Origin of the sequence: Undibacterium sp. RTI2.2 (assembly GCF_035018705.1) — a bacterium.
Lineage (GTDB): Bacteria > Pseudomonadota > Gammaproteobacteria > Burkholderiales > Burkholderiaceae_D > Undibacterium.
Genome location: NZ_JASJXN010000039.1, coordinates 1 through 42,620, shown reverse-complemented (window position 1 = coordinate 42,620; position 42,620 = coordinate 1). Strand labels below are relative to the sequence as shown.

The following is a 42,620-nucleotide window of genomic DNA, read 5'->3' as shown; positions in this document are numbered from 1 at the left end:
GGATAGGTTAATTTACCTGGTCAATATTCAGTGCGTATAACTGCGTTTATCTGGTCAATATTGAGTGCGCGCCAACAACTCATCGGAGTGCAAAGATGAGATTACTTAATATTTTGATCCGCGGAGTTCTAGGCAACAGCATCAAAGAAGTGTGTCCACTTAGAATCCCATCGCTATCACCCTTAACTTACAAATCGCCAGTTGCAAATAACGTTAAAATTTTTGTGACAACGTAATACGAGTCAAAGTTTTCGTGCCGGCTAAACGCACGTACTTATCACCGCAGCCCATTAATGAAATCAATTCCAGTACGTTCTACCAGCTCAGCATAACTAATCGGTTTGCCTGGCCTCGCTTCATCCGTATTCGCAAGCCAATGTGCCCCTGCCCGTCCAGTTGCAGGGTCATAGACTAGCTTAAAAAGATAATTCGGAATCCACACCTTATTTGCTCCGATGGTGTCAGGCCGTGCGTTAAAGATCGGGCCTGTCACAACAAATACATCACCGCTGGCACGCATCACATATTTACGCGTCGCCTTTTCTATGCCAGCCCATGCTTTCCGATTATTGACCGGCGCTTGTGGCACCATATTCGCCAAAGAAAAACTTTGCGCCATCGCTTCTGCAGTTTCCATGTCGCCCGCAGGTGCCATATGACCTCGATCAAAACCTGATCCTTTATAATCCTCCATATCAGCCCGCTCGGACCGAGGCAATCTCGCTTCCGTATAAAATTTGTTCGTCCTTTGATTGTCCCTCGCATCGCTCAATGATTGACGACTCAGCTTCTCAGCGACATAGACTGGCGTCCGGCTGATCCCAGAGTGAAGTACTGCAAAGGTAGAAAAGCACAAAGCGCGCGTGCGAAATTCCTTCTCATGCTGCATGACAGGGATTTGGCCATTGGCAAAAAACTGGTGACACTCCGCAAAATCTTGCGCCGCAAAAGCAGAAGTAACGACAAACGAAGAAACGACAACAGCAAGAATTTTTTTAAATATGAATGGAGGAGATAAATATGTGAAGCGAGGTCAGGAAGCATTTTTGCAGTGAGATCCACCTGAATTGATAGAATAAAAAAGAAGAACGGTTCTTAAATCAGGACTGGCGCAATTAATGCCGCCGAATCGTTCGCCATACGATTGACTTCAGTCGACACGCACCATGCCTGCATGAGATGCGCCTCATAAGGTTTGATCAGAGGCATCAGCGATGATGTTTCCAGCGGCTCCGGCATCAGCCACAAATCCCAATCCTGCTCAGCTAAAATAACCGGCATCCGATCATGAATCGGCGCTACCAGCGCATTGGAGCCAATCGTCACAATAGTACAGGTGTCTAAAAACTGGCCGCTTTCTCCATCCAGTAATTTACTGGTTTCCCAGATACCCGCTAACGCCATCGGCGACTTGTCTTTAAATAAAATATAAAAAGGTTGCTTCGTCTTTTGCCCTGGCAACGCTTGCCATTCATAAAAACCGGAAATAGGAATGATGCAACGTCGCCGGTGAACGGCCTGTTTAAACATAGGCTTTTCCGTAATGGTCTCGCCACGCGCATTATTGAGCATCGGGAGTTTGCTGGCGTCGGCAGCCCAAGGCGGCACCAAGCCCCAGCGCATCAATGTGCCAATGCGCCCCTCCTTGGTATCGCGCACCGTCATTATCTTGGTCGATGGCGCAATGTTATAGCGCGCCAAGAAGTCAGGCATTGTCGTGATATGCATCCAGTCTTGAAGAACTGGCTTAGGGTGCGCCAAAGCAAAACGTCCACACATCAGATTGATCCTTTCTTAAAAAGTCTTGCACTGCCATTTTGCTGAATTATACTGTATATTCAATCAGTATTAAATTAACCCGCGGCAAGACCGATTGTGCGCACGAACACAGGCAGCATACCCGTAAGATGAACTCCGTGATTCCATTTCCACGCTCACCAGAGCCACTCCCATCAACATTGCCGCCCACACTGGATCAAGTTGCTCAGTCAGTCGCAACGGTGCCGGCGTTAGCAGGCATACCCTTGTTTTTACAAAAGGTGCCGGCTGGCTTTCCGTCACCGGCAGACGACTATGTAGAAGAAAGCCTGGACCTCAACAGCTACATGATCCGGCATAAAGCCTCTACCTTTGTCTTTACCGTCCAGGGGGACTCCATGACAGGTGCGGGCATTTTTGATGGTGACAAGCTTGTTGTCGATCGGGCGGTTGAACCACGGCATCAGCATATCGTGATTGCCGTCATCAACAATGACTACACTGTCAAAAAGCTTTTTAAATGGCGTGGCATCATTGAACTGCGGGCGGAGAACCCCGCGTATCAACCAATCCGTTTCAAAGATACCGACGAATTGCAAATCTGGGGTGTCGTCGTAGGTGTCCTGCGTCGCTTCAAAGTCTGACGCTATGACGCAATCACCGCAATTCTCCCAATCGCAACATTCACAACACTTACCACAAGCGACCGATCACCTCAGCGCGAGTAAGCAAATCTTTGCGCTAGTGGACTGCAATAATTTTTATGTCTCATGCGAACGTGTATTTAATCCGCGGCTCGCCGATAAGCCAGTGGTGGTGCTATCCAATAATGATGGCTGTGCCGTCGCACGCTCCAATGAAGTCAAAGCCTTGGGCGTCAAGATGGGGATGCCATGGTTCATGATGAAAGACCTAGCGAAGCAACATGGCATCATCGCCTTATCCTCCAACTACACGCTCTATGGTGACATGTCGAACCGTGTCGCCACAATTCTGCGTGACTATAGCCCGGAGACTGAAGTGTATTCGATCGATGAATCCTTTCTACGTCTTAATGGCTTGCAAGGACTGTGGGAGTCGCCAACGGCAATGGGGCAGCATATCCGCCACCGTATCTTGCAATGGACAGGCTTACCCGTATGCGTCGGCGTCGCTTCATCCAAAACACTCGCCAAGCTGGCCAACCATGTGGCTAAGAAGTGGCCGGAGTTTAATAGTGTCTGCGACTTCAATGCCATACCAGAGCCTGACCTAGATAAATTATTCGCCAGTATCGATGTGGGTGAAGTGTGGGGCGTAGGAGGGCGCATCGGCACGCGTTTAAGAGAGATGGGTATAGAGACCGTTAAGGCGCTCAGAGATGCGCCGACAGCACTTCTGAGAGCGCATTTCGGCGTCGTGATGGAGCGCACTGGAAATGAGTTGCGCGGCATATCCTGTCTGGACATGGAGGATGTCATCTCGCCAAAGAAGCAAATCGTCTCTTCGCGCTCCTTTGGACAATTAGTCCTCACCATCGACGAACTCAATGAAGCCGCTGCCAGCTACATGACCCGCGCAGCAGAAAAACTGCGCCGACAACATTCCGTCTGTGCGGCGATCCATGTCTCAGTCAGAACTAATCCATTTCGTCACCAGGACAAACAATACAACAATGGCGTAGTAGTTCCATTACCAGAGCTTGCCTCAGGTCGTTTAATTTCACCAGGCGTTGCGACAGCTGTAATAGCTTTTCTTGTCCTTCCGCATTCATCGAGTCATAAAGCGCTAGAAGTAGCTCTCGTTCGTTTTTCCTTTTCAGGGCGGGATTTTTTCGGAGTCGTCTTTGTGCTGACTGGCTCGAAATCGTGAAAAGTCGGGCGTAGATCGCCCATGAGCGCGCGTAATTGCTTAATGTGAATCCCGGTCACTTCGTGCATGTTGATTAGTAGCGTGGCGCCGACAGGGAGCCTGCCATAACGAATGTTGCTAATGACCGGTGGCGGGACTTCCAACGCCCGAGATAGCGCACTATCATTTTTGAGACCGAGATGCTCTTTGAGGACGTTCAATAAGGTGTTTGGGTCGTAATTCAGGTCGGCAGATTGGAGGTGTAAATAATTGGGCATAGGAATGGAACATGTCTCGGTTTATTTTACATGTCGAGTAGTCTACTATTGAAATGTAATCATTTGGCAATAAGTTACCTTTTTATACATTTTCTATTGCTGGCTGAGTAAAAGCGCGTAAATGTGGCACAGTTGAACGTTAATATTTTCCATCTTGTTGCAAAGGGAAAATAATGCAATGCACAACGACTATGTGCTCAACCATATATTCGTTGAGTGATCACAAACGCAGTGCCGCGGAGTTGCAGGATTCGATTCAGATGCCGCAGTGGGGCGTTAACGGTCAGTGACAGTTTTGCAATGATTGTTTACATTAGCGTTATAGGTGAAATTGGCGAAACACAAAACCGCTGCAGGATGCCGCCTCAACGCCGCCCCAGCTTAGGGATCATACGACCTAAGACGTCAACTTTAAAGATGTAGTGATGCGCCAGACCAGCAGCTGCGTGTAGCCCTGCCAGAATCAATAACAGATTGGCGGCGTATGCATGGTAATCCTCGACTGTCGTTCGCAGGATCTTATTGTTGGCATCAAAACTCGGAACTTTATAAAGGTAGAAAAGATTGTCGCCGCGAACCCAAGTATTGGCCACACCCAAAATCACTGTCGCTAGCAGGCAAACATACAGGGCCATATGCATCGCCTTAGCCAATACTTTCAGTCCACCAGTTCCAGCTGCCGGCAAGTGCTCACCGGCAGTTATTCGCCACCAGATACGGTATAGAATCAGAGCGCCCAGAAAAGCGCCGATGCTAATGTGTGCGCTACGTGCAAACACAGCTGCAGCGCCACGTGGGAACCAGTCTATCGTTTGTCCCAGACACCACAGTGCAATAACGAGCCCTGCTGTCAGCCAGTGCAACCAGATTGTCTTTACGTCATAGCGCTGCATGATCATGAGAGGTTGTTTCATCGTATCTCTTTTTCTTTTCAAATTGTAGTGAGGGCATTTCGCTAGCCAGCGCAATGTCCGTTAGCGGCCAGTTGTTGACGTGCGGTGATACATCCTAATACGCAACCGTAATACATTCACTTGGAGTACCTATGGATATGCTTGATGCGGATCATGGTTAAGCGCTTTTAATTCGGGCACTCCGGTGACAAATGGTTTAATTCCTAAAGTTTTATGGACTTCATGTGGGTACACCAAAAATCCACGAGTGATCACTGCCGAGACTTTTCGAATATCTTCAATATTCTTCGTCGGATCACCATCGACCAGAACCAAGTCAGCAAGTTTACCTACGCTAATAGAGCCGCGATCATTTTGGGTGCGCGTATAAATTGCTCCGTTACGCGTTGCGACCTGTAGAGCCTGAGCAGGAGTCAACCCGGCTTTGACGAGGAGGACAAGTTCTGAATGTAAAGTAAATCCTGCCAACTCGTCTGTGCCTGCCACCAGGGGAACACCGGCTTTATACAAAAGGCCGACGAAGGCGATCATCTTTGCATACGATTTTTCATAGCGCCGGTGAGTAATTTCGTCATCGATCTTCATCGTCCCTACAGAAAAACCTCGTTTTACATCGGGCGGCATATGATCTGCAATAGTCGCAAAGGATTCATTCACACTTCCGTCACGCTGTCTCAGAAATGAGAAGGTTGCCAAGGTTGAATCAATCGAAATTTGCTTTGCCTTTAATCTTGCAATGAAATCTTTTACCTGCTTAGAGTCGAAATCTAGCGTGGCTGTTTTTTCTGCAGGCAAAATAAACCGATCCAAAGTACGAGTATCTGTTTTCGGCGTCGCTAAAAAATTGAGCATGAGTTGATTAATGTGCTGAATCTCATCGTAACCCGCATCCAATGCTTCGAAAGCGCGCAAACCTACAGGTATGTGACCAGAGACGCGCATGCCACGCAAATGCGCATACGTCACAGTGTCTTTAAGGATATCTTTTGGAAAGGAATTGTAAATTTTAAGTTGCGGATAACCATGCTGCGCATACCAATCAATCGCATTTTTTGCTTCGTCAAGAGTTTTAATGACAAAACCAAGGTTCGCAGAAAATGGACTATCGCCCTCAAGAAACCCCGTAGGTACAACCTGTGGTCCTAGCAACACGCCGTTAGCAACTTCGTCTAGCATGAGTTGCATTTGCGTGTTGTCGTTCCCCATGTCACGCACACTGGTGACTCCAGCGGCGATATTGAGACCGCCTTCCCAGCGCCCTACATGGCCGTGCATATCAAATAACCCAGGAATTAAAATTCGCCCGGCGGCATCAATTTCTGCATTAGCACCGCGCGTAGGCGATCCTGCAGGCAAGATAGCAGTAATGCGCCCACGTAAAACGTAGACATCTGACGGAGCTCCAACTTTCGCCTTTTCGCTATCAAAAATACGAGCATTACGCACTACCGTTAAACCATTTAACGGATGTTGCAATTGCCGCGCCCAATCGTTCAACACCTGATTTTCTGCCGCTTTTTGAACGGCAAGCATGGCATCACCATTGGCTTCCCAGCCTTCTTCAATTGCCCTCATATATCCTGGAACGATCAGCGCAAATAGACGTGGCTTTTCTCCTATAGTTGCCCACATGAAATTAGGTGATAAGCCAATACCCGTTTGCGAAAGTAGCTGCACCATCTGTTTTTGCTGTCCCTTGACCACTTCCAGCTGCCCAACTTTCGCTTGTGCCAAGGTGCCAGTCGGAAGCAATGGCAATGTCTTGTCAGCTCGTGCCGACAAGGCAGAAATCGCGATCGAGGCAACTTCAAATGAGCTATTTAGCGGCACATACAGTGCCGCTCCATCAACAATTTTTGTCCCCGTTTCGGATGTCGATGTCCATGAAGCTTGATTGCCTTTCCAACTATAACTCTCATTCACCACGGCACCGTAAGTAGAATTACCTTTTACGGAATAATCACTCATCGTACCGTCATCAGCCAGACGAAATTCTTCATTCAGTTCCGGTCCACGTCCATTGTCTTTAAAAATGAAGCGGACTTTTATTAAACCATTGTCATCGCGTTGCACAATTTGCTCACCGGCTTGTTTGCCGTTCTCAACAAAAATAAGATACTTTGTAGTGTGAACATCGGCCAAACTTACTAAAGAATAAAAAGTAAAAATAGTAAAGGCTAAAATAGATTTCAAGGATTTCATATGATGTTCTTTCACAAAATATGGATAAAATATGACCCATATTTAACCGAAATTTCCGTTAGGCGCGGTATCGAAAATGATAATTTATGGCGCTTTACCTGGCGTACGAATAGTCGATTTTGGTCTTGCCAACGCATACATTTCCCAACTAATTTCTTTAAGCAATCCATTGCGATCTTCACCGATTTTATAGAGATCAAAATGCGTGCGTTACGGCAAAAAACGGAAATGGGTTTTCGCTTTTAAACCATCTAATATCGAAAGACCAAGTGTGATGCTTTGAAGGTAACCTATACGACTAATTGTGCGGGAAGCAGACAATGAAAAATAAAGTATGCGCAAAAAAAAATCGTATCAGCATAACGTCTGTGTAAGACAAAGCGAATTGGGCCTTAAGTTTTGGCATTAATGTATCCACTAAAACAGTACAAAATTCAAATGTAAACAACAAAGACATTATTAATGCTGTCACGCGAAAAATAGAAGCCTCCTTACTACTGATTACAGACCCAGAGATAGCTCCATGGTCATTCAAGGACATGTTCAAACTCACTTTCTTCTATTTTTATCTACATTTTAATTAAGATCAATGGGTTATCTATTACAGATATTTATGAAATAATTTGCTTTGCATTATTCCAACTCAACTCGCCCTTTCCGGCAACCGAATAGAGTGCCCCCGGAGCATTGCGGGTCTTTTGAAAATCCTCTAAAGTTTGCCTTCGCATAGCGGCATAAATATGCAGGTTCGACACTCCGATGACGGCACCTAATTTTTCAAGCATAAAAAAAATAACGCCGTAACAAATCAACCCGTCCCAATCGCGTCGACGGATTAAATCAGACTCTTGTTCGGATAACTCTGCTCCTTTAAAGCAAATTTCTTGATCGTCAAGAAACCGCTTTCTGCTATCCGGTTTAATGAGTTCATGCAGAAATTTATTGATGCGATAGGCGTTGACGCTAGTGGCAAGAGTAAATGGATGGGTCCCGGGGATTGCATCTATACCCACCAATTCTGATCGTATGTGTTGACGATGCTTCTCTAAACGTTCTTCACGTTTATCTTCCGAAAGATCACAATCTTGATTTTCATAAATGGCCGTTGCAATACCGGTCATAGAAGGCAGGTAATAGGATTGATGAATTTTTTTGACCGACGATGACAATGCGCCCCGCATGATTAACCACATGATGATTTCGGCACCCTCCATACCGCCTAGTTCAACGTACTCTGCCAGTCGCATATTGGTCAGCGCGACAGGGTCTTTTTCGAAAATCTCCAGAAATTGTCTGTCCCACTCAGTATTATTAAAGCCGGCACGCGCGCCATGCACCTGATGCGACAGACCTCCCGTTGCAACGATCGCCACGGAAATATCTTCGGGATAGCTTTCAATGGCGTTGCGCAGAGCCTGCCCCAATTTGTAGCAACGCTTTGCAGTTGGAATCGGAAACTGCAGAACGCCGACGGCGAGAGGGACGATCTGAATATTCCAGTCTGGATCGTGCGGGCACAAAATTGATAACGGCGAAAAGCAGCCGTGATCAAGAGCCTTGTCCTGAAAAAAAGACATATCAAATTCATCGGCCATTAACGATGCACCTATGTGCTGAGACAAGGCGGCATGTCCTGCTACTGGGGGAATATCACGCACTCCACCCCCTTCGTCTGCCACCCGGTATTGATTGTCTATGCCGAGATTGAACGCTGAATAATGATCAAAGAAAAAAGAGGTGACGTGATCATTAAAAATCATGAATAGTACATCCGGCTTTTTTTGTTCTATCCAGTCGCGTACAGGCTGAAAATTGTCGAATATCGGTTTCCAGACCGGATCGGTCTGCTTGTCGCGATCGACTGCAAAACCGATAGTCGGGGTATGTGAGCATGCGATGCCGCCAATAATGCGTGCCATATCAGTTCCTGCCTTAATCTGTCTGAGTTTGAGTAAATGAAATTCGGTTGATGAAAATAGCCAGTGCGGCGATCAGCGCGGGGATCGCCAGAATACTGATAATAGTTTCAAATCCCCAGCCCATTCCCAGCAAATAACCGCCGATTGAAGAACCGAGAATACTACCCATCCGGCCTATCCCCAGCATCCAGCTTACACCTGTCGCCCGAGCAACTGTCGGATAGCAGCCTGGTGCAAAGGCATTTAAACCAGTTTGCGCACCGGACAGAAAAAATCCAACTGCAGCCACCAGAATTACAACTAAACCAGACTGCAACCCTGACAGGCCCAGCAGAATCAACAGCACACTTCCAACCACGTAGGAAAGTGCAATGATCCGGTTCGGATTGTAGCGATCCATCAACATGCCGATCAAGATAGCGCCTATGGTGCCACCGAGCTGAAACATGGCCGTTAGATTGGCCGCGTGCGCCAGCGACATGCCGGCGTCATTCATCATAGTCGGCATCCAGCTGGTTGCCAGATAGATCACCATCAGGCCCATAAAATAGGTAATCCACAGCGTGATGGTGCGCAGCGTATAGGAACCGGAAAACAGAACGGATATCGGCTGTTTGACAGCTGCGGTTGCTTCAGGTGAGACGAAACTAGTGACGGTGTCCAGATTGATTCGGCAAACGCGGCTCAGATTGCTGCGTATCTGTTTTACGGGAAATCCCCGCACAACCATGAAACGCGCCGATTCCGGCAAGTACAGGTAAAGCACAGGAACAAGTGCCAAGGGGACGCAACCGCCAAATAGCAATAATGTTTTCCAGCCGAATACAGGCAGCATGTAAGCAGCGACAAAACCGATACTGGCTGACCCCAAATTAAAGCCGGTAAACATGGTAGTCAGCAGCACGCCACGTGAGCGTTCCGGCACATATTCGGACATCAGCGTCGATGCATTCGGCATTGCAGCGCCAAGACCGAATCCTGTCAGGAAGCGCAGCACAGCCATCTCTGTGGGGTTGTTGCTGAAAGCGGCAAACACGGTAAATACGCCGAATCCAAAAACAGATCCAATCAAGACCTTGCGGCGACCGAGCCAGTCAGACGATGATCCTGCGATCAGTGCTCCCAGTGCCAGGCCCACCGGGGCTGCGCCCATGACCAGTCCGAACGCGCTGCGTGAAATATGCCAGTCGGCCAGTATCGAAGGGGCGGCGAAGCCCATAATGGCCACATCCATTCCATCCACTGCGACAATCAGAAAGCACAGGCCCACCAACAGCCATTGAAATGACGACATCGTGCGTTGATTGATGAATTGCCTTACATCCAGAGTTGCTACCTGATTCATGTTTGTCTCAATATTTGTGTAGTTTTTTTGTGTGATTGAATATTACTTCAGTCGATGTACCGCAATCCTGCTTTGGCTAGACCTTCCCGCATCGCATACATGTCCAGTCCCAGAATGCCGGCAGCCAGCTTATCCCGCTTTACTGTTTCATTGGCCTCTCTTGCAGCAGCAGTGTCGGCCACCTGCGCGGCAATATGCGCCGGAACGATCACCACACCATCAATATCGGCGATGACAACGTCGCCAGGATTGACCATTGCACCAGCACAGATAACCGGAATGTTGACTGAACCCAGGGTAGCTTTGATGGTCCCCTTGGCACTGATTGTCTTGGAAAAAACCGGAAATTTCATTTCAGCCAGATCATGCACGTCGCGCACTCCTGCGTCTATTACCAGTCCTACGGCACCGCGCGCGCGGAATGATGTGGCCAGTAAGTCGCCGAAAAAACCGTCTGTACATTCACTCGTCACAGCAGCGATGACAACATCGCCCAGCTTAATCTGTTCCGCAGCGACGTGCATCATCCAGTTATCGCCTGGTTGAAGCAGCACTGTGACGGCCGTTCCGCACATCTTGGCGCCTGGGTAGACGGGGCGTATGTACGGGTGTAGCAGGCCGACTCTGCCCATTGCTTCGTGGATGGTTGCAACACCAAACTGGCTTAGTTTTTCAACGACGGCCGGGTCGGCGCGTTTGATCATGGTTTTTACTATTCCTAAATTATTTAATGACATGCTGTCTCCTGTTATGTTGCGTCACGAGCGGTCAGCAGTGCATCGAGGCGGGGAAATACCTTACGTGCATTGCCCTGATAGATCTGATACCGCTGGTCTGCACTAAGTTGATCGGAGGCTTCAATATAACGGCGTGTATCGTCGAAATAATGTCCCGTTTCCGGATCGATTCCGCGCACGGCGCCGATCATTTCCGATGCAAATAAAATATTTTTCAATGGAATGACCGTGGTCAACAGGTCGATGCCGGGCTGGTGGTATACACAGGTGTCGAAGAAAATATTGTTCAACAGATGCTCATCCAGAAGCGGTTTTTTCATTTCCTGAGCCAGGCCGCGAAAGCGGCCCCAGTGATACGGCACTGCCCCTCCTCCATGAGGAATAATGAACTTTAAAGTTGGGAAGTCCTTGAACAGATCTGAGTTCAGACACTGCATGAAAGCGGTGGTATCAGCGTTCAGATAATGTGCGCCGGTAGTATGGAAGCAGCTGTTGCAACTGGTGCTGACGTGAATCATGGCTGGAATGCCGTATTCAACCATTTTTTCATAAATAGGATACCAGTGACGGTCAGACAATGGCGGTGATGTCCAATGGCCGCCGGATGGATCGGGATTGAGATTGATACCGACGTTGCCATATTCATTAACGCATTTTTCCAGTTCCGCAACGCAGGTGCGCGGATCTACACCCGGTGATTGCGGCAGCATGGCAACAGGGACAAAATTATCTGGAAACAGTTGTGCAACGCGGTAGCAAAGTTCATTGCAAATCGCAGCCCAGGTGGCGCTGGTGTTGAAGTCACCAATATGGTGTGCCATGAAGCTAGCGCGTGGCGAGAAAATCGTCAGATCAATGCCGCGTTGTTTCATCAGCCTGAGCTGGTTGGATTCAATTGAGTCACGCAATTCGTCATCACTGATGTGCAGGTCCGCGACCCGTGGTGCTGACTCGGGTGATTTCAGTGCGGCTATTTGTTGAGTACGCCAGTCTTCAAGAGCCTTTGGTGCTGTCGTATAATGGCCGTGACAATCAATAACACGCGGCTTGTTGGTAGTTTTATTTGTCATTGTCCAATCCTTTCCAAACTGAATGCGGCACGTTGACTGCGCCGCGCATGATGAGACGTGCTGTACGCAGCAGCGCCGCACGGTTAACCTGTTGGGCGTTGTCCTGATCAAGTTCGAGTTCCACACTGAATTCACCACTTGGATGCTCGACAGAAATCAGTTTTACCTGACCTTCTGGTACCACGGCCAGCCCTTCTGTAATCGAATCTTCAAGCACACATGCAGTTGCCACCGTCACTGCAGCCAATACACCGATCGAGTCATGACAGACATGCGGAATATAGCAGCGTGTTAGAACGCTTCCACCCTCGCGCGGCCTGGCGACCAGACACATCTTCGGATAGTTTTTCTGACTAACATCACCCAGTCCCATGGCAAGTCCAGCACGCAACCGGATAGCTTCAATGCAATCTTTGAGTTCGCTGTCGTTGTTCATTTCGTCGACTGTTTCGCTTCCAGTCCTCCCCAGATCTGCAGCGCGCATTAGGACCATGGGCATGCCATTGTCGATACAGGTTACTTCGATATGAAACGGCACGTTGTCAGCGATTGTTATCGTCAGGGTGTCTTTGACATGCCCGGTAGGCAGCAGATCGCTGCAGACTGATCCGGCCGTATCGAGAAAATTAATGGTGATCGGCGCGGAAGTGCCAGGAACACCGTCGATTCGGGTCTCACCTGCGTAGTGAATATAACCTCCGGCGGTGACCACTGTGATGTCACACAGCATGTCAGTATTACGCGTCAATACACGCACGGTGGTCAGATCTGACTCGATTGTAATGAGACCTTTCTCAATGGCGAATGGTACAACGGCAGCCAACATGTTGCCGCAATTGGGCGTCGTATCCACGCTGTCGTTGCCGGGTTGCAGTTGAACGAACAGAAATTCAAGATCCACACCGCTGCGTGTGCTATTGCTGACAATGCCTATCTTGCTGGTTAGCGGATGGGCGCCACCCAGACCGTCAATCTGGCGCTTGTCGGGGGAGCCCATGACTGACAGCAGGATGCGGTTGCGGGAAGCGATATCTGCAGGCAGGTCTGATTCCAGAAAGAACGGTCCGCGCGATGTCCCTCCCCTCATAAAGAGGCACGGAATGGTGGTTTGATCTGAAATGGAAAAGCTGTTCATGCTGTAGATGTCCCCTGTTGTGAATTGGCTTCAGTATTGCGCAAGTCCATCTCGTCGGTGTTGCTTTATTCACTAATGGGCGTTCTATTTTGCTTATTGGCTTGAGTCATGCCAGGTAAACAAAGTACAGTGCCTAAAGGATTAAATGCGAGGTCAAATGCGTGATGGAGATGCACATTTGCGCTATCAGTCTTATTAATGTTACCGATGCAGGCAGGCCGTATCAGGCGCACAGCGCCGGCTAGGTGCTGGCAATGCTAAACACCCACTTCCAGGAATGATCGAACCATGAAACCCCCGTTGAATTTCAGACATATCCGCGCTTTTCTGGCTGTCGTTGAAAAGGGGGGCATTACGAAGGCCGCTGAATCGCTGTATCGGGCTCAGTCCGCCATCACAAGATCGATTAAGTCGCTCGAATCTGAACTTGGCGTACCGCTGTTCGAGCGCAAGGCAAACGGCATGTTGCCCACCGTGTTCGGCAACACGCTTTTATTCCGCGCCAAACGCGCGGCCGTCGAGCTCAAAAATGCAAGAGAGAAAATGCTGCCGACCCTTAAAGAAAATGGTGGCTCTGCTAACGCGCCAATTTTTTCTATGCAGTTTAACGAGCATCGCCTGATTTGCTATGTCACGTTGGCCGAGTTGCATCACATGCCGACTGTGGCGCGCGTTCTCAATATTACCCAGCCGGCGGTCAGTTCTTCAATCAGCCAGCTCGAGTCAAGTTTGCAAATTCAGCTTTTTCAACGCACGACGAAGGGCATGATACCGACCGATGCAGGCAGCGTGCTAGCGTTTCATGCCAAACGGGCACTAACGGAGATGCGGCACGTCGATGACGATATTTCAGCACTGCGTGGCACGTTGCAGGGAACGATTACGGTTGGTGCCTTGCCGCTGTCGCGTTCGGTGATACTGCCACGCGCCATCGCCGAAGTTGTGAAAAATCATCCGCTGCTGCGCATCTCCACCGTGGAAGGGCCTTATGAGCAGCTTGAAGTTGTACTCCGTTCTGCTGATATTGATTTCATCATCGGTGCCTTGCGTCATGATGCAAGTACCGGTGACATGATCTGTGAACCGCTGCTCAGCGATACCCTTGCTCCGGTAGTTCGATGCGGTCATCCGCTGACGAAAAAAAAGAAGATTAAACTGGAAGAGCTGTTGAGTCTATCCTGGGTGTTGGCACGTAAAGGCACGCCGGCACGCACGCTGTTCGATCAATCGTTTTGCTCACAGCGACTTGAGCCACCCATGGCAACCGTTGAAACCAGTGATTTGGCGCTTCTGCGTGGACTGCTGCTCAACAGCGATATGATCACTGCCATTTCTCCGCAACAGCTTTACTACGAGCGCGAAGCCGGACAATTGACGGTTCTGAATATTGAGTTGGACAATACTACACGATCAATTGGGCTAATGAGTCGAGTTGGCTCTTACGCTTCGCCCGGCGCCGTGGTTCTGATGGAGGCAATCAGAAAAGTCTCGGCTGAACTTGAAAACAACACATTGAGGAGTTGAGTTCCACATATCTGCAATCACATATTATTTGCACTTTGAAATACCACGCGTCACCCTTCTTTTTCTTTTATTTCACTCCTGTCACCTACAAAAAAACATCTGCGTTAATTTGCATTTTTGATGTATTACAAAATCGATAAATTCCGATTGGTAATAACCAAATTAGATGGGCTGGAAGTTTTTTTGCGGAATCAGTTTTTGCGCGGGTGTCAGATAATCTATATACCGAGTTTAGGAACTCAGGTGCAATTTACCAAGGCGTCAACCTAAGTAGTTGGGTAATACCAGACCTTCAGTAATCGGACGTTGGGTGGAAATTGCCGAAGTATGACGTCTTTAACTTAAAAAACTAAAATGGAGAAAATTATGAAAATGATTAACCAAAGTCGAGGTCCGGCATTTCGTATGAAACCGGTGGCTCTGGCTATCGGTATGTTGCAGATTTGCGCTCCTTACGCCTACGCCGATGTTGAATCGGCAGATACCAAAGCTGTCGCAGCTCAAGCCACTGATGTGCAGGTCAAATCAGCCAGTCAGACGAACTCCGGGATTCAGGAGGTGTTCGTCACAGCCCGTAAATTCGGAGAACCCCTTTCAAAAACACCGTTGGCGATTACGGCGGTTACTGGCGATGATCTGCGCTCCAGTGGGATAACCAATGTTTCGGAGATTGGTGATTTGGTTCCCAATGTAGTGATGGGACGAGATCCTTTTGGCGTGAATATCGCTATCCGTGGCGTGACCACCACCGATCAAACTTCAAAAGGAACGCAAGGAATAGGATTCAATGTGGATGGTGTTCCAATTGGACGCCCACTAGCGCAGGGCCTGAGTTTCTTCGATATCGAACGACTTGAAGTTTTGAGTGGTCCGCAGGGTACTTTGTATGGAACCAGCACCACCGGTGGTGCGATCAATGTTATTACCAACAAACCGGCCAAGGACTTCGCAGCTTCGGTCAATACAGAATTTGGTAACTATAATACAAAACGTTCGGATGCGATGGTTAACGTGCCAATTTCAAATGAACTGGCGGTACGGATCGCTGTGAACGCTGACGACCGGGACGGTTATTTGCAACCAAGTTTGGGCGCTAATCCGGGCGGCCCGGCACGAAATGATCAGCACGATAGAGCGGGCCGTCTAAGTGCTCTCTATACCTTTTCTAACGGCACGACGCTGCTGTTGGCAACGACTTTCGGAAATCAAAGCGGTGTCGGCTACGGTACGGTGCCAAGTTACGGTCAGATTGCCAACGGCTCCCCATCGCAGCAAAAGCAGGTTTACGGCAATCCGTTTGGCGGGGATGTCAACGACAAATTCAATAGTTATAACGGCGAATTCAACACCTTACTTGGCCAGTTGAAAATGACGGTGATTGCATCGAACAGTAAATTTCACGCTCGCGAATTAACTTCAGCTACATTTGATCCGTCGACCAATGCCGATCGGTCATCAGGTGAACCACAGTACGCCTGGCGGAATTATCGAGGCGATTTCGATGAAAGCACTGTCGAGATGCGCTTTACGAATGCCAACAAATCGGCATTCCAGTGGGTGGTTGGGGCAAATTATCACAATGAAAAAATCAATGAGAGTGACCATAATCTGAATGCGGTTGTGAGCAACCCGACTTTTGCCAACAGCACCAATGGAATCGATCCTCTTAATACAACGACGCACAAGTCCAGCGGCATTTTCGGTCAGGGCACCTACAATTTTACGGACAAGTTTTCTGTTGTAGCCGGCCTGCGGGAATCCAATGATTCGTTAACTAGGGTAGGCACTTTTTCTGCCGGTCCTACATCTGGTTGTGCAAATCCGTTTGCCGATTGTATCGGCGGCCCAAACAATGGATCTGAAAGTGCGACCAAGCTTACCTATAGACTGGGTCTGAATTATCAGTTCAATCCTCGTGAATTGCTGTATGCCGCCGTTGCGACCGGTTATAAGCCAGGAGGTTTTAATGACTTCGACCCAGCAACCCACGGGGTTGGGCCATACGTTTCCGAGGAACTGACTGCGTATGAGATAGGCTATAAAGGCCGTTTGAGCAATAACTTTCAATTCAATTCGAACCTGTTTTATTATGACTATGCCAAAGATCAGATCAGTGGTTTGACTAATGTCCAAGGCAATTTTGTGATCTATACCCGCGCCGTTGCAGCTACTATTTCCGGCTGGGAAAACTCCTTGAAATATAAAATTTCTGATGCGGATCAGATCAGTGCGTCATTGTCCTTGCTTCATTCCAAGTATGGACAATTTAAGGCAGGCCTGTTTGAGAATGTTAGTTTTACCGGAAAGAGTCTGGACAAAACCCCAGCCGCAACAGCAACTTTGGGTTACACCCATACAACAGAGGCGGCAAATGGTGCGATCAAGATGTATCTAGGTACAAAATATTCCAGCAGTTATGTTGTGAGTGATTTGGTGGGCGGTGTGCAATACAACCAGAAAGCATTCAGTCGAAGCAATGCCAACATTACCTATCTGGATAACAACGGTAAATACAGTGCACAGCTGTTTGTAACCAATATTGAGAACAAACTGCAACTAACTGCAGCGGGTTCTAACAATAATTTTACGGTGAATGAGCCACGCTTTATGGGAGTCCGATTTGGTTTGAATTACTAATGAGCTGTCTCAGGGGTCACGTGGCCCCTGGAGATTACGTCAAAAAAAGGATACAGCTATGTTTTTATTCAACGCGATTCTCGCGGTTCCACAGATCGCAAGAGAGACTGCTGTTGCCATGTTGTTGACAGGCCTGACGGTTCAAACCTGCGCGCAAGCCACTTCTGCGACACCGAACCCAAAAACGTATAAGCAAGAAGGGCTCGCAGATCTCCCTGCTTTGAAAGCATCCATAGCTTGTGAGAATCTCAGGAGTGCTGACCTGAGTGCTGCTGTTGGCGCGAAAACTGAAGTGCTCAGTGCAACTGTCGGCACTCAGGATGGCGTAGCTTACTGCAAGGTCCGCACTTTGATCGCACCCAATATTAACAGCGAATTCCGTCTGCCGGTGCATGGTTGGAACCAGCGCTATCTTCAGACCGGCTGTGGCGGTTTGTGTGGCGTGCTTGATATTCATCTTGATCATGCCAAAGGTTGCGTGCCTGCCGATACGCATGGACTGGCGCTGGGATCGACTGATATGGGCCATGCCAGCCGCAATGTGGGAGAAGGCGAGTTTGGCAATGATCCGCAGGCGCGTATCGATTTCGCCTATCGCGGTGTGCATCTGACGGCCGTGCTGGGCAAGCAGCTGGTTCAGCAATATTATGCGGCTCCCGCCAGATACAATTATTTCAGCGGTTGTTCGGATGGCGGTCGTGAAGCCCTGGCTGAAGCGCAGCGTTATCCTAACGATTTCAACGGCATAGCCGCTGGCGCGCCGGCTATGAATTTTCAGATTCAAAACAGCTTTTATCACGGCTGGCAAGCCACCAGTAATACGGACGCCAATGGCAAAACTGTGCTCACCGCAGATAAGCTGCCGATTTTGCACAAGGCAGTTCTGGCAGCGTGCGATGCACTGGATGGTCAGAAGGATGGACTCATCAACGATCCACGCCAGTGCAAATTTGACCCCGCAACAATCCAATGCCCGGAAGGTCGCACTGATACATCGCAATGTCTGACTACAGCCCAGGTAAGCACGGTACGCAAACTGTATGCAGGCCCACAGGATGCGCAGGGCAGACATCTGACCATCGGTGGTCCGCAATATGGTTCCGAACTATCATGGGAGGGCGTGTTTGTGACTAAAAGCGCTGATCAGCCTGTGCCGAGTACCTTCATGGCACTGGGTTCGATAAAAAACCTGATATTCGAACAGAATCCGGCGGCCGACTACAGTCTGAAAGATTTCCATTTCGATGCCATTCAATTCGATCAGGTGCGCGCCATGCATGCTCTGTATGACGCAACCAATCCGGATCTGACCAGGTTTGCTGCTGCGGGTGGCAAACTGATCCTTTGGCACGGCTGGTCCGACCCGCATATTTCTCCGATCAATACCATCGCTTATTACACTGCGGTGACGCAATTAATGGGTACAGACAGGACTGCAGCATTCGCCAAACTGTTTCTGTTCCCCGGCATGTATCACTGCGGTATGGGCGACGGTCCGAGCGAATTTGATCTGCTCACACCGCTGATGCGCTGGACTGAATCAAATCACGCACCAACTTCCCTAGTTGCCCATACGATGTCGGCGCCACCATTCAAAATGGATGGCCATCCTCCGGCGGGTATGCCGCCCATGCCTGATTTTATGAAAAATAAAGTGGCTGACAAAACCCGTATCATTTTTGCCTACCCTGATCATGCAGTCTACAAAGGTTCCGGCAATCCGGTTGACCCGGCCAGTTATACAAAACAGGTGAGCAGTGAGCCGACTTCCTATGACTGGTATGGCGCTGAGTTCATGCAGCCCGGACTCCAGAAACAATGTTCTGCTGCCGAAGGAAAACTGGTTTGCCAGTGATCTGATTCGTCATTGCTGGAAAAATTGGGTTCAGTTGCTTGCCTGAGGAAAGTTGAAAATGAAAATCGGTGTGGTGGGTTATGGCGAGGTGGGAAAAATCTTTGCCGTCGGCTTGAAGCAGACGGCAGAGTCTGTCTGCTGTTGGGATATCCGGTTTGAATCGGTAACTGATTCAGAACTGCAGCTTATGCATGCCGGCCAACATCAGGTAAAGGTCTGTGCTTCGGTGGCAGAGCTTTGTGCGCAATCCGACCTGATTATCTCGGTAGTTACGGCCTCCAATGCCCTGGCTGTGGCTGAGGAGACAGCGCGACATCTGCGTCCGGGAAGTGGTTTCCTGGATTGCAATTCAGCGTCGCCGCAAACAAAACAGCAATCAGGAAAGTTGATTGAGGCCGCTGACGGATATTTTGTTGAAGCCGGCGTGATGACGTCGGTACCACTTTATGGTCTGAAGGTACCCATGTTGTTGGGAGGTGCGCGCGCCGGCGAGTTAGCACGGACCTTGAGCGACATGGGCATGCATTGCAGCGCAGTGTCCAACGAAGTTGGCGTAGCGTCTGCCATCAAAATGTGTCGAAGCGTGATGATTAAGGGTTTGGAAGCATTGGTGATAGAAAGTTTCACCACTGCGCGCAGTTACGGCGTGGAGCAGCAGATGATTGCAACATTGTATGAAACATTCCCGTCGATTGATTGGGAAAAACAGGCGTCATATTTTTATAGTCGGGTTGCGCAGCATGGAAAGCGCCGTGCCGAAGAAATGCGCGAAGTGGCCAACACCATCAGTGAAGCCGGCTTCGACCCGTTGATGGCAAGCGCCATCGCTGAAAAAGATGACTGGATGGCGCAACACACAAAAGCCGGTCTGTTTGATGGCATCACCAAAGAGGCAGATTGGCAGGAGTTTGCTGATCGTCTGACTTCTCTCTTGCCCCGAAAGGCAAAACAATGAATGCTACTGCCGATCCTGATTTGAAACAGTGTGTTGTTGCCGGAATTGGCGCTGGGTTGACTGGCGGTGTCACGATATGGGCCTATGAAGCACTTGTCTGGGTTCATGTACAACATTTGATGCTGCTGTCTGACATTCCGCGCAACGCTGTCGGTCTTGTGTTTGGCAGGGTCGTCCAGCACGATCTCGGTGTTGTTGCCTTTTTTCTTGGCACGTTAATCCATTTTTTCTTTGCCATATTCTGAGGAGTGCTGTTTGCGCTGATCTGGCCAGCCTTGCGCCTACCGGGCATTGAGGCAAGTCTGGCAGCGGTGTTTTACGCGCTGCTGGCGTGGATCATCATGCATGTGGCGATTACCCTCATTTCAGATGCCCATCCTGACTACACAGACCCGGTGGTGATCATCGGTGGATTTGTTTCCCATTTGTTTTTTGCGCTGCCGATGGCTCTGACTGTAAAAGCCAAACTTATGTAGAACAAGACGGCATCATCAAAACAAAGTGTGAGATGAAGGATGCAATCACAGCTGTTTCCGCTAGCGCATTCATTTTTTCGCTGGCTTGCGGGTTGAGTTTTGCCGATGCAGATACGCCATCAACACCATCGCTGCAGCTGGAAAAACTGGTCAATGCCAATCTTGCTGAACTGGTTTCTACCTACAAAGTAATTCATGCTCATCCCGAACTGTCACATCACGAAGAACAACCCTCAGGGTTGTTCTCCACTGAACTTCGCAAAGCCGGTTACGCCGTAACAGAACATGTCGGAAAATATCCGGACGGAAGCTAAGCATATGGTGTAGTGGCCGTTCTGGAAAATGGTCCGAGCCCCAGAGTAATGTTACGCACTGATCTGGACGCATTGCCCATCATTGAGGAAGCAGGCATCAGCTACGCTAGTAAAATCAAGAGTAAAAATCCGGCAGGCCAGGAGGTGGGTGTGATGCATGCCTGCGGCCATGATATACATGTCACGACGCTGATAGGGGCCGCACGCGCGCTGGCATCTAATCGTCAAAATTGGCCCGGAACGCTTTTGTTGATAGGGCAACCGTCAGAAGAAACCGGTGATGGCGCCAAAGCCATGTTGACCGACCGACTTTATGAACGATTCCGGCAGTCAGACCTTGCGGTCATGTTGCATGAAACGAATATGCTTGCGGCGGGAACTGTTTCCGTTACCAGCGGCTACGCCATGGCTGGGGTGAATTCGGTCGATGTCACTTTACGCGGCACAGGTGGTCACGGTGCGCAGCCACAGAGCACAAAAGACCCCTTCGTCATGTCCGGTGAATTTATTATGCAAATCCAGACTATCGTCAGCCGTCAGCTAAAACCGGGAGAGCCGGCAGTCGTTACGATAGGCGACATACACGGAGGCACTAAACGCAATATCATTCCTGACGAAGTAAAAATGGAATTAACGGTGCGTGCTTATAGCGGACAAACCATGCAAACCATCACCGATGCCATCCGCCGCGCAGCACAAAGCGTTGCCCTTTCTGCGGGAGTTCCGGAAGATCGCCAACCTGTCGTCGCTATAAATAAAGAGGATGCGACTCCCGCCATCTATAACGATCCTGATTTGAATGCACGCGTTAAATTATCTCTGGCTGTCGCTTTAGGCGAAAAAATGTTTTCGATGATGAACCTGTGTTGGCGAGCGATGAATTCAGCTATTTTTCCCTGCCAGACCATCAAATTCCAACTGTATTATTCCGGTTGGGTGCAATGGATCCTTTTAAATTTTCCGACGCTAAAAAAACAGGAACAATGTTACCCGACGTGCACAATAGCCATTTCGAGCCAGCGCCGGAACAGACATTACGTACTGGAATTATTGCAATGACCTCAGTGGCTATGACTTTACTGCAATCGAAGAAATAAATTTCGGATTTTGGCTGGCAATGGCTTTGCTTTAATGTTGGTCACCAAAAAAAGTCATGCAAAACTGACCAGGCGTGTTATTACCCTAATGAAGGGCATGGTTTTAAAAAAATGAGAAAATCAGAATGATTCCATTCGGAAGACAGCGTAATGGTTTGATCAATACTTTAAAGGTAAGCAATTGGTAACGCCAATAGAAAAATGATTTTTGCAGATTGCAATTATCATATCAGTACACAATAAAGACCTAAGTTGGATTAAAAAACCAGCTCACGCGTTAAATATGAATGGCCGCAATGTAAAATGTCCACGGGCAACTATGGGCACCAAGTTGTCCGTGATGCGACATCGGCGAATGACCGCAATCAGTCTGGATTTGCCTGTCGAACTTGCCGCCGAGGGGCGTAAGTTGACAGTCGCGATAAATTTTTATTTTGTTAATTTGGTTTGGTAGAATGCAAAGAAATACCTGTGAGGATTTTCGTGGAATGTTGATACTGGATAAGAAACGATATTTAAACCAAACAATCAAGTTGAGAGCCATTTCAGAGAAATTTGCATCGCCATGTTATGCAGACTAGTGGCGATGGTATGTAGCAAACCTGTCTGCCCATAACAAATTAGGCCTCATGGAATCAGCAATGCTCGCCGGCTTCTTGGTGCATCCAGTCGCAATTTCTGTCCTGCTCGCCATCGTGTTTGGCGGCATATTCATTTACAGCGCTGCATTCGCTCCAGCAGCACTATCCAAACTTCGCCTTCTTCTGGGTCTCGGCGGAGTAGTGTTAGCCACTCTAGTTGCACTAGCATTATCGGCCTACGCGTCGCCGGAAGAAGCCCAGCGCTTCGGAGTTGTCGAAGCAAATCGGTGGCCAACCATATGGCGAGAGTTCGTAACGCTAGCAGTGCCATTTTCGTACGTAGGCCTCATTGGCGCTTCCGTCGTTGGCATTCCATTGGCTTTATACATGTCTAGCAAAGGCTGGGCAACCATTCCACTTTTTGTCGCCGCATCGCTCCCTATATCGCTAGCGTTTGTAGTCGCTCTTCTCTTGCTTGTAGGGGCTGCGCAGCCGCGCCTGCGTGAAGCCGCGCTACTAATTGCGTTTCACGCTTGGTTGTCGTTCGGCTTTGCATTTTCGGCGCGGCTACCGTGGCGTTGGAGCGCGGGAGCGCATGCGGCCTAACTCAAACATTAAAACAGCGAATTATTGATCCGTGACCGGCCGCAAACAGTCTATTGTTATACATCAAATACCTGCACTGCTTAAATCGGGCGTAAGCATCATTAATGTATCTAATATGGATTACGTGCTTGGAAACAAATTGCACGCACATTGGGGGTTTTGAATGAGATTTTTTATCGTCATATTTTTATTAGCAGCTGCATTAACGGACTGTGATGCATGGGGAAAATATACCGACGAGAATGGATTCAAGTTTTTCGATGCCCACCTACAAACACAGTTTATCAATGCTCTCAAAAAGGAAGGTATACCGTTCAGGCTAAGAGAGGACGGGACCGTCTTATATAGTCCAAAAGATGATGCTAGAGTGAGCAAAGCCCGTGCTTCAATGCTTGACGAGTCCTTTGTTCCTTCAGTTCATTATGAAGATCAGAACTTTGAAAAGCGCTTTATAGAGAAGCTCAATTCTGAGGAAATTAAGTTCGGGATAGAACTCCGCGAAGGAAAGCGTTGGATTACGTGGTCTAAGCAGGATGACCAACGCGTAGAAAAGATTTTTAAATCTCAATGATGGCAAGACCAGCTGCCTCCTGATTTTGCTTTGTCACACGCAGAACTAGTATTTTCGCTTACAAAATTTTATGTTTGACTGCCTGCTTTCAGTCTGCTGTTGTCCTCCAGGCGCGATGGCCATTTTGAACTAGAATCGGTGGTTACTTTTTTGAAAATTTGCACCACGGTCACCAATCGTGAGATTTAACATTACAGCCGATAGTGACGCCGTGATATTGTTTAATTTTCATGCGTGCTGCATCTCGCGGCGCGCATTACGTTTGCGTTAAAGGTTTATCGTGGGCTACGTCACACTATTAATTTCGCTTGGATTGTCCGGGATTGCTTGGCGGCGAATATTTAGGAATCAAGATCATTGGTGGTTGAAGTTGACTTACTTCGTAATAGCTTGCATTCCCATAGCTGGGCCGATATTCTATTTTATGATTGATCCACCTGATAACTCGCCGCCCGCTGTAGATATGGAAATTTTTTGGAAAAGTATTAGAGCTGATGGTGGTGGAAAAGTGTGGCCTTCGTTTCGTCCGCTGGTGAGGTCACTGACTCACTGGCTTAATTATTTCAAGTGAAGATATCCATATATGTTTGGGACGGCAACGTCTTTAACTGGTCATTCAAAACTGACACGCCTGCGTGCCGGATAACTCGGCGGTAGAAATACGCACAACAAGTTAGTTGTCCAAAAGGGGCCTTAGTAAATGCGCCGTACTCTAATGAATCTTGTCTTAATTTTCTCACTTATTTCAGCAAATGCTGGAGCAGTGGAAAGCATTTGCTTTGGCACGGTAAGCAATGGAAGGCTCGAAAGTGGCGTCCAGTTGCCAGATAAAGGAAAAAAACTTCACGGCATACAGTTCGTTTGGCATCGCACTTGGCAGAAACCATGTTCACTCCAAGGTTTCAGAGATAGTTTTAACTGCTTATCGCTCCTTGGAACGAACGGCAACTGGTAAAGTTTTCGTATACGGCGAAACGGGGTGGGCGAAAGGCGGTCGAATTAGGCCTCATAAGACCCATAGGAATGGTTTGTCAGTCGATTTTTTTGTGCCAGTTGTCAATGATGCCGGTCATTCAGTAACATTACCCACAAACGTAACTAATAAGTTCGGTTACAACATCGACTTTGATACCGACGGGAAATTCGAAACTTATAGCATCGATTTTGAAACCATCGCAGAGCACCTTTACCAACTTGACATTGCAGCCAAAGCACTTGGAGCTGGACTCGCTCTTGTGATTATTGATCCCCCATACATCGAAAAGCTAATTGCAACAAAGCATGGAGACTACATAAAATCCCATATCAATTTTATGAAGGGTAATGCTTGGGTACGCCACGATGAACACTATCACGTGGATTTTTTGGTGTCTTGTAAGTCTATTAGCCTTCAATAATTTCCACTTCACTGGCTGCTTTCAGTCTGAATTTGACTGTTGCACCAGACTAATAGCTGAGATCTGGCAAACATGGCAATGGCGGCAAGAACGGCGCAGTAGATGCTGGTCATATCACCTGCGCCCGTGCGATATGGCTCTGCGGTTCGTCATTCTGCGCAAAGACTTCCTTGGCTGCGAATAGACCGTTTAGTGCGGCAGGAAAGCCAGCGTAGACAGCCATTTGCATGATGACCTCAACGATTTCCTGCTCGGAGCAGCCAACGTTGCGAGCGCCGTGGATATGCACTTTGAGCTGAGGCGCAGCGTTGCCTAGCGCGGTGAGCGCCGCCACCACGGCGAGTTCCCTCGTCTTGAGATCGAGACCAGGCCTCGAATAGATGTCGCCAAAGGGAAACTCAATCAGTAGCCGAGCAAAGTCAGGAGCGATGTCGCGCAGACTTTCAATGACATTTTCACCAGCCTGACCATCAACCTCCTTTAGCTTTGCCCAGCCCCGCAGATAGCGTTCGTTGTTCATCTCAGTTCCTTTACGTTAAATTGTGGGCACACTTTATATCTCGTTTTGCAATGCATCCAATACCATTTTTGTGATACCTTTTCGGTATGAATGAATCTATTGACCTGCGACAGCTTCGCTATTTCCTAGCATTGAGTGAAGAACTCAATTTCGGACGTGCAGCGCTGCGATTGCACATCTCGCAACCACCGTTGAGCAGGCAGATCCGCCAGTTGGAAGATCAACTTGGCGTGGAATTATTCCTGCGGATCAAGTCAGGGGTAGCACTGACAGAAGCCGGTGCGGCATTCCTGCCCGAAGTAAGAAAAACATTGCTGCAAGCGGAAAAAGCGATTGCTGTGGCCAGAGCGGCACGAGGTGCCGAGGATGGGCAGTTTGTCGTAGGCTACACGACCGTGTTCGACCGCAGCGCGATCCCCGACGTATTCGACCGCCTTCGCCAACGCTTCCCAAACTGGCGCGTCGTTACGAAGGGCAAGCATTCGATCAGTCTCGTCCGGGACATTAAGAACGGGATCATGGACGCGGCCTTCATCGGCTTGCATACCGATCCCCAGGGTTTGACGGTAGAAACAATCCTTGAGGAGCCCCTAGTCGTCGCCTTGCCCGCCAACCATCGACTCGCCCAGAAACGCCGGCTCGGCTTCGATGACCTGCGCGGCGAACCGATGTTTTGGTTCGAGCGCCGCTTAAATCCGGGCTTCTACGACCACTGTCAGGCGTTTTTCGAACAGATCGACTTCAAGCCTAACATTATCTCGGAACCACAAGACCATCACATCCTGCTGGGATTGATTGCGGAGGGTCAAGGCATCGCCCTTATATCGGCGTCTTTGCAGAAAGTAAAACGGCAGGGCGTCGCTTTCAGGGCGCTGAAGGAACGCTCCAGTAGGTTATCGATGGGTATTGCTGTCACCTATTCGGAGCGCAATCCTTCACCTGTTCTGCGCCCGTTCCTTGATCTCGTAAAGGCTAAAATATTGGACCGTTCTTAAACGTCTGGTTCCCAACGACTGAGTGACCGCAATCAGTCTATTCCAGCCTCTTGGAGTTTCGAGGATTTGCGTATGAAAGGTTGCTTCCAGATATTGGCAGCAGTCTTCGCCGAATCAGGTATTAAAAAATACCAGTACGCTGACTTTTGCAAAAAAGTGGGGAAGTTACCGAGCAGTTTCACATCCAAAAAAATGCGCCGCACGTAAATTCTACATGCATCGATAAAATTGCAGCTTCACGTTGACGCCCTTCGAAGTTGAATCTTCCCTGCCTTAAAACTATTGATGCTATAAGTACTTGCGTAGAATACCCTCTAATTTTTAGTCGTTTCGGCCCGAACTGTTTTAATTAGAATAGACCGTCATCGAAATTAGCTTTCTTGGATACTCCTAAAGTGACAAATTCTATTGATCTTCTTGTTAGAGGCAATCTATTAAGTGACTGCAATTTTGCCTTCAGCTCAGGTAATTTCTGGTAAATCTCCCACAAATTTAATTTACGAGATCCATTTAGACCATAAATAGCTAATGCAATGCGTTGTACTTCGTTAGCCAGAAACTGATCACGTTTGTCCCAGTCGACTGACGAATTATTTCCACATATTGCAGAGACTTGATTTGAAGTTCTCTCTCTAAGCCAATCTCTATCATTTCGATACAGCCATGCATAGATAGCTGGTGCCAATGCACGGATGGTTTTCACACCGTTATTTGGATTTCCATTAAGTAAGGCGCCCCACTCGGCGCGATTTTTAATTAACCGATTTGTGTGTTGAGCCAGCTGCCAGAAATGATGCAGTATTTACTACATGCTGTTTCTCAGGTTCATCGTTTTGAAGAACGATATGTGGTACTGCCGGATATGAAAATGATTCGAGAGGCCTGCTGGCGCGAAGATGCACTCAATATGCGCTATACGGACAAAATGAACGTATCAACTACGCGCACTATCTGGCCGCTCGCTATTGCGTACTTCGACAATATGCTTGTTCTACTTGCATATTGTCGACTCCGGAGGTCGTTCCGTATGTTTAGGACTGAACGAATTCAGTCCATTGAATTGACTGGTGAACGTTTTTGGCCGCAGCGGGCTTCATTGTTACGTTCCTATCTCACAGAGTTAAACCGTCGCTAAATTCGGTGTCACACGATGGTAGTCAAGGGCTCTTCGTTTAGCCGAATCAAACTGTTACCGTGCATGAGAACATCTTTTTCACATGAAATACTGCGAATCGCTACATTTAATCAAAGCAGCTTCAAGGATTTTATGAAGTTCTGCTGGAACGACTAACAGCAGGAGGACAACAATTTCGCTTATGGCCGAGTTTTATCACCCTAAAGCTGCTGCTTTCTGGATATAAGTAAATCGTAACCCAGTATTTCTACCGGTCGCTATGCTTTTCAACTCGAGACTTCCGCCAAGGCGTGATGCAGCACTGCGAGCTATAGCTAATCCGAGTCCACTACCAGGATGCATATTTCCAGGAACTCGATAGAATGGGTCAAAAACACGAATCAGTTCTTGCTCAGTAATTCCCGTACCGTTATCTTCCACCTCAAAGAAAATTTCACCTTCTCGCTGATAGAGTCGAACATCAACTTTACCCCCCATTGGGGTGTACACAATAGCGTTTTCTAACGCATTGCGAGCTATCACCCGAAAATCATGCTCGCTCCCATGAAAGGAAGCGTTCTCACATAATTCGACTCCCAAATCGATGTTCTTTGAGTTACTCAGTGAAAATAACTCTTCAACAGATTCGGTCACAACTGCCCTAGGGTCAACAAGAACGGGATACGCTACGACAACTTTATTCAACTTCGCTAATGTCAGTAACTGTTCAACCAATTTCCCCATTCTTATTAAACTTGCCCCAAGAGGCGCGAGCCGCGACGCGAGTTGCGGAGGTATAGAGTCAACACTCATCGCGTTTTCCAGCTGCAAAGTCATCGCTGTTACTGGAGAACGGAGCTCGTGCGCAGCATCTGCGACTAGTTGACTCTGTTGGCTAAGAGAGGTCTGAATACGCGCAAGCAGCTTGTTTGTTGAAGTTGCAAAAGGTAGGAGCTCAGCAGGTAGTTTGGAAATATCAACGAGCGTGAAATCAGTATCCCCTTTCTTGTCTAGTTCAGTTGATACTTCTTGAATTTTTTTTAATAAAAATTGTATCAGTAGCGCCGCGAGAAATATAAGTATGGGAATAAGTACAAGCAGCGGTAGCAATGTTCGCAAAGCACTGTCGCGCGCAAGCTCATCTCTAGCGGATGTTCGCTGCGCTACGGCTAGGCCATATTCAGTGTTGAGATGCCGGACATAGATACGCCACGATTCACCATTTGATTCGATAGAGTGATACCCATCCGACAAACCTCCAGGGAGGGTCAAGGACAGTTCCGGTGTTGAAATGATAGTCGGTACTTTGGCGATTTTGATAACCCAGATGCGCATTTCAGTTTCATCATCCTGCCAAGGAGGAGAAGCAGGAGAAAGGATTTGTTCATCACCAAGTTTTACTAACCGAGCAATTTCTCTAAGCTCGTCATCTTGCAAATCGCGTGCTTCGCCAAAAGAAAGCCAGAAAGATGAGAGTGCTGCGATGATTCCAACTAGAAGAATCGTACCGCAAATTGATGCCGACAACGTCCACAAAAGTGAGCGACTCATTAGTCTTTTTGAATCAACCATCCCATGCCCCTTATGTTTCTGATGACACTACTATCGAGCTTTTTCCGTATGCTATGAATCAAAAATTCAATTGCGTTACTTTCTACTTCCTCGTTCCAGCCGTACAGTCTTTCCTCTAATTGACTACGCGAAAGCACTATACCGGGACGCTGCAGAAATTCGGCCAATAGCGAAAATTCGCGTGTAGAAAGCTTTCGTTGTGTACCTTGGTACCATACTTCGCAAGTGGCTGGGTCTAGGCTGAGTTCACCGCATGTCAGAATAGAGGGACTAATCGTGGTCTGGCGACGTATAAGCGCTCTTACACGAGCTAAAAGTTCCCCTGTGTGAAATGGTTTAACAAGATAGTCATCCGCACCTAAATCCAAGCCCACGATACGGTCTTCAAACGCCTCTCTCGCTGTAATAATGAGGATGGGAGTCACATTGTTCCGCTCTCGCAACTGACGAAGCACTTCCAGTCCATCCAGAATGGGAAGACCTAAATCAAGCAAAATAAGCGAATAACGCTCAATGCTGGCAGCCACAACTGCCTGGTGACCATCCCTTACCCAATCGACCGCATAACTTGCATCGCGCAGACTTTGGCATAGCGCCTCACCAATGAACGGGTCATCTTCAACTAGTAGTGTTCTCATTTTTTGACTCTTAATCGCATAAACAGCTACTAGCTTAGCTTGCCCGTAAATACTTAGCATTCGCATAGCACTAGTATCGAGGATATTTGCATCACTGGAATCGTAGCCTGTTCATGCTAAGTGTTTGCTAAGTCTCGTTACCTATCCTCGCTTCGAATCATACCTTCAGCATGAGTTCGAAGGTTTCCTTACTTCATCAAGACCTCATCAAGGCTCGTTACGTGCTCCCTCTACATAAACGAATCATTAAGCGCATAGTTTTACTAAGACAAAAACTATTAGCGTTGAGAGCGGCTCAACGTCTTGGCGCTGCTATATTTATCACCACGGTGAATGGATGTGCCACAGAAAAATTCGATAATCGTCCTATCGCCATTAGTAAAATCTCCAATAATTTGCTGACTAAGTCTCTGACCACAGACGACCTGCGAGCTTGCACAACGAAACATTCCCCTAAGGACTCGGTCGATTGGCCACCATCCGAGTGGAGTTTGAATTCAATGACAATAGCAGCATTTTGTATGAATATTGATATTCAAGCCGCTCGTCTCAAACTTGACATTGCCATAGCTACAGTAACTACCGCAGCCCAAAGGCCCAATCCGGTTGTACAGTTACCTTTACAGAAAACACTGAACCCAAGCACTGGTCAAAGCCCTTGGTCGTTAGGTCTCGCTTTGGACTTCCCCATTGAGACTGCGGGAAAGCGAGATTTACGAATGTTAGTCGCCAATGATAATGTTGCGGCGGCTCAATTAAATATTTCTAGGGTATCTTGGGCAGTCAGGAGCCAACTGCGATTGCTACTATTAAGTTTGTGGTTTAGCGAGGAACGAACAAAGCTCTTACAAAAACAAGTTGAGATTGAGGAAAGACTTGAACTGCTGATAGAGCATCGTTCAGCAGTCGGCTATGCCTCTACATTGGAGGTCAGTCAACAACGGCACGCGCTAGTGCAGGCAAGAAAAAATATAGCGGGGAATCTGCAGGATGTAGATTCAGTCAAAATAAAAATCGCATCGCTTGTTGGAGTTCGCACATCCGCTTTCGGGCTAACACCTTTTAATGTGCGAGAGTTTGGGAATCCTCGCGCGATACCCCCTGATGAGAAGACTCGATTGAGCGTTTTACAAAACCGTGCCGATGTTCTCTCGAGTCTCGTCGACTACGAAAGTAGTCAAAGCGCATTGCAACTCGAAGTGGCTAAACAATACCCCGACCTCCACTTAGGGCCCGGTTATACACTAGACCAAGGTTCACGAAAAATCGGTTTGACGTTTTCTGGCTTAGAACTACCTCTATTCAATCAGAATCAAGGGGCTATTGCTGAGGCAAGAGGACGCCGTCTTGAAGCTGAGTCGAAGGTGAAGAAAATTGTAGAAACAGCCTTTTTAGAAACTGACCTAGCGACGAAAGCTTATGACGCTAGCATTATCGCTTTCAACTATGCTCAAACGCAGTATAGCTTCGCCGGTCGAAGACTGGCAGCCGCTCATGCCTCGTTATTTTCTGGCGAGGATGACCAAATTTCCGTTCTTTCCGCAGAGAAGAGCAAAGTCGATAGTGAGTTAAATCTGCTAGATGCAATCCTCCAAATACAGCACGCAATCGGACAAATTGAGGATGCAATGCAGCATCCTCTACATGAGCCAATTCCTCAATGATGTCCTACCAAGGCGACGAATGACCATGCAAAGAAAAACAATTATTAAAGTAGCTTTGCTGCTCTCTCCAACGATTATTACGTTATTACTTTTATCCGCCTATTGGCTCAGCAAGGGGGAGCTTCAAAGTGAAGCAGAACGTGAAACACCAGTACGTAGCCTCGTTAGCACTGAGGTGGAAGACGGCGTCACCGTTCTAACGGTCGATTTGAAATCTCAAGAGCATAGCGGTATACGGGCAGAGAAATTGGCTTTAGCGCCCGGAGTAGGAGCCGGGGTCTACGGCATAGTTCAAGACGTGCAGGCATTAGTCGAACTCTCTGGACGTTGTGCCTCGGCTGGCGCTGACAGACGAGCGGCACAAGCCGAACTCTATACACTTCATGCCGAGTTCCTGCGCCTTCAGAAATTAAACGCGGATGGGAACAATGTCTCGCTGAAAGCAGTTGAGGCAGCACAATCAGCTGAAACTTCCGCACAAGCGAAAGTAATATTAGCGCAAGCAACATTGGATTCCTCTACCGCTTTGCTTCACCAGCAGTACGGTAATAAATTAGGAGAAATAGCCATCCGTTCTGGCGCTACAGGACTGGCGCCGTTTGTCCAGGGACGGGAAACCCTACTCCGAATGACATTAGGAAACCAAGGTGTTTCGGCACCCGTTTCTCTGTTGATAGACCTTGAAAACCACCCGGTTATTGCCCAATTAGTTTCATCGCTCCCCCAAGTTGATGCGGTTACACAAACACAAGCCTACCTTTACCGTACAGCAGAACGGTTACCCAGTGGGTTGCGAGTAACTGGACGTTTGCCAGGAGGGAAAAAAGACGGCGTCATAGTTCCAGCGTCCGCGGTTGTGTGGTACGGCGGCCAGCCGTGGGTCTATAAAAAAATTGACGTCACTCATTTTGAGCGGATAGCACTAATGGACGCTATTCCTTCAGGGGAGGGATATTTTGTCATGGAGAACTTTGGCGTCAGCGAATTGGTGGTAACGAGAGGCGCGCAGTTGCTGTTGTCTGAAGAAGGCCGCTCACTGTTGAGTAGCAAAGAATAACGAAGAATACGCCGACAACCCATGTTGATATCAATTATTGAACTTTCCGTACGACTTCGAGGCATCGTATTTGCGCTCGCCTTCCTTTTACTCGGCTATGGCATTTTTGCCCTTAACCAAAGTAGGCTAGATGTATTTCCTGAATTTACGCCTCCGCTCGTAACGATACAAACAGAAGCACCAGGTCTATCTTCCGAACAGGTAGAGCAACTGGTAACTCAGAAGATTGAGAACGTGTTAGGAGGCGCTGCTGGCCTCGAGTCCATGCGCTCACAGTCAATTCAAGGAGTGTCAGTAATAACGCTTATTTTCAATGAGCGCACTGATGTTCATCATGTTCGTCAGATGGTCGCAGAACAGCTGTCCGGTCTCAATGCGGAACTTCCAGCAGGAGTAACCGTACCGAAAATGACGCCTCTGAGTTCGTCATCCAATGTTGTATTAGGAATCGGACTCACATCAAAAAGCCGCTCTCAAATGGAATTGCGCACGTTCGTAGAGGTATTTCTCAAGCCTAAGCTATTGGGCAGCAAAGGTGTGTCAGACATTGGCATATTCGGTGGTGACATTAAACAGTTCCAAGTTCAAGTTGACCCAAAAAAATTAGTAAAATTTGGTCTTGCTATTCAAGATGTGGTGTCCGCTGCACAGCGAGCAACCGGTGTGCGTGGTGCAGGGGTAATAGAAACACCAAATCAACGAATTGTACTAACTACTGTAGGGCAGTCGACTAGCGCGGTCCAATTGGGGCAAGTCGTTCTTCAACAAAAAAACGGTTCTATATTAACGCTCGCTGATATTGGTAGAGTAGTCGCTGGTATGGAGGTTCCTGTAAGCGGTGCCAACATACAAGGCAAGCCAGGCGTCATCGTCATGATTAGCAATCAATATGGTGCCGATATCGTTTCTGTCACTAAGTCGGTAGAAGCTACTCTTGCCGAACTCCGTCCGGAATTAGAAAAAAGTGGTATTGAATTACATGGTGATTTATTTCGGCCCGCTAACTTTATCAAAGCCTCTACCGACCATTTGCGTGCAGCTCTTTTGGTTGGTGCCGCCCTTGTAGTGTTAGTTCTATTCCTTTTCCTTTTTAATATTCGAGCGGCGATTATTTCAGTAACGGCAATCCCACTCTCACTTCTGGCAGGGATTGTAGTGTTGCACCACTTTGATGTCCCGCTCAACACTATGACGCTTGGCGGACTGGCCATTGGTCTGGGTGAAGTTGTGGATGACGCCGTTATTGACGTTGAGAATATCGACCGTCGACTCCGAGAAAACCGAATACTAGGCTATCCCAAGTCCGCTATCCAAGTAGTTATCGACGCTTCAACGGAAGTTCGTAGCGCGGTGATATATGCCACATTTATCGTGGCCGCCATCTTCCTTCCTGTTCTATCACTTTCCGGTGTGGCGGGTAAATTGTTTGCTCCGCTCGGAATCGCCTACATTCTGGCCATTATGTCGTCTCTTCTAATTGCCCTCACCCTTACTCCAGCGTTGAGTTTTACATTATTGGCTGGTCGAACCGGAAACAAAAAGGAACCTCGCTTTTACGTCTGGTTGATTAAAAAATATACACGCATACTAGGGATGGTAGAGGCCCATTGGCTTTGGGCCTTATTAGTATTTTTCGGCACGCTACTTGCAACGATGGCGACTTTACCGTTTTTTAGCACCGCGTATTTACCTGAGCTTCGGGAGGGTCACTTCGTCGTACATATGCAGGCTACTCCAGGAACATCACTTCAAGAGTCAATGCGAATTGGTCAACGGGTGAGTCAAGACTTGCTAGAAGTTCATTCAGTTCGCGCGGTCGCACAACGTGTCGGCAGAACGGCTCGAGGAGTCGATGTGTATGGGCCACAGTACAGCGAATTCGAGGTTGACCTCAAGCCGGGACTGGACGGAGAGTCGCAAGAGCAAGCAATGGCGGCTATTCGAAATAGGCTATCAAAATTTCCTGGAATGTTGTTCACTGTCCAAACCTTTCTCACGGAGCGAGTTCAAGAAACAATTTCAGGTTATACCGCTCCTGTCGTTATCAATATTTTTGGTCCTAACCTGGATATCCTTGATAATCTGGCTGGGCAAATTGCGGCGTCTCTTAACGGAATTCCTAGCGCTTTTGGGGTTGCGATACAAGCACCCGCAGCATTACCGCAGATTTCGATTCGACTTCGACATGACCAGCTCACTCGATGGGGATTTTTACCGGTTGATGTGATGGAAGCGGTTCAAGCGGCGTATCAAGGAGTGCAGGTATCCCAAGTTTATGAAGGCACCTCAACAGTTAATGTTAATTTGATGCTAGCTCCGGAAGCGAGACAAAATCCAATGCAAATTGGAGAATTACCATTGCGAAGTACCGACGGTACGCTAGTTCCACTCAGTGAACTAGCAGATATCATGCAAGTCGAGGGACGTTATCTAGTGTTGCATAATTTAGGTCAGCGCTTACAAACAGTCACTTCGCAGGTCAAAGGACAGTCGGTAAGCGAGTTTGTAGATATCGCAAAAAAGAAAGTTAGCGACAGTGTGAAATTCCCGAAGGATTACTACTATGTTTTTGCAGGAGAGGCACAAGCACAGGCTCAAGCCCAACGTGACCTATTAATTCACTTTGCGGTTGCGTTTGTTTTAATTTGTGTTCTTATTTATTTGGCTTTGCGTGATTCCAGAGCGACCATTCTTGTCATGAGCAATTTGCCATTCGCGCTGGTTGGCGGGGTACTCACAGTATTCGCTACTGGAGGATTGCTGTCGCTTGGGTCAATGGTCGGATTCGTTACTCTACTCGGTATCACACTTCGAAACTCGATTATGCTAGTTTCTCACTACCAACATCTGGTACAAGAAGAGCGACTACCGTGGAATTTGCAAACGGCCACTTTAGGTGCAACACAACGGCTCGCACCAATTCTAATGACTGCACTAGTTACAGGAATCGGTTTATTACCCCTTGCATTATTAAGTGGTGAACCTGGCAATGAGATTGAAGGCCCTATGGCAATCGTCATTTTAGGCGGATTGATTACCTCAACTACGCTGAACTTGCTTATCCTGCCTGCACTAGCACTTCGCTTTGGAAGGTTTAGATAAGGTCTGTCTATTAAACGACCTTATGGGCGAACGTGGAGGGCGCCAGAGAATGTAATAGAAAGCAAACATCGCCTTTACTAGCCTTTAATTTTTAAAAAAACCGCTCGTCAACTGAGGGAAATCAACTGAATTTCCGATGAAAGTCTTAGCATATTCACCAACCTAAATCTGAGGCATTTTTTTTCGAGGCGCGCTTGCCCTCTATGCCCTATTTTTGAAAGTCTACCTAGTGGGAATGCTGATGATGAGAATCCGGAAAATGCGAGTGCGTATGCTCAATTCTTGAATGTCTGTGTGGGTGACGATGTGTCGCTTCCTTACTGACTGCAAAGTCATGCCGATGTTGATGATGCTCGTCATGTGTATGTTCATGCTCATGTTCTAATTCTTCATGAATATGATGATGTTCGTGCGTTTCAGAAAGATGTAACCAGATACCCAGAGCCATCAAAAGTCCGGCGACGACCAAGGGGACTGTAATAGGCTCGCCCAAAATCAGCGCCAATAGAGCGCCGAAAAAAGGAGCGACGGCGAAATAGGCTCCGGTTCGAGCAGTCCCTAATTGGCGAAGCGCAACGACGAATAAGGCAAGGCTTACGCCATAGGCGAGAAATCCCAGCATCATTGAGCTAAGGAAAAGCAGTGGCGATGGAAAATGCGCACCTGCTAGCAAAGCAAGACAAAGGTTGGTACATCCAGAAACAAGCCCTTTTACAGAGGCCACCCATGAAGCGTCATTGAGTGACACCTTCCGGGTTAAGTTATTGTCGATAGCCCAAGCAAAACAAGCACCTAAAATTGCCAAGGAGGGCCATAGTGCCGAAAAGTCTGCCTTTCCTGGCCAACTGAGAATGATAGCGCCCAAGACAATGGCCAGCATACCAAGGGCAATCTTTTGGTCAAAATTTTCTTTAAATACGAACCACGCGAGAAGCGCCGTGAAGACTCCCTCGGCATTGAGCAATAGCGACGCCCCGGATGCTGGCATTGCCGTCAAACCAGTCATCAGTAATACAGGCGCAATGATGCCCCCAAAAATAATGGCGCCTCCAAACCAGAACCATTCTTCGCGAGATAAACTCACTTTATCCGCTTTGATAATCCTTCGATAAAGTGCAAGGCCGATTCCAGAACCTAGATAAAACAAACCAGCCAACATCCATGGCGAAACATTGACGAGAATCGTTTTTGCCAGCGGGGTCGCGGCTCCAAATAGGATAGCCGCTAGGAGCGCGGCTTTAATTCCACTTGAAGTTGAATGGGATGACATAAGTAGTCGTTGGAACGAATCTTTTAAAAACTCATTGTACCCGGCGCAATTTGCTAAGGCTCAATAAATACCGTCAAACTATCTTAGCTTACAGAATATAGGGAAATACAATGTAAAAAACCCGTTATAAAACGCCGAAGTTGCTTCTCAGTACGTTCTAAAAAAACGGTCTTTCGGTATTTTTTTGATTATTTAAATTTGTACCGAAACCCATTACAAATCAATAGCTTATGCAACTACACTAAGCCAATTAATTGTAAAAAATTAAGTTTTAAAAGTTTTAAAATTTCTGCTTGAAACTAGAATGTTAGACATGCTCTTCAGAGCACATATTATGTGCTCGTACTCGCAAGAACACCGGATGAAAAGTCTGTAACGACCGGCATGCAATCTAAACCTTTTCGCAGATAACCGGCTTTCCGACACGCACCGAGAAGACTTGGTCTTTATGAGCCGTCAATTTAGTATTTCACCTTCAAACTAAACATCTGCATGGTCTGGTGCAAGCAGCACGCGCCGCTCTCAGACTTTACCCTGGCAGCATGAAAAGGTATCGTTTACATATCAAAGCAATCAAGCTTACTTCGAACAATCAGCGGACTTTTATATCTAGCGAGGTCACCGCGTGGAATGACCAAGAAATAAAAATACTATCTGTCCGCTGGGAAGAAAAGTGACGTTAGATAATGTCCACCAGTGGTAAATAGCGTAAAGCGTTCCTAGTTCAGTTACTTTGATAATGTTATCTAGCACGGAGCTACAGCTAATCCTAGTCTTCTAACCTGGTGAGTATTTTAAGAAACCCGACAAACCAAGCAAAAAGCACCAATAAGTTCTTGCTTGCCAATTCAATGCTCAATGTATCGGTAGGAGGCAATTTGAGTTAACGTGTTCCTACTAAGCTTAGCGTTCCGCAAAGCCAGCAGCTGCCAACAACACCTCAGTATCTCGCCCCTTACGCAACGCCTCAAGCGGAGTCTCTCTTAGCAATGTTGATTTCGATGTGAAGAAATGATGCTTTGAATGCGCAGGGAGTGACCTAAGTACCTTTGATACTCTCTCAAGGCTTCTCCTATCTAGTGTTGGGTCTGCGAAGTAAGCTGGGTAATAGTTTGCACCAGACGGACCTATGATGGCAAATAGTCTCTTCGCCTTAACTGCTCCACTGATAGCTTGTCGCTGCACATGTAGTGCGCTCTGCAATTGACCTGAGCTAATGAACTCCTGACTTGCAATGAGCGCCAAGGTATTGCCCGCAGTGTTTTGTTCAGCCAAAGCGATTGCTTTGTTACCCTGCCGAATGGATTCCGGCGTCGATATCGCCATATGACCGCGGCCTTTGGCTGCATCCATAACATTTTTGAACAGGACATCTTCGCTCTGCGCACGCGCCAGTTCAGATAACGCGGCATTATCCTCAACGGGAACGAGTCGGTCGATGTTGCGGGCCATTTGCCACAAGATATCTCGCATCTTTGATACGTCCGCATCCCTACCTTGCTTTCGCAGTTCTCTTACGAACTTATTAATCACAACGGCTATATTGTCGTTAGACGAATCCCTGTCAACCTTTGAGAACATCTCACTCAACTTACCGAAAAGCTCAGAGCTCGATTGACCATAGCCACGGGGTGGTTTTCGTTTGATAATTGTGGCCATAGAGCCCTCCTAGTCTACAGACATAGTTTAGTCAAGCATGTCTTGTATGTCAAGAAAGTCTGCTGGATATGGAAACAGATTTGTATAACACGGCATTGCTTTTAGAAAATCAAAGCTATGTTCGCTGATGACCAGGTGCCGTCAAATACCGTCAATGCGATTAATATCCTAAGCAAGCATTGCAAGCGTGCTCTGTGAACCGAGCTTGCCCAACAGCGAGATATCGAAAAACACTCCACGGTGGGTGAGCAAGTTAGTCACCTGGCCATGGAATTCGTTTAGCACTCGATTCTGGCAGGCAAAATGGTACTCTAGTCAGAATCCCTGCCCTTATTCTGACTCAAGGTTTGATGGGCGGTTAATCTTTTGCAGAAGGCTCTAGTTCAGTAAGCATGCAATCAACCCCATCAAAAAATTCTAATAACTCACGCCGGCCGTCAGATTACTTAGATGTGCTTCGAGACGGAATGCTCGCATTGAATGCCGTAGGCCACGATGGCTTCGAAGGGCTCATTGCTGAGGTTCTAACCCATGCTTGCGGTAGCCAATTTAGACTGGCTTCGAGCGGCTCACAGGGTGGCCGGGATGGCGACGACGGGAGCGTGTATTTCGAGACCAAACGATACGGTAGTGACCTAAAAAGGCATACCGTTTCGGACAAGTTATTGGAGCTAAGTGTTCGGGGTGTCGAACATATCGACCTCTTTGTGCTCGCTACCACTTGTGGAGTGAGTGCACAGCATACTGAGTTCTACAGGAAGGCCTGTGAGGATATAGGCATCGAGTTTTTGCTGTTGGATTGGGACGAATCTAACTTAAGTACGCCCACATTGGCAGTGCTACTGTCGTTAGCTGCCGAAGTTGCTCAGCGCTTTTTTGCAGAAAATCTTCCCGATACCGCTCAAGAAATAGCGGTTGCGCTTTCTGAATTGGAGTCCAAGGTAGACAGCCGGCTACCGGCGAGGATGTTGTCGAGTCTAACCAGTCCTCTCGCATCTTTAAGCTTTGCACGCGAGAGTAGCGAAAAATGGTTGAAGAAAATTTTCTCCAGCGTCCGAGATGCTCGAGGAAGTCTCCATCAGCCTGTAGCGCCTTTCGACAGCAACGCCGGCAACTACCGAGCGCGCCCTGCGTTGACGACCGAGCTTGCGGTAGCGCTTACTACGGCACCAGACGAAGGATTCTGGATGCTACAAGGCTGCGAAGGGGCAGGGAAGACCTGGCTTTTAGCTTCGACGTGGAATGAACTGGAGCGCCCACCGATTCTGGTTTTCATTGTTTCCGAGGAGTGTAGAGACCCTGCACGTCTGTATGACCTGGAAGGGTTCGTCGCAAATAAGCTTGCGACGCAATCAGAGTAGACGACACATGGCGATGTTCTAAAGCGCTGGCGCCGTCGGCTAAAAACATGGGAGACATCGCCCCAGGCTGAACGCGTCCGGTTGGTCGTCTACCTGGACGGTATTAATCAATCTCCGGAGGTAAATTGCCGGCAGAAGGATTTTCCGAGCGCTGACACTGGACGGCCGTATTGCCACCTCCGCTCTGCATTCGCTTGGACCTGTTGCACTACGCCTTCCCAATTTTTTCTTTCGAACTGAGGGGACGAGCAGACCCGCTCTTGCGTCGCCGTACGCGCGGTTGGCTGCGGCAAGTGAGGAGTAGCTTAAAGAGCAGAATAACGCAAAAATCCGACAGAATCATCGTACAGAGACGGTTTTTTAGACATAAGTCTTACCCGTCGCAGCCGAATAGACATAAATTCTGACAACGCCCTTTTATTTTTAATAACATTTTTTGGACAAAAAATGCTAGAATCGAACATTATTTAGACACGCAGGAGCTTTGATAGTGAAAATCAAGCACAAAACCGACATCTCGATGCCAGAGGTACTCTTCACCGGGAGTGGCGACGCAGCTGCAGACCGCCGAATCCTGCGTATGGCAGACGATGGGCAGCTGCGGAGGCTATACCAAGGTGTTTACACGAGCAATCTTGCCAGTCCTCTGGAGGCGGTTGTCACACGAAACTGGCTCAATGTTGTTGGTCATTTACTCCCCAATGGTGTTATCAGTTATAGGAGTGCATACGACGCCAAGCCTTTTGCTGGTTACCTCTACGTGACCCGTGGACAGCGGCCGCGAACCATTGAGTTGCCTGGGCTGACCATTCGGGTTCTTCCAGGCACTGGTGCTGTTGCCGGTGACGTCGCATACAAAAACATGTTCCTGGCCAGTCAAGCCCGGTGGCTGTTGGAAAACATGGCGACCGGCCGCGGGGTAAGCGAACGCGTGTTGAGTACCGAAGCCATTGAGGCCGAGCTGGACAAGATGCTGCTAATTCGCGGAGAGTATCGGTTCAATGAGCTCCGCGACAACTGCCGCGCACTCGCTGCTGTCCTTGGGCGAGACAAAGAGTTCAAGCGCCTGGAGGGTATCATTGGGGCGTTGATGGGGACGCACGAGAGTAAAAAGCTTCAAAGCAGGCAGGGGCTCGCTAGGGCGGCCGGCCGGCCCTACGACCCGGCCCGATTGGAATTGTTCGACACCCTCTTCGCCCGCTTGCGTGTGGAGGCCATGCCTGAACTGCCCGCAATAGCAGAGACCGGCATCGCGCGGGAAAACTTCGCCTTCTTCGAGGCCTACTTCTCAAACTACATTGAAGGTACGACCTTCTTGGTCAGCGAAGCCGAAGAAATCGTCTTTGAGGGCAAACTCATCCCGAACAGAACAGAAGACTCGCACGACGTTCTCGGAACGTTCCAGGCTACGATGCAGACCCCTTGGAGAGACCGGCCGCCAAGCACGGCCGACGACTTCTTGCACTGGCTTAAGAACGTCAATGCACTGGTGATGCGCTCGCGCTTAGACAAGAACCCAGGCGAATGGAAAGACCAGAACAACCAGGCCGGTTCGACTATGTTCGTCGACCATACGCTCGTCCAAGGCACGCTGCGCGAGGGATTCGCACGAATTGATGCATTGGAAGACCCGCTTGCCCGGGCTTTGATGACGATGTTCGTCATCTCCGAGGTTCACCCGTTCAAGGACGGCAATGGCCGAACCGCGCGCCTAGCCATGAACTGCGTCCTTAGCGCCGCCGGCAGGTCGCGCATCATTGTCCCAACCGTCTACCGGGAAGATTACCTGCTGCCATTGAAGGCGCTGTCAAACAATAGCGATACGACGCCGTATCTCCGTGCCATGACCCGCATTCAATCCTGGACAGCCGCATTTGATTACAGCCTGGACCGAAACCAGGTCTACGAGGCGCTGCTGCGATGCAATTCCTTTGAGGAAGACCTCAAGAATTACAGGCTGATTTTCCCCGAATCGAACACAGCACTGCCCCCAAACGGTTGAAAAGGCTGTAATGGGACAAGCTCCCAAAACAAATGCCCCCCAAGACAACTACAACTGTTTCATCTACGACGCAGTTCACAAGGTTGGCTGAAGCGCGAAAACTCCTAAGTTGAGCGTGAGCTCATCGAGGTCGAGGTGAGTTCCTATGTGCGGGAGAGTAAGCCCCACCAGCCAAAAATTCCGTACGAAATACGGATATCCTCATCGAGAATTGCGCTTAGCATCCCACACATCAGATTGAGCCCGTTAGCTCGCTAGCCGGTCAACTGACGGACGGTTGGCAAATTTACACTTTCGAACGGCATTGGGTAGCCACATTTATTGACGGTGCCCTTAACTCACCCCGAATCTCGATAACTTAGCGGAATTGACGATATTTTCCAAAACTCTGTCAAACAGCGTGCAATACTTACCAGATTAGGGGTGGAAACAGCGTCCAAAAGTTTCCACCCTAGTGTGTCACCA

At 48.3% G+C, this 42,620-nt stretch carries 36 protein-coding genes; 20 read left to right on the top strand and 16 right to left on the bottom strand.

The window, feature by feature from the left end; all coding sequences use genetic code 11:
* Positions 1 to 277: 277 nt before the first annotated feature.
* Positions 278 to 889 (bottom strand): DNA/RNA non-specific endonuclease, encoded by a 612-nt coding sequence (locus QN395_RS17380; RefSeq protein ID WP_323492938.1) that lies wholly within the window; start codon positions 887 to 889, stop codon positions 278 to 280.
* A gap of 206 nt (positions 890 to 1,095) precedes the next feature.
* Positions 1,096 to 1,779 carry an SOS response-associated peptidase gene (locus tag QN395_RS17375; protein ID WP_323492939.1) on the bottom strand — a complete coding sequence of 228 codons (684 nt, stop codon included), beginning with the start codon at positions 1,777 to 1,779 and terminating at the stop codon, positions 1,096 to 1,098.
* A 128-nt stretch (positions 1,780 to 1,907) separates the two neighbouring features.
* On the opposite strand from QN395_RS17375, the gene QN395_RS17370 reads away from it, so the two are divergent.
* Both QN395_RS17370 and QN395_RS17365 read left to right on the top strand, forming a co-directional pair.
* On the top strand, positions 1,908 to 2,402 hold the full coding sequence (locus tag QN395_RS17370) for a translesion error-prone DNA polymerase V autoproteolytic subunit (RefSeq protein WP_323492940.1): 495 nt from the start codon (positions 1,908 to 1,910) through the stop codon (positions 2,400 to 2,402).
* Positions 2,403 to 2,406: 4 nt separating this feature from the next.
* Positions 2,407 to 3,609, top strand: coding sequence for a Y-family DNA polymerase (locus QN395_RS17365; RefSeq protein ID WP_323492941.1), 1,203 nt, complete (start codon positions 2,407 to 2,409; stop codon positions 3,607 to 3,609).
* Here QN395_RS17365 and QN395_RS17360 read toward each other — a convergent pair.
* From QN395_RS17360 to QN395_RS17325, 8 genes are all read right to left on the bottom strand, one after another.
* Positions 3,516 to 3,866, bottom strand: coding sequence for a hypothetical protein (locus QN395_RS17360; RefSeq protein ID WP_323492942.1), 351 nt, complete (start codon positions 3,864 to 3,866; stop codon positions 3,516 to 3,518). The genes QN395_RS17365 and QN395_RS17360 overlap by 94 nt on opposite strands.
* 365 nt (positions 3,867 to 4,231) lie before the next feature.
* Positions 4,232 to 4,780, bottom strand: a complete 549-nt coding sequence (locus tag QN395_RS17355; protein ID WP_323492943.1) for a cytochrome b — start codon at positions 4,778 to 4,780, stop codon at positions 4,232 to 4,234.
* Positions 4,781 to 4,909: 129 nt separating this feature from the next.
* Positions 4,910 to 6,982: an amidohydrolase family protein gene (locus QN395_RS17350; RefSeq protein ID WP_323492944.1), complete on the bottom strand. Its 2,073-nt coding sequence runs from the start codon at positions 6,980 to 6,982 to the stop codon at positions 4,910 to 4,912.
* Between the two features lie 611 nt (positions 6,983 to 7,593).
* On the bottom strand, positions 7,594 to 8,901 hold the full coding sequence (locus QN395_RS17345; protein WP_323492536.1) for a gallate dioxygenase: 1,308 nt from the start codon (positions 8,899 to 8,901) through the stop codon (positions 7,594 to 7,596).
* Between the two features lie 13 nt (positions 8,902 to 8,914).
* A complete protein-coding gene (locus tag QN395_RS17340) occupies positions 8,915 to 10,246 on the bottom strand; it encodes an MFS transporter (RefSeq protein ID WP_323492535.1) in 1,332 nt (443 codons plus the stop codon).
* A 47-nt stretch (positions 10,247 to 10,293) separates the two neighbouring features.
* Positions 10,294 to 10,983 carry a 4-carboxy-4-hydroxy-2-oxoadipate aldolase/oxaloacetate decarboxylase gene (gene ligK, locus QN395_RS17335; RefSeq protein WP_323492534.1) on the bottom strand — a complete coding sequence of 230 codons (690 nt, stop codon included), beginning with the start codon at positions 10,981 to 10,983 and terminating at the stop codon, positions 10,294 to 10,296.
* Between the two features lie 11 nt (positions 10,984 to 10,994).
* Positions 10,995 to 12,053, bottom strand: coding sequence for an amidohydrolase family protein (locus QN395_RS17330; RefSeq protein WP_323492533.1), 1,059 nt, complete (start codon positions 12,051 to 12,053; stop codon positions 10,995 to 10,997).
* Positions 12,043 to 13,188 (bottom strand): 4-oxalomesaconate tautomerase, encoded by a 1,146-nt coding sequence (locus tag QN395_RS17325; RefSeq protein WP_323492532.1) that lies wholly within the window; start codon positions 13,186 to 13,188, stop codon positions 12,043 to 12,045. Before QN395_RS17325 ends, QN395_RS17330 begins: the two co-directional genes overlap by 11 nt.
* A gap of 288 nt (positions 13,189 to 13,476) precedes the next feature.
* On the opposite strand from QN395_RS17325, the gene QN395_RS17320 reads away from it, so the two are divergent.
* The 11 genes from QN395_RS17320 to QN395_RS17270 all read left to right on the top strand — a co-directional run bounded on the left by QN395_RS17320 (position 13,477) and on the right by QN395_RS17270 (position 25,201).
* Positions 13,477 to 14,712, top strand: a complete 1,236-nt coding sequence (locus QN395_RS17320) for a LysR family transcriptional regulator (protein ID WP_323492531.1) — start codon at positions 13,477 to 13,479, stop codon at positions 14,710 to 14,712.
* A 366-nt stretch (positions 14,713 to 15,078) separates the two neighbouring features.
* Positions 15,079 to 17,349, top strand: coding sequence for a TonB-dependent receptor (locus QN395_RS17315; protein WP_323492530.1), 2,271 nt, complete (start codon positions 15,079 to 15,081; stop codon positions 17,347 to 17,349).
* Between the two features lie 58 nt (positions 17,350 to 17,407).
* Positions 17,408 to 19,204, top strand: a complete 1,797-nt coding sequence (locus tag QN395_RS17310; RefSeq protein WP_323492529.1) for a tannase/feruloyl esterase family alpha/beta hydrolase — start codon at positions 17,408 to 17,410, stop codon at positions 19,202 to 19,204.
* A 58-nt stretch (positions 19,205 to 19,262) separates the two neighbouring features.
* The gene (locus QN395_RS17305) at positions 19,263 to 20,159 is read left to right on the top strand and encodes a DUF1932 domain-containing protein (RefSeq protein WP_323492528.1); all 897 of its coding nucleotides are present in this window, start codon (positions 19,263 to 19,265) and stop codon (positions 20,157 to 20,159) included.
* A complete protein-coding gene (locus QN395_RS17300; protein WP_323492527.1) occupies positions 20,156 to 20,404 on the top strand; it encodes a hypothetical protein in 249 nt (82 codons plus the stop codon). The genes QN395_RS17305 and QN395_RS17300 overlap by 4 nt, the downstream gene beginning before the upstream one ends.
* 30 nt (positions 20,405 to 20,434) lie before the next feature.
* Entirely contained in the window at positions 20,435 to 20,635 is a 201-nt protein-coding gene (locus tag QN395_RS17295) for a hypothetical protein (RefSeq protein WP_323492526.1), read from the top strand.
* A gap of 32 nt (positions 20,636 to 20,667) precedes the next feature.
* Positions 20,668 to 20,949, top strand: a complete 282-nt coding sequence (locus QN395_RS17290) for a hypothetical protein (RefSeq protein WP_323492525.1) — start codon at positions 20,668 to 20,670, stop codon at positions 20,947 to 20,949.
* A 12-nt stretch (positions 20,950 to 20,961) separates the two neighbouring features.
* Positions 20,962 to 22,008, top strand: coding sequence for an amidohydrolase (locus tag QN395_RS17285; protein WP_323492524.1), 1,047 nt, complete (start codon positions 20,962 to 20,964; stop codon positions 22,006 to 22,008).
* 679 nt (positions 22,009 to 22,687) lie between these two features.
* Complete coding sequence (locus QN395_RS17280; protein WP_323492523.1) at positions 22,688 to 23,233, top strand: hypothetical protein; 546 nt, start codon at positions 22,688 to 22,690, stop codon at positions 23,231 to 23,233.
* A gap of 163 nt (positions 23,234 to 23,396) precedes the next feature.
* A complete protein-coding gene (locus QN395_RS17275) occupies positions 23,397 to 23,804 on the top strand; it encodes a hypothetical protein (protein WP_323492522.1) in 408 nt (135 codons plus the stop codon).
* A 794-nt stretch (positions 23,805 to 24,598) separates the two neighbouring features.
* Positions 24,599 to 25,201 (top strand): replication initiation protein, encoded by a 603-nt coding sequence (locus QN395_RS17270; protein WP_322121796.1) that lies wholly within the window; start codon positions 24,599 to 24,601, stop codon positions 25,199 to 25,201.
* A gap of 109 nt (positions 25,202 to 25,310) precedes the next feature.
* Here QN395_RS17270 and QN395_RS17265 read toward each other — a convergent pair whose 3' ends face one another.
* Positions 25,311 to 25,721, bottom strand: coding sequence for a carboxymuconolactone decarboxylase family protein (locus tag QN395_RS17265; protein WP_322121795.1), 411 nt, complete (start codon positions 25,719 to 25,721; stop codon positions 25,311 to 25,313).
* An 86-nt stretch (positions 25,722 to 25,807) separates the two neighbouring features.
* On the opposite strand from QN395_RS17265, the gene QN395_RS17260 reads away from it, so the two are divergent.
* The gene (locus QN395_RS17260) at positions 25,808 to 26,716 is read left to right on the top strand and encodes a LysR family transcriptional regulator (protein ID WP_322121794.1); all 909 of its coding nucleotides are present in this window, start codon (positions 25,808 to 25,810) and stop codon (positions 26,714 to 26,716) included.
* Positions 26,717 to 27,065: 349 nt separating this feature from the next.
* Here QN395_RS17260 and QN395_RS17255 read toward each other — a convergent pair whose 3' ends face one another.
* On the bottom strand, positions 27,066 to 27,497 hold the full coding sequence (locus QN395_RS17255; protein ID WP_323492538.1) for a TnsD family Tn7-like transposition protein: 432 nt from the start codon (positions 27,495 to 27,497) through the stop codon (positions 27,066 to 27,068).
* 9 nt (positions 27,498 to 27,506) lie between these two features.
* On the opposite strand from QN395_RS17255, the gene QN395_RS21665 reads away from it, so the two are divergent.
* Positions 27,507 to 27,851, top strand: coding sequence for a helix-turn-helix transcriptional regulator (locus QN395_RS21665; protein WP_416352062.1), 345 nt, complete (start codon positions 27,507 to 27,509; stop codon positions 27,849 to 27,851).
* A 195-nt stretch (positions 27,852 to 28,046) separates the two neighbouring features.
* Here QN395_RS21665 and QN395_RS17250 read toward each other — a convergent pair whose 3' ends face one another.
* Entirely contained in the window at positions 28,047 to 29,402 is a 1,356-nt protein-coding gene (locus QN395_RS17250; protein WP_323492521.1) for an ATP-binding protein, read from the bottom strand.
* Entirely contained in the window at positions 29,381 to 30,040 is a 660-nt protein-coding gene (locus QN395_RS17245) for a response regulator transcription factor (RefSeq protein ID WP_323492520.1), read from the bottom strand. Before QN395_RS17245 ends, QN395_RS17250 begins: the two co-directional genes overlap by 22 nt.
* Positions 30,041 to 30,561: 521 nt before the next feature.
* On the opposite strand from QN395_RS17245, the gene QN395_RS17240 reads away from it, so the two are divergent.
* From QN395_RS17240 to QN395_RS17230, 3 genes are read left to right on the top strand one after another with little or no spacing between them, the layout of a single operon-like run.
* Positions 30,562 to 31,704: a TolC family protein gene (locus tag QN395_RS17240; RefSeq protein WP_323493114.1), complete on the top strand. Its 1,143-nt coding sequence runs from the start codon at positions 30,562 to 30,564 to the stop codon at positions 31,702 to 31,704.
* Between the two features lie 19 nt (positions 31,705 to 31,723).
* Positions 31,724 to 32,761 (top strand): hypothetical protein, encoded by a 1,038-nt coding sequence (locus QN395_RS17235; protein ID WP_323492518.1) that lies wholly within the window; start codon positions 31,724 to 31,726, stop codon positions 32,759 to 32,761.
* Positions 32,762 to 32,782: 21 nt separating this feature from the next.
* A complete protein-coding gene (locus tag QN395_RS17230) occupies positions 32,783 to 35,863 on the top strand; it encodes an efflux RND transporter permease subunit (RefSeq protein WP_323492517.1) in 3,081 nt (1,026 codons plus the stop codon).
* A 226-nt stretch (positions 35,864 to 36,089) separates the two neighbouring features.
* Here QN395_RS17230 and QN395_RS17225 read toward each other — a convergent pair whose 3' ends face one another.
* Positions 36,090 to 37,133: a DMT family transporter gene (locus tag QN395_RS17225; RefSeq protein WP_323492516.1), complete on the bottom strand. Its 1,044-nt coding sequence runs from the start codon at positions 37,131 to 37,133 to the stop codon at positions 36,090 to 36,092.
* Between the two features lie 903 nt (positions 37,134 to 38,036).
* Positions 38,037 to 38,792, bottom strand: coding sequence for a hypothetical protein (locus QN395_RS17220; RefSeq protein ID WP_323492515.1), 756 nt, complete (start codon positions 38,790 to 38,792; stop codon positions 38,037 to 38,039).
* 467 nt (positions 38,793 to 39,259) lie between these two features.
* On the opposite strand from QN395_RS17220, the gene QN395_RS17215 reads away from it, so the two are divergent.
* Together QN395_RS17215 and QN395_RS17210 are read left to right on the top strand one after the other, a co-directional pair.
* Complete coding sequence (locus tag QN395_RS17215) at positions 39,260 to 40,153, top strand: hypothetical protein (RefSeq protein WP_323492514.1); 894 nt, start codon at positions 39,260 to 39,262, stop codon at positions 40,151 to 40,153.
* Between the two features lie 490 nt (positions 40,154 to 40,643).
* Positions 40,644 to 42,155 carry a Fic family protein gene (locus QN395_RS17210; protein WP_323492513.1) on the top strand — a complete coding sequence of 504 codons (1,512 nt, stop codon included), beginning with the start codon at positions 40,644 to 40,646 and terminating at the stop codon, positions 42,153 to 42,155.
* Positions 42,156 to 42,620 lie beyond the last annotated feature (465 nt).

Coding starts and splice junctions, on each gene's coding strand:
- QN395_RS17380 (WP_323492938.1), bottom strand. CDS start 889: ATGCAGCATGAGAAGGAATTTCGCACGCGCGCTTTGTGCTTTTCTACC.
- QN395_RS17375 (WP_323492939.1), bottom strand. CDS start 1,779: ATGTGTGGACGTTTTGCTTTGGCGCACCCTAAGCCAGTTCTTCAAGAC.
- QN395_RS17370 (WP_323492940.1), top strand. CDS start 1,908: ATGAACTCCGTGATTCCATTTCCACGCTCACCAGAGCCACTCCCATCA.
- QN395_RS17365 (WP_323492941.1), top strand. CDS start 2,407: ATGACGCAATCACCGCAATTCTCCCAATCGCAACATTCACAACACTTA.
- QN395_RS17360 (WP_323492942.1), bottom strand. CDS start 3,866: ATGCCCAATTATTTACACCTCCAATCTGCCGACCTGAATTACGACCCA.
- QN395_RS17355 (WP_323492943.1), bottom strand. CDS start 4,780: ATGAAACAACCTCTCATGATCATGCAGCGCTATGACGTAAAGACAATC.
- QN395_RS17350 (WP_323492944.1), bottom strand. CDS start 6,982: ATGAAATCCTTGAAATCTATTTTAGCCTTTACTATTTTTACTTTTTAT.
- QN395_RS17345 (WP_323492536.1), bottom strand. CDS start 8,901: ATGGCACGCATTATTGGCGGCATCGCATGCTCACATACCCCGACTATC.
- QN395_RS17340 (WP_323492535.1), bottom strand. CDS start 10,246: ATGAATCAGGTAGCAACTCTGGATGTAAGGCAATTCATCAATCAACGC.
- ligK (WP_323492534.1), bottom strand. CDS start 10,983: ATGTCATTAAATAATTTAGGAATAGTAAAAACCATGATCAAACGCGCC.
- QN395_RS17330 (WP_323492533.1), bottom strand. CDS start 12,053: ATGACAAATAAAACTACCAACAAGCCGCGTGTTATTGATTGTCACGGC.
- QN395_RS17325 (WP_323492532.1), bottom strand. CDS start 13,188: ATGAACAGCTTTTCCATTTCAGATCAAACCACCATTCCGTGCCTCTTT.
- QN395_RS17320 (WP_323492531.1), top strand. CDS start 13,477: ATGAAACCCCCGTTGAATTTCAGACATATCCGCGCTTTTCTGGCTGTC.
- QN395_RS17315 (WP_323492530.1), top strand. CDS start 15,079: ATGAAAATGATTAACCAAAGTCGAGGTCCGGCATTTCGTATGAAACCG.
- QN395_RS17310 (WP_323492529.1), top strand. CDS start 17,408: ATGTTTTTATTCAACGCGATTCTCGCGGTTCCACAGATCGCAAGAGAG.
- QN395_RS17305 (WP_323492528.1), top strand. CDS start 19,263: ATGAAAATCGGTGTGGTGGGTTATGGCGAGGTGGGAAAAATCTTTGCC.
- QN395_RS17300 (WP_323492527.1), top strand. CDS start 20,156: ATGAATGCTACTGCCGATCCTGATTTGAAACAGTGTGTTGTTGCCGGA.
- QN395_RS17290 (WP_323492525.1), top strand. CDS start 20,668: ATGAAGGATGCAATCACAGCTGTTTCCGCTAGCGCATTCATTTTTTCG.
- QN395_RS17280 (WP_323492523.1), top strand. CDS start 22,688: ATGCTCGCCGGCTTCTTGGTGCATCCAGTCGCAATTTCTGTCCTGCTC.
- QN395_RS17275 (WP_323492522.1), top strand. CDS start 23,397: ATGAGATTTTTTATCGTCATATTTTTATTAGCAGCTGCATTAACGGAC.
- QN395_RS17270 (WP_322121796.1), top strand. CDS start 24,599: ATGGAAGGCTCGAAAGTGGCGTCCAGTTGCCAGATAAAGGAAAAAAAC.
- QN395_RS17265 (WP_322121795.1), bottom strand. CDS start 25,721: ATGAACAACGAACGCTATCTGCGGGGCTGGGCAAAGCTAAAGGAGGTT.
- QN395_RS17260 (WP_322121794.1), top strand. CDS start 25,808: ATGAATGAATCTATTGACCTGCGACAGCTTCGCTATTTCCTAGCATTG.
- QN395_RS21665 (WP_416352062.1), top strand. CDS start 27,507: ATGATGCAGTATTTACTACATGCTGTTTCTCAGGTTCATCGTTTTGAA.
- QN395_RS17250 (WP_323492521.1), bottom strand. CDS start 29,402: ATGGTTGATTCAAAAAGACTAATGAGTCGCTCACTTTTGTGGACGTTG.
- QN395_RS17245 (WP_323492520.1), bottom strand. CDS start 30,040: ATGAGAACACTACTAGTTGAAGATGACCCGTTCATTGGTGAGGCGCTA.
- QN395_RS17240 (WP_323493114.1), top strand. CDS start 30,562: ATGAATATTGATATTCAAGCCGCTCGTCTCAAACTTGACATTGCCATA.
- QN395_RS17235 (WP_323492518.1), top strand. CDS start 31,724: ATGACCATGCAAAGAAAAACAATTATTAAAGTAGCTTTGCTGCTCTCT.
- QN395_RS17230 (WP_323492517.1), top strand. CDS start 32,783: ATGTTGATATCAATTATTGAACTTTCCGTACGACTTCGAGGCATCGTA.
- QN395_RS17225 (WP_323492516.1), bottom strand. CDS start 37,133: ATGTCATCCCATTCAACTTCAAGTGGAATTAAAGCCGCGCTCCTAGCG.
- QN395_RS17220 (WP_323492515.1), bottom strand. CDS start 38,792: ATGGCCACAATTATCAAACGAAAACCACCCCGTGGCTATGGTCAATCG.
- QN395_RS17215 (WP_323492514.1), top strand. CDS start 39,260: ATGCTCGCATTGAATGCCGTAGGCCACGATGGCTTCGAAGGGCTCATT.